Below are 57061 nucleotides of genomic sequence, written 5' to 3' on the forward strand. Positions count from 1 at the left end.
TATTTCCTATTTTATCTCTTTGAATCCAATTTTGCAAAATTGATTTCCGTGCCCTCACATTTCCTGTCTTTTTGCACGTCCTGACGCCGGTATTCCCAAGGACTGCCCATAAACCACATGCTCCCTGTGCCACCGGATAAACTCCTCTCCTGAAAAATCCGGCAGACGCCCATATTCCTCCAGCATCAGTTTGATGATGGAAACAGCTCCCGCCTGTGTGTTGACGCTTTTCGCCGGATTGAATTCAATATCCGTAAAATAATTGTACTCAGAAACCGCGCGCATCTCATCCCCGGACAACGACTGCCTCACAGCGGAGATATAGATATAATCATAGAAAACCGTCCGGGGAATCAGCGGGAATTCCCCCTCCTGACAGCGAAACCCTGTCAAAGGTCCGGAAGTCCTCAGCCTCTCGTCGCGCTTGGCCTCCTTCGGCGGGACCTCCAGCAGATCAGAATAAGGTCCGCCCTTCTCAAAAACCTTCGCGCTTTGAAAAACATTCTCAAGGGTGTACCCATTCAGCCTGAGTCGAAAGGCGCTGAGCTTCACGCCAACCGGCTCCCTGCTCCTGGTGCTGGCCTCCAGCGGTCTGGCCTCCCCGTCCGCCGCCAGAATGGCGCGGTGAAGACTCTCGACGGACTTTTGCTTCTGAGACACGGAAAAGCCGGGGAACCACTCAAACGAATACAGTCTGCTGTCCGCCTTCCCCTGACGGACATAAAACGCCGGCCGCTCCGCCATTGAAATCCTCCTTTTCCATCCAAAACTACCCCTGCAAAACCCTCCCGCCGGACAGGCCCTGTGGCCCGGTCCTGAAGGAAAAGGTTGACAGCAATCGAACAAATCTTCTATAATAGACAAAATCCCAGTCAGTCCCGCCCACACATAAAGGAGGTTTCTATGTCCAATCAAACCAGCACATTTTCCGGCTGCGGCAAGGAGGACCATTTTCACTACGTGATATCTGAATCCTGCGTATCCTGCGGCCTCTGTGCGGACCGCTGTCCCACCGGCACCATTTCTCCGGGAAGCGGGAGGTATGAAATCGACCCGGCCCGCTGCATTGACTGCGGGACCTGTTCCGCGGTGTGTCCCGCGGGAGCGGCCCGCCCTTCCGCCGTCCTGCGGGACAGCATTTCGATTCCGGATATCAACATGGAACAATGCTATTTCAATCCGGGATGCGCGCTGAGCGCCTATAAACCGGAGGTTCCTCAGATGATGCTGGAGCTTCTGCAACAGCATTTCGGACCGGTGAAGCCCCACCATCTGTGCTGCCGCCACGACCCGCAATTGGAACAGGGCTCCACCATCATCAACAACTGCGCCGGCTGCGACCGCCGCTTCCGCTCCCTATATCAGGGGATTCACACCATTTCCTTCTGGGAGGTCATCGACAGCATAGACGGCCTAAAACTGCCTGACTACAGCGGCCTGACGGTCTCTGTCCACGACCCGTGCAGCTACCGGCATAAGCCCCAGGTCCATCAGGCCGTCCGGAGCCTTCTGAGGAAAATGAACATCGAAATCGCGGAAGCTCCCTTCAGCGGGACCACCTCAATCTGCTGCGGCGACAACCTCTATGGCTCTGTCCCCAACCAGCAGGTGGAGCGGCGCATCCGGTTCCGGACAGAACAATTCCCCTGCCATGATGTGGCTGTATACTGCATCGGCTGTGTCCGGGCCATGACCTCCGGAGGAAAACAGCCCCGCTATCTGCCCGACCTGCTGTTCCGGCGGGAAGCGGAACCCATGCCGGATACACTGGATGAATACCATGACAGGGTTATATCCTATATAGAAGCCCATTAAGTGACGGAGCGGGACCCGCGGCTCAGCTTCGGCGCGTCCGCCCCGTCCGCCGGCTTCACTCCAGCGCCTCCGCCTCCGCCAGCCACAGGCCGGCCTGGGCATCGCTGGGCATCCGCCAATCGCCTCGTGGAGACAGGGCCACGGTGCCGATCTTGGGTCCGTCGGGGAGACAGTTCCGCTTGAACTGCTGGGAGAAAAACCGCCGGTAGAAGCTCTTCAGCCATTTCAAAATCACATCCCGGCTGTACTTCCCGCCCAGGGCGTACCGGGCCAGCCGGTAAACCTTTTCCGGGCCGAAGCCCCAGCGGAGCACATAGTACAGGAAAAAGTCGTGGAGCTCATAGGGTCCCACCAGGTCCTCCGTCCGCTGGCTGATTTCCCCCTGGACGGCGGGCAGCAGCTCCGGGGAGACCGGCGTGTCCAGAATATCCTCCAGAACATCGTGAAGCTCCTGTTCCTCCCCATCCTGAGAGAGGTAGCCCACCAGATGCCGCACCAGCGTCTTGGGAATGGAGGCATTGACTCCGTACATGCTCATATGATCCCCGTTATAGGTGCACCAGCCCAAAGCCAGCTCACTGAGGTCCCCGGTGCCGATGACCAGACCCCCGTTGGCGTTGGCAATGTCCATCAGTACCTGGGTCCGCTCCCGGGCCTGGGCGTTCTCATAGGTGACGGAGTGATCTTCCGGGTCGTGGCCGATGTCCCGGAAGTGGCTCCGGACCGACCGGGAGATATCCACGGTCCGCAGGTGGGTCCCCATCTTCTCCGCCAGGATACACGCGTTGTTTCTCGTCCGGTCTGTGGTGCCGAAACAGGGCATGGTGACGGCGATGATATCCGTCATGGGCCGGTCCAGCAGCTTCATGGCAAGGCCCGTGATGAGCACCGCCAGAGTGGAGTCCAGCCCGCCGGAGAGACCCACCACGGCGCATTTGGCCCGGGTGTGCTCCAGCCGCTGCTTGAGGCCCAGAGAGGCAATCAGCAGGATTTCCCGGCACCGGGCGTCCCGGTCCTCCCTTCCCTCCGGGACGAAGGGCATGGGAGAGACATAGCGGGTGAGCTTGGTTTTGCTCTCCGTCAGGGAAAAAACGCTGTGGTCCCTCCGGCTCCATTCCGCCTCCGGAAGGGCCTGGGTCCGGCGGCGCTCATAGCTGAGGCGCTGGACGTCGATTTCCGAGATCAGCAGTCCGCCCTCAAAGCGCTTTTCCGCCAGCATCGTCCCGTTTTCCGCAATAAGCTGATGGGCCCCGAATACCAGGTCGGAGGTGGATTCCCCCGCCCCGGCACTGGCGTACACATAGCCGCAGAGGAGCTTGGCGCTCTGCATGGACACCAGCTGACGGCGGTAGGAATCCTTACCAATCACCTCGTTGCTGGCGGAGAGATTGCCGATTACCGCTGCCCCATTTCGGGCCATCTTCACAGAGGGAGAATCCGGGGACCAGAGATCTTCACAAATCTCAAAGCCCAATGTCAGCTCCGGGTAATTTTCGCAGGAAAAAATCTGCTCCGCCCCAAAGGGAACGGTCAATTGGCCGCACAGGTCAATCCGGTCCTCCTCCTTGGGAGCCGGGGCAAACCAGCGCTTTTCATAGAATTCGCCGTAATTGGGCAGATGGGTCTTGGGAACCACGCCCAGGATACATCCTCTTTGTATGATAACCGCGCAGTTATACAGCTTGCCATGAACCCGCAGAGGCATTCCCACAGCGGTGACCACCTCCAGATTCCGCGTGGCCGCCAGCACGGTGGAAAGGGCCTCCTCCGCCCCCCGCAGCAGGGTTTCCTGATAAAACAGGTCCCCGCAGGTGTAGCCCGTCAAGCCCAGTTCCGGCAGCACCAGCACCTTCACCCCTGCCTGTTCAGCGGAGCGCATCATCTGAAAGGTCTGTTCCGCGTTGAATACGCAGTCCGCCAGCCTCAGCTTGGGCGCGCCGCAGGCCACTGAAATAAATCCGTCTCTCATATCATTCAACCCCTTGCTTTTCAATGGGTTTATTCTATACCGTTTTTTCCGGTTTTACAAGGTCCCCCATCCGGGAAATCTGCATATTCCATCGAAGGGCAACGAAAAACGGACCGCCAGGCGGTCCGTTTTTCGTGTGTGTTTATTTTAGGAGGGAGAAAACGCATCGGGCTGGGAGGACCCTTTGCAAGTATTAAGATACCCTATAATTTTTGCAAAATTATGTGTTTCCTGTAAACAGTTTGTGAACCTTCCTTAAAATTCATCCGGCACAGCGCCCGAAGTCCGCAGCTCCTCCGCCAGCTCTCTCAGATAGATGGGATTGGCGTTCTTAATACACTCATAGACCCTGGCCTCATAGCCATGTCCGCCAGCAGCCGGGCCCAGGTAAGACTGACTTTTACGTACAGGTCTCAGCCCGGGGCCGGCATGGCGTCTATGACGCTCTCCCGGGTGGGATAGTCCTCAAACTCCTCCAGAGCCCGCAGAACGGCGGACCGGACGCTTTCCAACAGGGCTTCCCGGTCCGTGGAGGCCTCCAGCGCCCACCAGTGATCTCCGTTTTCCGGATAGATCCGTCCCCGGAGGGCACATTCATATTCCTTGAATTTCAATCTCTCAATTCGGACGTTCTTCTCAAAGTAAGAGCCGGTATTGATGACAAATTCCAGATGGTCCCTGCTGTTCCACTTGTTCCGCTGGAAATTGATGATGCGGCAGAGGCCGTCCCGGCCATAAAGCCTGAAATTTGCCCCGTCCTTTCGGTACCCCAGCGGCTTCAGAAGCTCCTCGTGAATCTGTTTCAGCAGAGCCTTGAATTCCTGTTCCACAGCCCTCACCTCATTTGAACTTCCGGCTCTCCGCCACCGCCATTTCGTCGCAGCGGTTATTAAACTCGTTTTCCGCGTGGCCCTTCACCCAGTGGTAATGAAGCTCGTGGACCGCCGCCAGCTCCAGGAGCCGCTCCCAGAGATCCGGATTCAGGGCGGGCTTTTTGTCGGACTTGACCCAGCCCCGTTTTCGCCAGCCCACGGCCCAGCCCTTTTCCAGGGCGTCGATGACATACTTGGAGTCGGACCACAGCTCCACCCGGCAGGGCTGCTTTAAACAGGACAGCGCCTCGATGACGGCGGTGAGCTCCATGCGGTTGTTGGTGGTTTGAGCCTCGCCGCCGGAAATCTCTTTTTTGTGCTCCTCATACATCAGAACGGCTCCCCAGCCGCCGGGACCTGGATTGCCGGAGCAGGCTCCGTCGGTATAAATGGTGACAGTTTTCATAAAATCCCCTGACCCTCCCGCGCAAAATCGACGTCCGGAAATCAATCAAATTTGTAATCCTGCTGGTGTAACCGTACCGGGCATAAACATAAATCGGGAGTCGAACCCAACGAATGGCCCTGCTCGTTTCCATGACAGCGTGCCCATTGGCCCCGGCACATTGGGGCTTGACGTCCGCCTCTTGCGCAACCATTTTTTGTTTCCCGCCCTCCGGGCTTTTTTGCTTCCCTCCCTTCGGGCGTTTTTCCACAGCGTGCGCCCCTCAGAAGGCGCCCGCGTCTATTCGTTTGACAACAGCTCTGTGGTCCAGTTCTTCTCCTGGATGGTCTCCTCCAGCTGCCGCAGCTCCTTGGACAGGCCATCCACCTGCTTTTGCAGCTCCCGCACATTGACGGAGCTCTTCACCTTGATTTCACCGGCGGTGCGGCGGCGGACCAGAGCGCTGGCGTTGTCCAGAAAATTCCGCAGAATTCCCAGCTTCCCTCTCAAACAGTCCCGCCTGGCCAGCAGGTCGGACAGGGTGGCCCCGTCCTCAGTCCGGGCGGCATTGTTGGTGCGGTTGATGGCGGAAATCAGCGCCTCCAGCCGGACGTAATCCTCTTCCAGCTCCCGGAGCAGCTCCCGGGGGTCCTCGGCGGGCTGTTCCCCCTCCTGGACCTGGGCGTTGTTGTACAGACGGGCCTCCAGCTGATGGATGCGGGTCTGGAGCTCCGCCCGCTGAGACAGGGCGTTTGCCAGCTTCATGCTCTCACGGCTCCTTTCGTCACTCTTCCTGTCCGGGGGTCTCAGCCGGGATTCCGGCGTCCTCGGGCAGAGGCGTTTCCTCCGTCTCTTCCCGGTCCGCCAGCGCCAGGGAAATCACCTGATCCCCCTCTTCCTTGAAGCGCATGACGATGACGCCCTGGGTGGCCCGGCCCGCCATGCGGATGTTTTCCACAGCGGTGCGAATCAGAATGCCGCTCTGGGTCACCAGCAGTAAATCCTCAGACCCGTTTACCACCTTGATGCCCACCACATTTCCGGTTTTCTCGGTAATCATATAGTTCTTGATACCCAGACCGCCCCGGTTGGTGATGCGGTATTCCTCCACCGGGGTTCTCTTGCCAAAGCCCTTTTCCGTGATGGACAGGACCGATTTTCCAGGGGTCGCCCGGGCGGCGCCCACCACATAGTCCCCTTCCCGGAGACGGATGCCCCGGACGCCCACGGCCTGCCGGCCCATGGGCCGGACGTCGTTCTCATCAAAGCAGACCGCCATGCCATCATGAGTGGCAATGAGGATTCTCTGGTTTCCGTCGGTCTCCCGGACGGTAATCAGCCGGTCTCCCTCGTCCATGGTCAGGGCCCGGATGCCGTTGTTCCGCAGATTCTTCAGGCTGCTGCCCGGCAGACGCTTCACCGTGCCGTTCCGGGTGACCATGAAGAGGAATCGGCCGTCGTCCTCAATGGAGCGGGTATGAATCATGGTCTGCACCCGCTCCCCCTGCTCCACCTGGAGAATGTTGATGATGTTGCTGCCCTTGGCTGTTTTTCCGGAGACGGGAATCTGATAGCCCTTTTTCCGGTAGACCTTGCCTGTATCGGTGAAGAAGAGGATATAGTCGTGGGTGGAGGCGGTGAAGACGTCAGCCACCGCGTCCTCCTCCCGGGTGGTGATGCCCTTTTTCCCCATGCCGCCCTTGGACTGGGCGGTATACTCACTGACCGGGGTCCGCTTGATATAGCCCGCCTGGGTCAGCGTAAAGACGCACTGCTCTTCCTCAATCAGGTCCTCAATATCAATCTCGTCCTCCACATCCTGAATTTCCGTCACCCGCTCATCGCCGTATTTTTCGGAAATGGCGGTGAGCTCCTCCTTCAGAATCTGGCGGACCAGGCCCTCGTCGGCCAGGACCTTCTGGAACCAGATGATTTTCTCCTCCAGCTCCTTGTACTCGTTTTCCAGCTTCTCCCGGTTCAGGCCCTGGAGAGCAATCAGCCGCATGTCGCAGATGGCCTGGGCCTGCACGTCGTCCAGTCCAAAGCGGGCCATCAGATTGTCTTTGGCGTTGTCATAGCTGGTCCGGATGATTTTGATGACCTCGTCGATGTTGTCCTGGGCAATCAGCAGACCTTCCAGCAGATGGGCCCGCTCCTGGGCCTTCCGCAGGTCGTATTTCGTCCGCCGGACAATGACGGACTCCTGGTGAGCGATGTACTCATCCAGAATATGACGCAGGGACAGGATTTTCGGCTGGAGCTTTCCATTGACCTCCACCAGGGCCAGCATATTGATGGCGAAGCTGGTCTGAAGCTGGGTCTGCGCAAAGAGACGGTTCAGCACCACCTGGGGATTGGCGTCCCGTTTCAGCTCGATGACGATGCGCATGCCGTTCCGGTCGGACTCGTCCTGAATCATGCTGATTCCTTCCAGACGCTTGTCCTCCACCTGGTCCGCCATATTTTTGATCAGCTGCCGTTTATTCACCTGATAGGGAATTTCAGTGATGATGATACGGGTCCTGTCCTTGCCGAACTCCTCGAACTCATGGCGGGCCCGAATCAGAACCCGGCCCCGGCCGGTGGCGTAGGCCGCCCGGATGCCGCTGCAGCCCATGATGATGCCCTTTGTGGGAAAATCGGGACCCTGGATATGCTGCATCAGGTCGGAGAGGTCCGCCTCCGGGTCGTCCAGCACGCAGATCACCGCGCCGATGACCTCCCGCATGTTGTGGGGCGGAATATTGGTGGCCATGCCCACGGCGATGCCGGAGGAGCCATTGACCAGCAGATTGGGGAACCGGGAGGGCAGCACCTTGGGCTCCTGACGGGTCTCGTCAAAGTTGGGGTCCCAGTCCACCGTCTCCTTGTCGATATCCCGAAGCATCTCTTCGGATATCCTGGCAAGTCTCGCTTCGGTGTACCGGTAGGCCGCCGGGGGGTCGCCGTCCACGGAACCAAAGTTGCCGTGGCCGTCCACCAGCATATAGCGCATGGAGAAATCCTGAGCCAGGCGGACCAGGGCGTCATAGACGCTGGCGTCGCCATGGGGGTGATACCGGCCCAGCACATCGCCCACGGCGGTGGCGCACTTGCGGAAGGCGTGGTCATAGGTCAGGTTGTCCTCATACATGGCGTAGAGGATGCGGCGGTGGACCGGCTTCAGACCGTCCCGAACATCGGGAAGGGCCCGGCCCACAATGACGCTCATGGCGTATTCAATATAGGATTTTTCCATCTCCGGAACCAGAGAGGATTCCACAATCTTCTGGTCCGGGTAACGGATTTCCTCAGGGTCGTATTGGGGTTTTTTAGACATTTACAATTTTTCCTCCTTATTTGAGAGGTTGGTTTAAAGCTTTCCAAGTCTAGCGAAAACAGAAAAATAAGGACATTTTGTCATCTCATCTTTTTCAATAGAAATCTTTATCTTGTCTTTATACAAAATGCGGTTTGCCCTCTCCAAAAAAGAATTCACACATTTCTCACTTGGAAACAAGAAATTTGTATTGACGGCTCCAGCTTACGCTGATATTCCAGATTCTCATTTTCAGCTTTTCAGCCTTTTTTTATATGACGGTAATCCGGCATAGAAATCTCCTTCTGAAACTCTACCAGGTTTCTTTCAGCCACTCCATTCCCGGATAGGGCTCCAGGGTATGGGCGTACCACTCCACGCACTTCGCCGCCAGCTCCCGGTCCTGCATGGTGCATTTCATGGGAAAGACCGATTGCCCGTCGCTGGGTTTAATGGGGGCTTCCTCATCGGAATCCAGATAGTCGGGGTCGAAGCAGGCCCAGGCGGTTTCCGTTTCCGCGTCCCAGATTTGCAGGAAAATCAAATCCGGAGAGGACTCCAGAGTCAAACAGCCCTCCTCTCCACATTCGTCCGGACTCATCATGAGGCTGGAATACTTGCCGGTGCGGACCTTTTTCACAATGTCACGAATTCCAGCTTCGGAAATATCGTCCAATTCCAGACCGGGAAGCGCTCCCCTGCCGGCGCTTTGAATTTTCACGCCCTCCGGCATCGGCGGCACTTCCCGTTTCGCAATGATTTCTTCTCTCATCAATTCCTAACTCCTCATTCCTCATTCCTAATGGAATCAGTAATCCAGGTTGACTACATATTTGGCGTTCTTCTCGATGAACTCCTTCCGGGGCTCCACCTTTTCCCCCATGAGGATGGTAAAGGTCTCGTCGGCCTTCACCGCGTCGTCCAGGGTGATTCTCCGCAGGGTCCGCTTCTCCGGGTCCATGGTGGTCTCCCACAGCTCCTGAGGGTTCATCTCGCCCAGACCCTTGAACCGGCTGATGTCCACCTTGGCGTTGGGGTTCCCCGCCCGGAGCTCGGCGGAAATGGCGTCCCGCTCCTCCTCGGAGAAGGCCAGCCGGGTGGTCTTGCCCCGGGTCAGCTTGAACAGAGGCGGCACGGCGGAATAGACATAACCCCGCTCAATGAGGGGCCGCATGAAGCGGAAAAAGAAGGTCAGCAGCAGGGTCCGGATATGGGACCCGTCCACGTCGGCATCCGCCATGATAATCACCTTGTGATAGCGGAGCCGGTTGTGATCGAACTCCTCCCCAATGCCCGCCCCCAGGGCGGTGATGACGGGCTGGAGCTTGTCGTTTCCATAGACCTTGTCCGCCCGGGCCTTTTCCACGTTCAGCATCTTTCCCCACAGGGGCAGAATCGCCTGAAAGCGGGAGTCCCGGCCCTGGGTGGCGGAGCCGCCTGCGGAGTCGCCCTCGACGATATAAATTTCAGTGAGCTCCGGATTGTTCTCGTTGCAGTCCCGGAGCTTGTCGGGCATGGCCGCGCCCCCCAGGACGGTTTTCCGGCGGATGGATTCCCTGGCCTTCTTGGCGGCCTCCCGGGCCCGGCTGGCGGTGAGGGCCTTGTCCAGAATCATCCGGCCCACCTGGGGATTCTCCTCCAGGAAGGTGTCCAGCTTGTTCATGACCATGTTGTTCACCAGGGTCCGGATCTCGCTGTTGCCCAGCTTGGCCTTGGTCTGGCCCTCAAACTGGGCGTCGGTGAGCTTCACGGAAATCACGCAGGTCAAGCCCTCCCGGCAGTCCTCGCCGGAGACCTTTTCATCGTCCTTCAGCATTTTGATTTTCCGGCCATAGGCGTTCAGCACCGTGGTCAGGGCCCGCTTAAAGCCCTCCTCATGCATGCCGCCCTCCGGAGTATGGACATTGTTGGCAAAGGACAGAATGGTTTCGTTATAGCCGTCGTTGTACTGAAGGGCCACCTCCGCCACAGAATCATCCTTCTGCCCGGACATATAGATAACCTCGCCGTGAAGGGCGTCCTTGCTCTTGTTCAGCCAGGTGACAAATTCCCGGATGCCGCCGGCATAGCACATGGAGTCCTCCTGCTCCTTTCCCGGGCGGAGGTCCACGGTGCGGATGCGGAGGCCGGCATTCAGAAAGGCCTCTTCCCTCATGCGGGTATGCAGGGTCTCGTAATTGTAAACCGTATCCTCGAACATATCCGGGTCCGGCTTGAAGGTGACGGCGGTGCCGGTATGGTCGGTGGTTCCCACCACGGTCATCTCCTGGGTGATTTCCCCTCTGGAGAACTTCATTTCATAAATCTGTCCGTTTTTGTGGACCTGAACCTCCAGCCACTCCGAAAGGGCGTTGACCACCGACGCGCCCACGCCGTGGAGACCGCCGGATACCTTATATCCCCCGCCGCCGAACTTGCCGCCGGCGTGGAGCACGGTATAGACCACCTCTAAGGCGGGCTTACCGGTCTGGGCCTGGATGTCTACAGGGATGCCCCGGCCGTTGTCCACCACGGTGATGGTGTCCCCCTCGTTGATCTGCACCAGAATATCGGTACAGAAGCCCGCCAGAGCCTCGTCAATGGCGTTGTCCACAATCTCATAGACCAGGTGATGAAGGCCCGAGGTGGAGGTGGACCCTATATACATGCCGGGCCGCTTCCGGACGGCCTCCAGACCCTCCAGCACCTGGATTTCCGAGGCGTCATATTCGTTCCCGGCGTCCACCGCCGTGGAGTGCAGAATTTCGTTTTCCATTTCCATGTTGTCAGCCATATACTTCTCCTTAACTTTGAATCTCAGGGCAGAAAAAGCCACGCCGGATTTCTAGTCTCTGATTCCGGCCCGCCTTTTCCCGCCCCGCGCACAATGGATAAACTCTCAGTGTTCCGTCATATCCGGAACCGGGGCCGCATAGGATATCCCATCACAGGGTTTTCTTCTTTCTCAGCAGCCGGCACGCCGCCCAAACCGCCAGCGCGCCCAGCAGGGCATAGGCCGCAAGGATGCTGAAGGCAATCACATAGAGTCCAAAATTGCTGTGAATCAGAATGTTATCATGAATCAGGGGGATATAGACCTCTCTCGGGTCGATGAGGCTGTCCAGTATGTCCGACAGGTACATCAGAACAAAGGGAACCCCCGCCGCCAGAGTGCACAGCACCGGAAACCGGGCGGCCTTCTTCCGCCTGCAGAGCAGAACGCCCTGTACCGCCGCACCCAGCAGGAAACAGACCGCCGCCAGCGCCGCCGCCATGGGGCTGATGTCAAAGCAGCGGATAGGATAGAGATAGAAGGACAGCATATTTTTCAGTCTGAACAGAAGGAGCATGGGCAGCGTCACTTGCATAGACCTCTCCTTTCTCACTCCGGCTTTCCGGAAACATGGGAACAGGCTTCACGCCCCGTCCTCCGGGTCCTCCAGGTCGCAGAGGTCATCCTGGTCCCGGCCCGGACCCATCAGCTCCGTGGTCCGCATCCGCCGTTTCTCCTTGGCGGCCTCCACATTCTGGTGAATCAGCTCCTTGACCTCCCGGGGATGCCTGATGTTCTTCAAATCCAGGTGAGGGATGCTCTTGTCGGAGGAGTGGACGCACACGGTGCCCACCCCGAAAATCCGCTGGCCCAGGCTCATGGTCAGCTCCAGGTCCCGCACCCGGTAAAGCAGCACTTCGTCCGCCTTGAAATTCAAAAGACCGGTCTCGCAAAACAGCCGGTCTTCACTGAGGCCGTACCGGGTAAAGGAAAGAGGCAGACCCAGACGCCGCCTGCGGTCCCTCCAGAGATATTCGATGGAACTCATAAAAACCTCCTCTTCACTCCAATTTCCCGCTCTCCGCCCGCCTTTGCAGGGCGGCGGGGCTCAGCTGGCTCAAATAAACAATCTGACTATGATAGGGGTGGTCGCAGACCACGAAGGACCGGGGCAGGTCCCCGGAGACGTCCAGAACAACCCCCTCCTTCTCGGCGGCGGCCAGGTAATCCCGGGTCCGCTTCTCATAGCTGCACTTGTCCAGGTCGAAAATGCCTATAACACTGCGCTGAGGAATGATCTCGTTTTGTCCCAAATGCAGATACACCGCAAAAACCTCCTAACGGTCCGGCGGGCGGAACAGGTGCCTGATCAAGAAGACCACCGCCCTTTTTACAGACGAAAATGCCGTCGGCGCGAACAGAGCAAGCGCCAGCAGCACACCTGGACAAAACAGAAGAAGGAAAACCGCCAGCGCCCAGAAGGAGGACCAGCCCCCGGCGCTGAACAGGATGAGGAGCACGAAAAGAAACGCTCCCACAATGGCAGGCATCCGTCCTCACCTCCTAAGAGCCTGATTAAAATCCATCGAAACGCCGTCACAGGGCATCTTTTTCCGCCGTTGCTGCGTTGGTTTGACTTGAAATCCGTCAGGATTCCTGCGTCAAACTGCCTTGCCCGACAATTGGATAGCCGTTGGCGGCTCTGCCGCCTTACGGATATCACATGCCCATTGGGTAAAAAATCTACCCCAATCCGGCACTCCGCCGGATTTTAAACAGGCTCTAAGGATTCAAAAGCCAGGCAAACCAGCGGCGGCGAACCTCGCTCTTCTGGGCCCGTTCGTTGTCCCAGTTCTCATAGGATTTTCCCTGTCTGGGGGCGTAGAGCTTATAATATGACCCCTCTTCCGGGCCCGCCTGTAGACAATAGATGCTCGACTCTTTCTGCCAGCCCGCATAGATCAGGGACCCATCCTCAAGAAATACGGCGCTGACGTTCAAAGCTTCCGCGCTCTCCGCGTCCAGATACTTTCCCGCCGCAGCCCGGATATCCGGATTCTCCGAGGCGGTCAGGTCCCCGGACTCTCCGCCTTCCAGCAGCCCCTGAACAGAGGGAAGCGCCAGCAGCTCCGCCATCATGGACCTGTCCTCCTCCGTGATGACAGCCTCCGGTATTTGGCGGAGAATCTTCTCCGTGTCCCTGGAGGTGACGAGTATCTCGCTGCAGGAATAGCGGAGTTCCATACAGACCTCCACCCCCAACAGGACCAGCAGCAGGACGGCTAAAATGGTCTTCCCCATTTTCTTCCTGTCCATCACAAAATCCTCCCCTGTTCCACGTGAAACACTTTCCCGCCCAGAAGACTGGGCAGACGGTCCTCCTCGCAGCAGGTGATGAACACCTGTCCCCCGTCGATGCGGTTCAGGACAAACTCCTGCCGCCGGGGGTCCAGCTCGCTGAGCACGTCGTCCAGCAGCAAAATGGGATACTCCCCCAATACATTTTTATATATCTCACGCTCCGCCAGCTTCAGAGCCAGGGCCGCCGTCCGGGTCTGCCCCTGAGAGGCGTACTGCTTCGCCTCCCGCCCGTTGATGGAAACCAGCAGATCATCCTTGTGGGGCCCGGACAGGCACAGCCGGGAAGACCTCTCCGCCGTCTGATGCTCCTCCATATGCCGCCGCAGTGCTTCCGTCAGGGCGGACACATTCCCGCCAGGGTCCTCCACGGAGGAAACCGTCCGGTAGGAGACCGTCAGCTCCTCCCGCCCGCCGGAGCACTCCCGGTGGTGCAGGGCGGCGTACTCCTCCAGCCGCCGGGCGAACTGATACCGGTAATGAATCAGCACCGCCCCGAAGCGTATCATCTGCTCGTTGAACTCCGGCAGAGCTTCCAGCAGATCAGGCCGTTCCTCAAAGTCCCTCAGAATGCGGGTTTTCTGTTCCTGGGCCCTGGTATAGCCGGAGAGGGCCGCGGCGTATCGGGGACGGAGCTGGCACAGGGCGTTATCCAGGAACCGCCGCCGGGCGGCGGCGCCCTCCCGTATCAAAAACAGGTCTTCGGGCCGGAACAAAACAGTGCTGTAAACAGCGCTGAGAGCGGCGCCGGTCTTCGCCGGCACCTGATTCACCCAGAGCCGCCGCCTCTGCCCCTGCCGGAGCTCCGCCCGAATCTGAAAGTCCCGGTCCCTGGAAAAGACGCCTGCCTCCAGCCGGGCCCCCCCGCTGTGAAAGCCAATCAGCTCCCGGTCCGTCCGGGCCCTGGGAGACCGGCCGCAGGAGAGATAGACCACGGCCTCCAGCAGATTGGTCTTGCCCTGGGCGTTCTCCCCGCAGATGACATTGCACCGGGGGTCGAAGTCCGCCCGCTGACAGACGGCGTAATTCCGGAAGCCCTCCAGCTCCAGCCGTTCAAGGCGCATAGGCCGCGCCGATTCTCTGGCCGGCGAACTCCACCACATCGCCGGGCCGGATTTTCTTCCCTCTCTGGACGCAGGGCTCACCGTTTACTCTAGCCTCACCGGCCTGTATGCGCTCCTTGGCCTCTCCGCCGGTTTCCACCAGGCCCGCCAGCTTCAATAAATCCTGGAGCTTCACAAACTCCGTAGTAATGACAATCTCTCTCATGGCTCAGGCCTCGTTTTTCAGCCGCACCGGCAGCACCATATAGAGGAATTTCTCCTCTCCCTCCACAGGTACGATGACGGCGGGAGAGATGCCGGTGTTCAGCTCAATCCGCACGGTATCGGCGGGAGCGTAGCGCAGGGCCTCCATCAGATAGCGGTTATTAAAGCCGATTTCCAGACCGCCGCCGTCCCCGGACACCCGGCAGACGTCCTTTGCCTCTCCGTTTCCGGTTTTGGCGGAGAGATAGACCTTGTCGTGATCGAAGCGGCAGCGCACCGGGCTTTTCAGCTTGTCGGAAATCATGACGCTGACCCGGTCGATGCTCTCCGTCAGGGATTTTGCTTCCACCACCACGGAAATGGGGTTCTTTCTGGGTATGGCGTTCCGGTAATCCAGGAAATCCCCCTCCAGACGGCGGCAGATCAGCTCGGTGTCCCCCACAGTAAAGAGAATATGGCGCTTGCCCAGGGTAATTTCCGCCCCTTCCTCCGCGTCGGAGCAGATTTTTTTCACCTCGTTCAGGGCGCTGCCGGGGGCCACGAAGGAGAACGCGCCCCCCTCCACTTTTTCCAGGGGCTCCCGGCGCACCGCCAGGCGGAAGCCGTCCACTGCCGCCATGGTCAGTCCGTCGCTGCCCACCTCGAAGAGGGCTCCGGTGTGGATGGGGCGGCTCTCGTTGGTTGACACGGCAAAGGCTGTTTCCTCAATCATGGAGCGGAGTACCTTCTGCTGAATGGAAACGGAATAAACGTCCTCTACCTCCGGAAGATCCGGATAATCCGCGGCGGAGATGCCCAGAATGTCAAAATCCGACTCGCCGCAGCTGAGGTGCACCATCAGCCGTTCGTCTGCGGTGAAGGTCACCATATCGTCCGGCAGGCTCCGGACGATGTCGCTGAACAGCCGGGTGTCCAGAACCACCTCGCCCTCCTGGGCCACGGAGGCGGAGATATGGGTGCGGATGCCGGTCTGCATGTCAAAACCGGAGATTGTCAATTCCTGGGAATTAGCCTGAATCAGGAGTCCCGCCAGGGCGGGGATGGAGCTTTTGGCCGCCACTGCCGGGCTGGCGACGCTGATGGCGTTTTTAAGAAGCGTTTTTTCACAGCTGAATTGAATGACAGACATAATGTAGAGCCTCCATGCCGCGGCCGACGGGTTCAGGTCCGGTTTTCAACCGGGAAGGTGGAACACGCTGGCGCGGATGCCGCAGAAAAGGCCGGCGGCGGGCCGATTTTCCGGCGGCAGGGCCGCCGTTTGCAGTCAGGCCTTGTTGAGATGGGAACGGGAAGCCTGCTGCTGAAAAAGAAAGAAAGAATCTTTTTTAGTAATAGCAGCAGTAGGGCGAAAAATTGTGGAAAAAAAGCGAAACCGCTTGAACGGCAAGACTTTGGGTTTCCACAGCCCTGATGTGGGAAAAAGAACCGTTATCCACGCCTTTTGTCGAAGGGTGTTTTTTCCACAGGAAGGTTTTCCTTTTCCACAGAAGAAGGTGGAAAAAAGACGGCGAAAAAAGCGGCGAAAAGGCCGCGGAATCACCGTGGAAAATGGGATGTCCCTATCAGTGCCGGGAAGTGATGTTTGTTTTCAGCTCCTTCACGGTCTCGGCAAAGGCGGGGTCCTTTTTCATTTTTTTCTCCACCTGGTTGATGGAGTACATCACCGTGGTGTGGTCCCGGTTGTTGAAGAGCCGTCCGATGTTGTCCTGAGAGAGGTTCGTCATGCTCCGAATCAGATACATGGCAATCTGCCGGGCGGTCACCGCGTCCCGGATGCGCTGCTGCCCCCTGATGACGGACTCCTCCAGATTGTAGTACCGGCAGACCGAGGCGAGAATGGCCTCCGGCGTGGGGATGTATTCGTTGCTGGTTTTCAGAATGTCCTTCATGGCCCGGGTGACGGTCTCCTCGTCGGTTTCGCTGCCCAGCAGGTCCTTGTAGGCCAGAACCTTGTTGACGGTGCCCTCCAGCTGCCGGACGTTGGCGGTGACCTTCTGGGCAATCATGACGGCGATTTTGTCCGGCAGATCCATGCCCAGCAGAGCCGCCTTGTTCTTTACAATGGCCAGGCGGGTCTCAAAGTCCGGGGGCTTCACGTCTGCCAGCAGTCCCCACTCGAAGCGGGTCCGCAGCCGGTCGTCCAGCAGGGTCATTTCAGAGGGAGGACGGTCCGAGGTTAGAACAATCTGCCGGCCGGACTCATAGAGGGTGTTGAAGGTGTGGAAGAACTCGTCCTGGACCTGGTCCTTTCCGGCCACAAACTGCACATCGTCCACGAGAAGCAGGTCCGCCTCCCGGTACTTGGCCCGGAACTCGCTGCCCCGTCCGGCCCGGATCAGGCCGATGAATTCATTGATGAAGTCGTCGCCCTTGACATAGACGATTTTCGCGTCGGGGTCATTTCTCCGGATGACGTTGGCGATGGCGTTGAGCAGATGGGTTTTGCCCAGGCCGGAATCCCCGTAAATCAGCAGAGGATTGTAGTTCTGGGCCGGGTGCTCCGCCACTGCCATGGACGCGGCGTGGGCCAGCTTGTTGGAGGGGCCCACCACGAAGGTCTCAAAGGTGAATTCCGCGGAGGTGAAGCGGTCCGCCTTTTTGGCCGGCGCGTTCCCCTGGAATTCCCGGAGAGCGGCGTCATCCAGCAGTTTCACCTCGAAGTCCATGGAGAAGATGTCCCGCAGGGAGTTTTTGATGTTGCCCAGGAATAGAGACTCGATGTAGCCTTTTTTGAAGTCGTTGGCGCAGTGCAGAAAACAGGTGCTGCCCCGAATGTCCACAATGGTCAGCTCGTCAAACCATGTTGCGATGGTGGTTTCAGAAAGCGTGCCCCGCAGCTGCCGCAAAACGTTTTCCCAAATGTCGGTAACTGAATTCAAAAGGAACCACCTCTCTCGTTGAAAATAACAAAAGTACCTCACATATTATAGCAAAAAAAACAACAGCAGGCAATAGGAAATTATACATATTCTAATAATAAGCGCCGCTTTTTTGACGGACTCCAAATGGAAAAAAACCACCACATATAGAAAAAGTCCGCCGGTCTGAATACTACATTTTGAGCCGGTCCCATAAACAGCCGGAAACGGGCCGGAAAATCTCCAAATCCGCCGGATTTTTTTCATTCTTTCAAGTTCTTATTGACACCTTTTGTTTGAATATGCTATACTAATCCATACGTCGAAAGGCGTGTTGAATCGTCAGCCGCGCCGCCCGTTTCAGGGCGGTGTTGGGAAGGCGCCGCCGGGACTCCAGAGGAGCAGGCGGCGGAACATTTGACAGGAGGTGTCTCAGAGATGGCTACAAAGCGTACCTATCAGCCCAAGAAGCTGCATGGTCAAAAGGTCCACGGCTTCCGCAAGAGAATGGCGACCGCCAACGGCCGTAAGGTCCTGGCCCGCCGCCGCGCCAAAGGCCGCGCGCGTCTCTCCTATTGAGGAGACACTTGAAAACAGGTCCTGACAGGGGCGGCTGGAATTTCTATGTCAAATTCCTCCGTCCCTTGAATCTGTTTGAAGGCCCCGCCGTTCCGCGGGGGAAGGTTCCGGAATCCGGCGCTTTCCGGAGAAGAAAAACGCCTGTACCGGTTTGGAGGAAAGAGCGTATGAAGCCGTCGGTGACGTTAAAAGAAAACTATGAATTCCGCCGGCTGTATCAAAAGGGGGCTTCGGCGGTGGGCGGCTGCATGGTGATTTACTGCCGCCGGAACCGCCTGGGCCGGAACCGCCTGGGCATTACGGTGTCTGTCAAGATCGGCAACGCCGTGAAGCGGAACCGGGCCCGCCGCCGTCTGCGGGAGGTCTTTCGTCTGAACAGTCCCTGCCTTCGTCAGGGCTGGGACATGGTTCTGGTGGCCCGGGGCCGGACGCTGACGGCGCCCTGGAAGGAGCTGAATGACACCTTCCTCCGCCTGTGCCGGAAGCTGGAGCTTTTGCAGGACCGGCAGGGCCTGCAAAACGCCCAGGCGAAGCAAAGCAGGCAAGCGAAGCACGAGGGGCAGGAAATGAAGGAAAGGCAGGAAAAGCTGGGAACGAAAAAAGAGCAGACAGGTGAGCAAAAAAAGCAAAATGAGCAAAAGAAGGAAAAAATTTCTGTGAAGCGGGACAGGCCCCATGCCCCGGAAAAAGAGTCCGGAGCTGCGGAGGACAAGCCTTGAAATCCGTGCTGCTTTTGATCATCCGGTTTTACCGGAAGGCCGTTTCTCCCTGCTTTCCCCCCTGCTGCCGCTATACCCCCACCTGTTCCCAGTACGCCCTGGAGGCCATTGAGAAGTATGGAGCCCTGAAAGGCGGCTGGCTGGCGCTGCGCCGGATTTTAAGATGCCACCCCTTTCACAAGGGGGGCTATGACCCGGTGCCGTAACGGAAGGGGTATCGGAAGTATCGGATATCCTGACTGACGGCGGCTGTATGCCCGATGTGATGCGGCGGCATGAAACAATTCCCCGCTCTCATCAAAGAAGCCGGGAGAGACGCTCTCCCTCAGTAAAAAAAACGAGAGGACGAATCTATGTTTTCAACCATTGGATACATCATCTGTATCCCCTTTGCCTGGCTGGTCCGGCTGTTCTACAACCTGACCGGGTCCTATGGCATGGCGATTATCCTGTTTACGCTGGTGGTCAAGCTCATCATGCTCCCCTTCCAGATGAAGTCCAAGAAGAGCATGATGCGCATGACCCGTATGAACGGAAAAATCCAGGAAATTCAGAAAAAATACGCCAACAACCAGATGAAAATGAACGAGGAAATGCAGAAGCTCTATGCCGAGGAGGGCGTCAACCCCATGTCCGGCTGCCTCTGGAGCTTCCTGCCCTTCCCGGTTCTGCTGGCTCTGTACTCCATCATCCGCCAGCCCATCACCCACTTCATGATGCTGAGTCAGGACGTGGTGCAGAAAATGGTGGACGCGGTTACGGCCACTGGCGCGGACATGAGCGCCATTGTCCAGATGAAGGACGGGGCCGCCGTGGTCAAGGACGGCATCACCCAGCTGATGCCCTATGGTCAGATCAACCTGGTCAAGATCATCGGCTCCCAGATGCCCGAGACGGGCAATGCCGTGGAGGGCTGGATCAACGTCAACTATGATTTCATCGGTCTGGACATGGCCGCCAATCCTTGGGAGTTCGTGAAGGGCTTTTCCTTCTCCTGGGTGTGCATCGGCATGATTCTGATTCCCATTCTGGCCGGCGGCTCTCAGATCCTGTTCACCAAAATCACCGCCAAACAGCAGCCTCAGAACGACGCGGCGGCGGCCACCAACCGCATGCTGATGTTCATGCCTCTCTTCTCCGTCTATATCGCCTTCATGATGCCCGCCGCCCTGGGTATTTACTGGATTGCTCAGAGTGCCTTCTCCGCCGTTCAGGAGTTCTTTATGGGCAAGTTTTTCAACAAGAAGCTGGAGGAAGAGGAAAACGCCCGCTATGAGGCCCGGCAGGCCGAGCGGAAACGGAAAATGGAAGAGGCCAAGGTGCTTCAGGAGCAGCAGCGCCAGCAGACGGCCCAGAAACAGACCCTGAAGGAAAAGCAGAAGGCCGCCAGAGAGGCCAAGGCCGCCAAGGCGGCCAAAGCCGGCACAGCCACGACGGAAGCCGGCCGGGTAGGCGACCGTCCCTATGCCCGGGGACGGGCATACCGTCCGGACCGGTATGACGATGTGAAGTAAGAGGTGAAGAGCTGTTATGCGAGAGTATATTGATGTCACCGGAAAAAATGAGGACGAGGCCATCTCCAAGGCCCTGAGCCAGCTGGGCCTGGACCGGGACGACGTATCCGTGGAGGTTCTGGAGCGGGCAAAATCCGGTTTTCTGGGTCTGGGCGCCTGCCCGGCCAAAATCCGGGTTTTCTACGGTCCCGAGGAGGAGCCTGTCGTGAAGGAGGAACTCCCTGTTCCGGCGGAGCGTCCTGAAACGGTCCGGAAAGCGGAGCGCAGAGAGAGAACGGAGCGGCCCATGAAAAAGACGGAACGCACGGAGAGACCGGAAAAAGCGGAAAGGTCCGAGAAGGCCGAAAAGGTTGAAAAGGTCGAAAAACCTGAGAAGACCGAAAGGCTCGAGAGAAAGCCCCAGCGTCAGGAGCGTACGCAGCCCCAGACGCAGAAACCCCAGCGTCAAGAGCCGGAAGAGCCTCTTCCCGTCCAGAACCTGGGTGAGGAAGTGGACGATGAGAAGGCTCAGGCCATCAAGACCTTCCTCAGCGGTCTTCTGAACCAGATGGAGAGCCAGGCTGAGATCAAGGTCTACCTCCCTGAGAAGGGCCGCTACAAGGTGATTCTGGAGGGTCAGGGACTGGGGTCTCTGATCGGACGCCGGGGCGAGACGCTGGACGCCATTCAGCAGCTCACCAGCTACGCTGTGAACCGCACGGGGAACCGGGTTCGCGTACAGCTGGACGCCGAGGGCTACCGGGCCAAGCGGGAGCAGAGTCTTCAGCACCTGGCGCGGAAGGTGGCGGGGAAGGTTCTGCGCTATCGCCGCAGCATCTCCCTGGAGCCCATGAACGCCTATGAGCGCCATGTGATTCACACCGCCCTTCAGGACTATGAGGGCGTCACCACCTACTCCACCGGCGTGGACCCCAACCGGCACGTGGTCGTGGCCGTGGACCGGGGCGAACGGAAGTAAATACGGAAATTGCTGAAAAAATACCCGCCTCGTTTCAAGAGGCGGGTATTTTCTATGGCTTCTTTTGGAAGAACCCTCAGCCGTGAGTCCCTTTGATGGCGTTGAAAAGCTGCTTTTGGAGGGCCTCCCGTTCCTCCGGGTTCCGGAGACAGAACACTCCGCTGCAATGGTCCCTGAACAGGCAGGTCTCGCAGATTATCTGGTCCACCTCCTGGCGAATTAGATCGTCGTCGCTGGGCAGAGCATAGGCGTCTATTTTCCGAATGTCCTCCGGATTTCTCAGGGCGTAGTCAATCTGCTTTCCGCTGCCGGTTTTCAGGTACCGGTAGACTTCCGCGTAAAATTCAGCGCAGTCGCCGGTCCGGAAGGACTCAAAGCCGGACAGGTCCATCCAGACGTGGTCCTCTTTCCCCTTGAAGGTCAGTCCGTCGGGGTACATGCCGCTGACATAGATGCTCCTGAAGCAGACATGTTTTTTCGTTATCTTTTCAATCTTCCCTCTGAACTGAATGGGGGTATTGAGATAGCAGGATTCAAAGCTGGAGCGGTAGGTACCAAGGGAGCGGATCTGTATGTCCAGATATTCGTCATAGCTCAGATGCTCCGCCCCGGCAACCTCTTTCAGGGATTCAGGGCTGAAAAAGAGAACGCCCCCTTCCACAAGAATGCAGGCATTTTCACCGTAGCAGGTTTTAATCAGGTCCTCAAAGTCTTTCATATACCTCAGCCTCCGTTTCATAAGTGCCGCCCTGCGGCGGCCTGACATATGAATTCAGGACCGGCTGATTTGGGACCTGCATAAATTCTATCATAAATCAATAAGAGATTCAAGACGCGGGGAATTTTGTCCCTTTTAAAATAAGTGTTGCTGGAATATGACTTAGACAGTTTCTACAGAGGTTGATACGTCATTTAAACATACAGTAGAAAACGGCGCCACACCGGTATTAGTACCCACAACGGAACCATGGGGACAGCGAACCTGTTACATTGCTGATCCGGAAGGCAATTTGATTGAGATAGGTTCGTGGAATAAGCCATATGAAGAGAAGGATTCATAAATTCCGGTTTATCGGACCGTCATCCACCAACAGGGATTGCTCACTTTGGATATTTTGACGTGCGGTTTGACGAAGCGGCTTTCGGCAACACCAATCTGAAAAGGGAGGGAATTTTACGTAGACGTGTCCGCTCATGCGTTTTATAACAGAATCATGATGTAGGGGCCGCCGCCCTCGGCGGCCCTCCCGTTCTCCCAATTGTGCCGGACTTCCGGCAGATAGACCGGAGAGTCCGTGCAAAAAAAATCCGCAGGCGGAGTCTACCCAGGCGGCCGTCCGTCTTGCAGTTCTGTTCAATATAATGAAACCGCCGGTTGGCAATCGGGTTTCCCCTTCCGGCGGAAAAATGGTGGAAACTCTGTGATTCATGGTCCGTTTCCGGAGAAATGATGCGGCAGCAGTCCATGAGGCACGGCGTTTTCAACATGCGCACCGTCTAAAGGTAAAAAGGCAGAAAGGAGAAAAGCAAAACACAACCCCCCACCCGCTCCAGCGGCGAATGGGGGGCTTCAAACATTGATCGGACTATCCATTGGCTGATACCTTTTGCCTCTCTTCAGGATTCCGTTCGCGGGGGATAGAAGGGGGTAACTGTGATCCTGGAATTCTGCCAATCCATAAAACAGTTTTGGGAGGGCACCTGCCCCACCCGGCTCAGGATATGAGCGGAGTTTCGTCTTTGGGAATGTCCTGATATCACAAAATGCTCTTGGATATGCGAACGGTGCGCAGAGTTGTGGAAACCTCTGAGCTTGCTAGCCCATTGGACTCACCCCTTTCTGTAGTTACAATATACAATAGAAGTTCGGTTTTGTCAAGGGTATTTATGCAATTTTATGTTTTCCACAAATGTCATTCGATTACGTCCGGCAAAACGCACAAGAAACCGCTGGTTCCGCTCTTGCGGAGGGTTTCAAAGAGTGATATAGTAAGTTCAGCTGAAAAGCGGCTGCGACGCTGTTTTTCGGCCTCGCGGGCCCGCCGAGGCGTGATGTGCGGGCAGGTTTATGATTCTGACAAAGGAGGACCCAGACCATGAAGAGAATGCTGCTGATTCTGCTGGCTCTGTGCTGCCTGCCCCTTTCGGCCCTGGCGGCGGAGAGCGGCGGATTTTCCGATGTGCCGGCGGACCACTGGGCCGCGGAGGAGATTGCCCGGGCGGCGGACGCCGGGGTGATTACCGGGTATGCCGATGGAACCTATCGGCCCCAGGCGGATGTGACTGCCGCCCATTTCTGCGCCTTTTTGGCCCGCTCCTTCCTGAGCGACGCCTATTGGGCGCCGGTGGAGGTGGAAAAACGGGCCTTTGATTACCCGGAGCAGCCGGAGACCGCGGCGGAGCGCCGGGTCTGGGCTCTGAACGCCTGCCTGCCGGTTCTGGAGGGCACGGAGGTGCTGGCCGCCTGGGAGGCCGCCGGACAGCAGTGGGGCGATTTTGCGGACCGGCCCCTCAGCCGGTATGATATGGCTCAGATTGTGTACAATGTTCTCCGGGAAAAGGACGCGGTTCCCAGCGCGGGTTCCTTTGACACGGACCAGGTTTCCGACTGGGCAGATATCCCCAGAGCCTATCGCGCCGCCGTCTCCGCCTGTTGGGGGCTGGGAATCTTGAAGGGATGGAGCGACGGGAACTTCGGCGGGGAAAACACCCTGAACCGGGCTCAGGCCGCCGTGATCTGGGCCCGGACGGCGGACTATTTGGACGCGCTCCGGAAAGAGACGCAGGAAGAGGCAGAAAACGAAGGTAAGGAACCTTTCCAGGAGGATGCCTCTTCCGCCTCGGCGGAAGAGCAGCAAAAAGAGCAAAAAGTGCCGGAATTTGGTTTTCAGGAGGGGGAGACGGTGCAGCAGATGATGGACCGGATCAACGCCGGGACTCCCCGCTGTCAGGAGGGCTGTCTCCCCAACGGAGCGCCCCGGACGGAGGAAAACGTGCAGGCGCTGCTGGAAAAGGTGAAAGAGGGCTGCCCCGACGGGACGGTCTGGAATTCCAATCTGAAGTTTAACTATATGTCTCCCTCCATGGGCGGGGGAAAAGGCGTCCTTGCCTTCGGCATGGCGGTCAGCGACTATGTATTCGGTGAGGAGACCCCCCTCACCCAGCACCGGGAGTTCCGGACTCTGGCGGCAGGCGACGTGGTTTATATCAAAAACAGCACCGTGGAACGGGTGCTTGTGATAACTGCCGTTGATCGGGAGAAGGAGCGCTACAAGGCCTGTGAGCTGGTGGAGGGCCAGACTGTCTACTGGTCCGGCTGGGGTCCCATGTGGGAATTCATAGATAATTCAACCACGATTGTGTACAGCCGGGGATAAGATGCGGCGGCCATTTTGAAAAGCGAGGGGTGAGCTATGGCGACGATTGGAATTGATCTGGGCACCACCAACAGCCTGGCCGCCGTCTGGCGGAACGGCACAAGCGAGCTGATTCCCAACGCCGGAGGGGACTACCTGACGCCCAGCGTGGTCAGCGTGGATGAGGACGGAACCGTTCTGGTGGGCCAGGCGGCAAAGGACCGCCTGATCTCCCACCCGGACCGGACCGCCGCCCGCTTCAAACGGCACATGGGCACGGATAAGCGCTATACGCTGGGAGACCGGAGCTTTTCACCGGAAGAGCTGTCCGCTCTGGTGCTGCGCCGTCTGAAGGAGGACGCGGAAGCCTGGCTGGGGGAGCCGGTGGAGGAGGCGGTGGTCAGCGTCCCCGCTTACTTTGCCGAGGCCCAGCGCTCCGCCACGAAGCGGGCGGCGGCTCTGGCGGGGCTGAAGGCGGAGCGGCTGGTCAACGAGCCTTCCGCCGCCGCTGTGGCGGGCCACATCGGTGAGGAGGACGCCCTCTGCCTGGTCTTCGACTTCGGCGGCGGCACTTTGGACGTGTCCCTGGTGGAGCGCTTTGAAAATGTGGTCAGCGTCACGGCGGTCAGCGGGGACAACCAGCTGGGAGGTCAGGACTTCGATCTGGCCATAGCCCGGGGCTTCTGCCAGGACTGCGGCCTGGACTATGAGATCCTGAGCCGCCGGCAGCAGGAAATGATTCTGCGGCAGGCGGAGACCTGCAAAATGGCCCTGACCCGTCAGGAGCTGGTCATCATGGCGGTGGACGACGGCGAGATTTCCGCCTCCCTGACCCTCAGCAACGAGTGGCTGATTCGCAAAAGCGGACTCCTCTTCCGGCGGATGACCGCCCCCATTCAGCGGGTGTTTCTGGATGCGGGCATCACGCCCCGGGAGCTGGACGACCTGGTGATGGTAGGGGGCTCCAGCCGTATGCCGGCGGTGCGGCGCTATATTGCCCGGTTTCTCCACAGGGAACCGGCGGAGGACAGCCGTCCTGATACCGCCGTGGCCCTGGGGACGGGTATCTGCGCCGCCATGAAGGTCCGGGCGCTTCAGGAACTGGTGCTGACCGATGTGTGTCCCTTTACACTGGGCGTGGCCCGGTATAACGAGAGCGACCCCCAGCAGCATCTGATGTCTCCTATCATCGAGCGGAACAGCGTCCTGCCCACCAGCAAGGTGGGGGTCTATACCACCGTCCGGGACGGACAGGAACGGGTGGAGGTTCAGGTCTATCAGGGGGAAAACCGCTATTGCAGCGACAATACCCTGCTGGGACAGCTGACGCTGCGGGTGCCCCCCGCCCCCCGAGGGACACAGGGGGTCCGCATCCGCTTCACCTATGACATCAACGGTCTTCTGGAGGTGGAAGCCATGAACGACGCCGGTGGGCTGGAACGGCTTGTGCTTCAGGGCCAGGGCATGACCGAGGCCGAGACCGCCCGGAGACTGAAGGAGCTGGCCGCTCTGAAGCTCCACCCCAGAGAACAGGAGATTCCCTGCCGCCTGATTGCCCGGGGCAAGCGGCTGTATGCCGTCACCGTGGGAGAGCTGCGGGAGCAGGTGGGGGAGCTGCTGGACTGGTATCAGCAGCAGCTGAACAGCCAGGAGCCCTTGAAAATCGCCAAGGCCACCCGGCGGGCGGAGCACTTTTTCGACCAGGCAGAGGCTTATCTGGGAGACGCCGCCCTCCAGCTGCCGGAGGACTTTGAAGAGGCGTATGAGGAGGACACGGAGGACGGCGGGGAGGATGAGGAATGAGCTGGCCCTGGAGTGAGCTGGGACTGCCCGGCCCGGCGGATTTGCGGTCCATCCGTCAGGCTTACGCCCAGCGCCTGAAAACCACCCGCCCGGAGGATGACCCGGCGGGCTTCCAGCGGCTCCATGAGGCCTATCAGCAGGCGTGCCGCATGGTTCGTCAAAAGCAGCGGGGTCAGGAAGAATCCGAGGGGGACCGCCGTCCGGCTGAGCCCGGCGGAAAAGAGGTACGGCCGGAGATCCGGGAAATCCTATGGCCCCCGAGGGAACAGAGCGCCCCTGAACCCGGCGCGGAGGAGCCGGAAGAATCGGAGAAACCGGTAGAACCGAAAAATCCGGAGCAGTCAGAGAGATTGGAAAACCAGGAGGAACCGAAAAAATCGGAGAGACCGGAAAAAAGGGATGCGCCAGAAAAAGCAGATGCGCAAGAAAAAGCAGATGCGCAGAAACAAGAAAGTGCGCAAAAACAAGCGGATGCGCAAAAACAAGCGGATGCGCAAAAACAAGCGGATGCGCAAAAAAATCCGGAGGAGATGGAGCATCCTCAGTGGGACTATGAGCGGCTTTTTGCCGAGGGAGAGGCGGAGGAGCAGGAGATTCGCCGCCGGAGAATCCAGGAGCTCCGGGAGAAAAACCGGGCCCGGGTCGCCGCCCGGGAGCAGGAGCAGCGCCGTCGGGCGGCGGATGAGGAGGAGAGCTGGGCTGCCGTCATGGCTGCTGCCCATGCCCTGGAGCTGCTGATGTCTACCAACGCCTCCCTTCCGGAGTGGCGGCGCTTTCTGGAGAGCTCCGTGTTCTGGAATGTCCGGTCCAACCTGGATTTCGTCTTTGCCCTGGAGGATTTTCTGGAGCAGAACCCGGACCTGCCCCAGGCGGTCCGGCAGGCCGTCTTTGCCGCCTATGAGCTTGAGAAGGGAGTGAGGCCGGAGTACTACCGGCTGAACCGCCTGCTGAATGTCAGCCGCCGGGAAAAGCAGGCAATCCGCCGCAGAACCAGCCTGTGGCGGCGGCAGTGGCAGAGCTTCCCCTGGCGGCGGCGCTTTGCCACGGTGTTCGGCGTCGTCTTTTTGGGACTGATGGGGCTGATTGCCTTCTGGGACCTGACCGGGGGAATCAGAGCGTCGCTGGGCAGTCTGCTTGCCCCGGAATCCGCCTGGGAGGAACACGCCCTGGAATGGCTGGAGGAGGATTTTGGGGAATCCTTCCTCCGGGATGGGGAGTTGTTCGCCCCGGTGTCAGACCCCGAGCGGCTTTTCCACGCCGCTCCATATGGGGAGCGGGAGGAGGGCCGCCCCGGCTACGAGACCAACTATCCCCATGTTCTGGTCAGGAAGGCCCTGGAGGACTTTGCCGGGGAACGGGAGCTGCCCCTGAGTCTCAGGGCCTACAGCGGAAAGCCCGGGGACGCGCCGGGCTCCTATCTTCTGGGCCTGCCCCTGACCGGGGCGGAGGAGGACATCGCCGCCCTTGGGGAACTGGTGGAGGAGCTGGAGGAACAGGCCTGGTATCAGGTGCCGGAGCGGTCGGGTCCTGCCGCCTCGGCCCCGGTGGAATACCAGCTGTTCCTGTGTCATGAGGAGCTGGCCTTTTACGATGCCCGGTCGTCGGACGGCTTTGACGCGGAGGAAGCCCTGGCCCTCTACGCCCAGGCGGGACCGGCCTATTGCAGCTATATTCTGGAGCACAGCGGTCTGGCGGACCGGCATATGGGTGAAACGCCGTATATGTTTCTGGACCAGGGCCGGGCGGAGATCGACGGCGGGGAATTCTTCTGGGTCTCCGCCGCAGATCAGCAGCTGGGCCTGTCTCAGGTCCACTATTTCCTTTCCACCTCCGGGACCACCTTGTTCTGCCTGCCTCAGGAGCGGCTGGAGGGCGTGACGGCGGCGGAGTTCTACGAGGGAGCTTCCACGCAGATTCAGCTGGAGGGAGCCGGCAGCGTGCTGGTGTGGGACCTGATGGAAGCAGAATGAAGTAAAAATGCCCGAAGGACCGGGAAATTCTCCCGCCTTCGGGTCTTTTTTACGCTCAGTCGGGGAGAATTCCGGCAAAATAGACAAAGGAGAACGGGAAAAAATGGATGCCTGAGCAGAGATTTTTACTAGAAATTCCACCAAAATGTGATATAATAGCCGCGAAGTGATGTGGAAGGCCTGATTTCAGCACCTTTGGTCCCCCGGCGGCGCCGGGAGCCGGGAATGCCGCCGTATAACGGAACAGACGCCCCGGGGTTATGGAATCACTGCCTCCATATTCCACAGCCGCCGTGAGAAGGTCCGCATCCCCTTGCGCCGCTCTGCCGGCGGAGCCGGGGCCCGTTCAAAAAGGGAGGACAAGATGGAAGAGAGCTATGTATTGCACCTGCAAAAGCAATATCAGAAATTCAGCGACTTTTATCTCTGCTACTGCGGCCACGCCCGGTGCGAGCCCCTGCACAGCTATGGACCGGCAGTTCGCCCCAATTACCTCCTGCATTATATTCTGGACGGACGGGGCACCTATCAGGTGGAGGGCAGAGAGTATTCCCTGGGCAAGGGAGACGGCTTTCTGATTGAACCCAACAAGCAGACCTTTTACCAGGCCAGCCAGGAGGACCCCTGGGTGTATCTGTGGGTCGGCATAGACGGGGCCAACTGTGAGCGCTGTCTGCGCTCCATCGGCTTGGGGGGACCCCGGCTGGTGTTCCACTGTGAGGACGACGGCCAGCTGCTGGAGCTGGTGGAAGCCATGCTGACCTATAACAAGCCGGACAACGAGGCGGATTTTATGCTCCAGTCCCTTCTGTGCCGGTTTTTCGGCAGTCTCGCCAGAAGCGTCTCCAGAGACGTGGAAAAGCAGCTGAGCAAAACGGAGCGGGAAAATCTCTATGTTCACCAGGCGTTGGAATATATCCGCAACAACTACGCCAACGGCATCACCGTGGGAGACGTGGCAAACTATGTGGTTTTGAACCGGAGCTATCTCTTCACCCTGTTTCAGAGGGTGCTGGGCATCTCGCCCCGGGATTATCTGGCCCAGTTCCGCCTGACCCGGGCCAAGGAGCAGCTGACGCTGACGGAGGCCTCGGTGGCAAACATCGCCATGAGCTGCGGATATCAGGACCCCCAGGTTTTTTCCAAGGCCTTCAAGCAGCAATTCGGCGTCACGCCGCTGAAATACCGCCGGCAGGACCGGGAACAGGCCCGGTGCAATCTGGAATCCCACCTGGCCGGAACGGCGGAGCGGGTATTCCGCAAGCCGGAGGAATAAGAGGCATTCCCTGTTCCGGTCTTCTCCCGGTCCGGGCAAAAACAGCCGGACAGAGGAACAGCCCTCCCCCGCGAAAAACAGGTGGAGAAAGACTGCGAAAAGAGGAGCAATGCAAATCGGAAGAAAGGTAGAACCCCCGTCAGGGGGTTCTTTTTTGCGGCATAGGCCCGGTTCCCGGACGGACCGCAAACATCACATCCTGTCCGTCTCCCATGTGGGGAGGCTGAAAGGCTGAAAAAAAGCAAAGCTGGGCCGTCTGTAGGGACGGCCCAGCTTTGCAGAGAGGGGGAAAAGTCAAGCGGACGGAAGAACGGAAGAGAGTAAGGGAAAGGAAGAAACAGAATTTTTCCGCCGCTTTCCAAGCATATTGTCAGAGAAAGCCTATGCTTTCAACACGAAGATACGGGAATCAAAGTCGCAGATGGGCCGCTCATCGGGCTGCCGCTCGCCGGCGCCGCTGTCTGTGGTAATCAGACCCAGGTTCATCAGCTCGTCGCCATAGTGGGCCTCGCCGCCGTCCACCGTGTAGCTGAGTTCCGGGTCCAGACCCCGGAGCCTCACCCGGCGGCAGGGGCCGTTGACCTCGCTGAGGAAGCGGTACCAGCCCACCAATGCCGTCTTTTTGTCGGGGCTCACCGCCATCCAGGCGGTAAAATTCCCCTCGAAGGGAGAGCGGAGCCGGTAGAAGTCACCGAACTGGATTACCTCCCGATACTCCTTCATAAAGGCAATCTGGGCCCGGACCTGCTCCCGCTCCTCATCCGTGAGCCTGTTCAGGTCCAGCTCATAGCCGAAGGTGCCGAAGTGAGCCACATTGGCCCGGGTGGCCAGAGGCGTGGAGCGGTTGACCTGGTGATTGGGCACGGCGGAGACGTGAGCGCCGATGGAGCTGATGGGATAGCAGAAGGATGTGCCATACTGAATTTTCAGCCGTTCCGCCGCGTCGGAGTCGTCGGAGGCCCAGCACTGAGGGGCATAATACAGCATACCGGGGTCGAAGCGGCCGCCGCCGGAGGCGCAGGACTCAAAGAGCACATGGGGGAACTGCGTGGTCAGACGCTCATAGAGGCTGTAGACTCCCAGGATGTAGCGGTGGAACAGCTCTCCCTGCCGGTCCGCCGGCAGAGCCTCGGAACAGGGCTCGGTGATGCTGCGGTTCATGTCCCACTTGATGTAGGAAATCTGGGCCTCGCTGAGGAGCTTTGCCATCTGCTCATAGATGTAGTCCACCACCTCGGGCCGGGAGAAGTCCAGAACATACTGGTTCCGCCCGTGGGAGTCCCGGCGGCCCGGCACGTGGATGATCCAGTCCGGATGAGCCCGGTAGAGATCGGAGTCCTTGTTGACCATCTCCGGTTCGAACCACAGGCCGAACTTCATGCCCAGATCGTTGATTCGCCGGGCCAGACTGGCCAGACCGTCCGGCAGGCGCTCCGGATTGGGGGTCCAGTCTCCCAGGCCCGCGAAGTCGTTGCACCGTGCGCCGAACCATCCGTCGTCCAGAACGAAGAGCTCCACGCCGTCCTTGTGGGCGGCCTCGGCAATGGAAACCAGCTTGTCTTCGGTGAAGTCGAAATAGGTGGCTTCCCAGTTGTTAATCAGAATGGGCCGGGCCTGGTCCCGCCACTGGCCCCGGGCCAGGCGGCTCCGGTAGAGCTGGTGGAAGGTACGGCTCATGTCCCCCATGCCCTCATGGGAGTAGACCATCACGGCCTCGGGGGTCTGGAAGGACTCGCCGGGGGCCAGCTTCCAGTCAAAGCCGAAGGGATTGATGCCCAGAGTCACCCGGGTGGTGTCCCAGCTGTCCACCTCCGCCTGGGCCAGGAAGTTGCCGGAATAAATCAGGGAGAAGCCGATGACCTCCCCCTGTTCCTCGTCCGTTCCGGGGCGGCGGAGCATGATAAAGGGGTTGTGGTTGTGGGAGGAATGGCCCCGGGCGGATTCCACGGACTGGATGCCCTGCTCCAGCTTCCGGGTTTTCACCCAGCGCTCGCGGGACCAGGCGCCGGAGAAGTGGACAAACTCATAATTGCTGTCCGGCAAGTCCAGGCAGAGGCTCATGGCGTGGGTGAGATGGAGGTCCTGGCTGCCGCCGTTGACGATTTTGACGGACCGGGCAATGGCGGCCCGGCCGGCGAAGAGGGTGTAATGCAGGTCCACATAGAGGTCCAGCAGCTCGTCCCGCAGGTGGACGGTCAGGGTCTCGGCCTCGTTAGGGGACTCGCAGTAGGTGGCGGGCAGGCCCTCCAGCTGGGGCTTGCCGGAGGCGACGGAGTGGGAGCAGTAGACCAGATTCGTAATCCGGCTGCCGTTGGGCTGGAGGACCTGAACGGCGGGATGGCGGAAGTCCGTGGAGCCGTAGGAGGGGTATTCCTGTCTGGTGTGCTCCAGAGAAAAGAGCTTGTTGCCCTCGAAGACCCAGGAGCTCATGGGACGGTGCTTCTGCTCCAGAAGGTGGTCAAAGCTCTCCCGGTCTCGGATGGCCCGGCCGAAATACAGCTGTCCCAGGGCCCCGTTGGGCAGCACCTTTATCAGGTAGCTGATGAGGCCGTTGGTCAGGTGCAGGGTTTGTGTACTCTCGTGATAGATAATGCTCATAAACAGCCTCCTTGACGGATGTGGGTCCGGCGGCCGGACCCCGGCCGCCGGAAAACGGTTTTATTTCTGCCTGGCGTGAAGGGCGTTGACGTCCCGGGTCAGCTGGTCCAGACGCTGGCCCTTCAGCTTATACTGAGTCTTGTAGATCAGGAAGCTGATGATCGCCAGGGCAATGGGCACCGCGAACATCAGAACCCGGATGCCCATGATGGTGCCGGCACTCTGAGCGCCGGAGGCCTCGGGATTGTAGCCGATGATGTCCAGGCCCACACCGGTGAGGGTGGCGGCCACGGCAGAGGCGGCTTTCATCAGGAAGGTCTGGGCGGAGCAGGTGACGGACTCGTTCCGCTTGCCGAATTTCAGCTCGCCGTAGTCGATGACGTCAGCGATGCAGCAGGTGGTCGTGCCCAGAGAGAGGCCGGAGCCGAAGAAGATGAAGGCGCAGGAGGCGATGACGCCCACGGTGCTGGAGGGAGCGACATAGCCCAGGGCGAACAGCAGCACCAGACCCACAACGGGCAGGCCGCAGGCCAGGAGGTATACCTTCTCACGGTCCATGTTCTTGGCAATCTTGGGGAAGAGGAACAGGCCGATCATCTCCGCGATGATTGCGTAACCGAAAATGGAATACAGATAGGCGTTGCCGCAGGCCTCCTTGAAGTAGTAGACGGCGAAGGCCTTGAGAATCTGGGTGCAGAGGTTGAAGGTCAGCAGCAGGCCGATGAAGGCCACCAGCTGGTCATTCTTGATGATGATGGCAAAGGCTTCCTTCAGGCTGGTCTTTTCGGCCTTGCCCTCACCGATGGTGGGCTTTTCCTTGACCACGGCGCAGGTGATGCCGATGCACACGATGAACAGAACCACAATGGCCACGGCCACATATGTAAAGCCGGTGACGGAGATGTTCAGCACCTCGCCGTTCTCCTGGGTCTGGGTGACGGTGTGGTCTCCCGCCAGCTCATTGAAGTAGTTGATGAACTTCAGGCCGAAGGTGCAGACAATGAAGCCGCCGATAGAGGCGAAAATGCGGGGAATGACGGAGATGGATTCCCGCTCTCTGGGGTCGTTGGAGAGGTTGGGCAGCCAGGACCAGTAGGGAACGTCCATGATGGTGTAGGTCATGCCGTAGAGAATGTACATGACGGACACATAGACCATCAGGGTGCCCTTGTCGGTGATGCCGCAGGTGGTGAACAGCAGAATGAAGAACACCGAGTTAATCAGGGTGCCGACAATCAGCCAGATCCGGAATTTGCCGTATTTGGTGTGGGTGTTGTCTACGATCATACCCATCATGGGGTCATTGACGGCGTCCCAGATTCTGGCCGCACCCAGCAGGATGCCGGCGAACGCCGCACTGAGGCCCAGGGTATCCGTCATGTAGAGCATCAGAAAGGCGCCGACCAGGTTACAGATGGCGTCCTTGCCCACGGCGCCGATGCCGAAGGCATATTTTTGGCTTGCGGGAAGCCGTCTTGTCTGGGTATCCGGGGTTGTCATTGTGGGTTCCTCCTTTTTTTTCACACAGATTTTCAGTCGCGGCGGGCCCTCCGCTTATCTGAGGCGATTATACTGTATCTGAAAGAGGAGGGTAAGGGAAAAATGTTATAAAAAACAGTCCAAATGTTGCGCCTTCACGAGAGATGTCAAAGGAAACGGCCGGTTTTTATGCAGAGTGACGGATTTTGCGTAACAATATTCATAGAATAGTCTTCTTTTGGAGCGGAAAAGCCGGTTTTTTCTCTGATATAAGAGGAGAAGAAAAAGGGGGAATGTTATCCCTCGGCTTTCTCAAAACAGTCGAAATGTTAAATAGATTCTTTTTTCCGGGCCATTGTGGAAATGCACATCGTTTACGGAAGGGTTTTGGTTATAATAACCGAAAAATCATCCGTTTTTTGTGCGTGATGTACAGAAAGGCCCTGGAAGCAGTGTTAAATTTGCCCAGTTTTACTCTTGCGCGTCGGAGGGGAAACCGCTATACTGACCTCAGCTTCCGGGGAACAGACCTGGAAGAGTCCAATCCACGAGGAACGGGAGTTCAGACTCCCCCCGATGACTGAATAGGAGGTCACAATTATGATGATGCACAAACTGTTTGATGAAGCTGGCGCCCTTTGCTATGGCAGCCTGATGCTCACCACCAATATGAATAAAGCCAAGGAAGAGCAGAGCTTCGAGGGCCTGCGGGAAACCATGTCCGCCCAGAAGAAGCGGACCGTTCTCAGCGGCGGCATGTTCAACCACAACAGCCGCGCCTACCGCCACGCCTGAGCGAAAACAGCGCACACAGAACGGACGCCCCGGGGCGTCCGTTCTGTTTTCCGCAGGAGGGGGCGGCGCATATGCCTTTTGCGTGTCCCTGTTTTTTTGCGCGCCCCTGTCTTCCCGCGCCCCCCTGCTTTCTTGCGTTCCCCTACTTTTTTGCATTCCCCGGCAGCCTTTTCGACACGCCGGAATAAAAAAGTTGAACCTATACCGCCGTATTTGTCTATTCCGCTCTTGCAACTCTCCTTTGGAATGGGGTATACTGTTGCCGTAGAGAACGGACGAATCATGAAAGGATGGATGTATGATGAAACCTTATGCCCAGTTGTCCCCGGAAGAGCGCAGAGGGGAATACGCCCGTCTGCGGACAGAGTTTGACGCCCTGAAGGCCCGGGGCCTCTCCCTGAACATGGCCCGGGGCAAGCCCAGCAAGGTGCAGGTGGATTTAATCAACGATATTTTCCAGCTGATGCAGGACCCTCAGGACTTTATCTCTGACGGCATCGACGTGCGGAACTACGGTGAGCTGGCCGGGCTGCCCGCCGCCAAGGCGCTGTTTGCCGGTATTCTGGGATGCAGGCCGGAGCAGGTTTTTGTAGGCGGAAATTCCAGCCTTCAGCTGATGTACGATACCATTTCCAAGGGATATACCCACGGACTCGCCCACAGCCCCCGGCCCTGGTGCCGGGAGGAAACCGTCAGGTGGCTTTGCCCTTCTCCCGGCTATGACCGGCATTTCCGCATCACCGAGTCCTTCGGCTTTGAGCTGATCACCATTCCCATGACGGAGGACGGCCCTGATATGGACGCTGTGGAGGAGGCGGTGAAGGACCCCGCCGTCAAGGGCATCTGGTGCGTGCCCAAGTATTCCAACCCCGACGGCGTGATTTACTCCGACGAGACCATCCGGCGTTTTGCCAATCTGAAGCCCGCCGCCCCGGATTTCACCATCATGTGGGATAACGCCTACTGCATCCACGAGTTCGAGGGGGACTATGTGGAATTTCCCGACATCCTCTCCCTCTGCGAGGCGGCGGGGAATCCGGACATGGTCTTTGAGTTCGCCTCCACCTCCAAGGTGACCCTGCCCGGCTCAGGCGTGGCCTGCTTCGCCTGCTCCAAAACCAACATGGAGCACATGGAAAAGCAGCTGACGGTTCAGGTCATCAGCTTTGACAAGGTGAACCAGCAGCGCCACGTCCTCTATCTCAGGGACAAGGCCCACAGCCTGGAGATTATGAAGCGCCACGCCTCCGTGATGGGGCCCAAGTTCCGCTGCGTGGCGGACGCCCTGGACCGGGAGATTGCCCCTCTGGAGATTGCCTCCTGGAAGCGGCCCAGGGGCGGCTACTTCGTGTCCGTCAACGCCATGCCCGGCACGGCCAAAAGGACCCTGGCCCTGTGTAAGGAGGCCGGCGTCACCATGACGGATGCCGGCGCCACCTTCCCCTATGGCAAGGACCCCCGGGACAGCAACATCCGGGTGGCCCCCTCCCTGCCCCCGGTGGAGGAGCTGGAACAGGCCATGGAGATTTTCTGCGTCTGCCTCCGGATGGCGGCGCTGGAACAGCTGGGCCTGTAAGGCCTGAAATCCGGCTGTCCACGACAGGAAGGAGCGTCAAGCGATGAGATACTACGGCAGCGTCTACCGGCCCCCCTCTGAGGCCCGGAGCCTGATCGTTCAGGTGACTTACGGGTGCAGCCACAACACCTGCGCCTTTTGCAGCATGTACAAGGAAAAGCGCTTTTCCATCCGGCCTCTGGAGGAGGTTCTGGAGGATTTCCGCATTGCCCGGAGCGTCTACCACCATATTGAAAAGGTGTTCCTGGCCGACGGGGACGCCCTGGTGCGGAAGGCGTCGGAGCTCTATGTGATTCTGGACGCCGTCCGGGACCTGTTCCCGGAGTGCCGCCAGGTCACCAGTTACGCCTCTCCCTCCTCCATCCGCATCCGGACGGAGGAAGAACTCCGGACTCTCCGGGAAAAGGGCCTGACCATGGTTTACATGGGACTGGAATCCGGCAGCGACCGGGTGCTGACCCTGATGAACAAGGGACACCCGGCGGCGGAGATTGTGGAGATGGGGAAAAAGGTAAGAGCCTGCGGCATCGCACTCTCCGTCACGGCCATCACCGGTCTGGGCGGGCCGGAGCTGCTGGAGCGCCACGCCCTGGACACCGCCGCCGCCTTCAACGCCATGAATCCGGAGTATATCGGTATGCTGACGCTGATGGTGGAGCCGGAAACGCCGCTGTACGACTGGGTGCACCAGGGGAAATTCCAGCTGCTGACCCGGCCTCAGGTGCTGGAGGAAACCCGGCTGATGGTGGAGGCTCTGGACAGCCCCGGCAGCGTCTTCCGTATAAACCATGCCAGCAATTACCTGGCCCTCCGGGGCACGCTGAACCGGGACCGGGACGCCATGCTGGCGGAAATCAGACGGGCTGAGGAGGACCTTGGCCGTCTCCGCCCGGAGGCCTGGCGGGGCCTGTGAGTCCGGGACCTGTCTGAAAGACTGTTCCCAGGCCGGCAGTGCCGAAGGGCGCCGCCGGCCTGTCCGCGTTTTGGCCCGGGAGAATGCAGGCGCGGGCAGTCAGGCGGACCAAGAGGCGTCCGCCGTTTTCCGCATACATAATTCCGGCCGGTCTCCCCGGGCCCGGAAAACCGTGAAACCGTGAAATGTTCACAGCGGCGCTGCCCGGATTTTCCCGGATGCCGGCGGCAGCAGAGAGGAAAAAGGAGGGAACCGTTTCCATGAAAGAACTGACGCCCCAGCTGATAGACTCCATGCGGCACTATTCCAAAAGCGCCTTTGTCAAGGACCTGACCGCCGGAATCATTGTCGCCATCATCGCCCTGCCGCTGTCCATCGCCCTGGCCCTGGCCTCCGGCGTGTCCCCGGAGCAGGGTCTGTATACCGCGATTACGGCGGGCTTTCTGATCTCCGCGCTGGGAGGCAGCAAGGTGCAGATTGCCGGACCCACCGCCGCCTTTGCCACCATCGTGGCGGGAATCGTGGCCCGGAACGGCATGGAGGGCCTGGCCGCCGCCACTGTTCTGGCGGGCATCCTCCTGATTCTGATGGGGCTGCTGCGGATGGGGAGCATGATTAAGTTCATCCCCTATACCATCACCACCGGGTTCACGGCGGGAATCGCAGTCACCATTTTGATAGGTCAGCTGAAGGACTTTTTCGGCCTGACCTTTGAGGGGGCCCCGGTGGAGACCATGGAGAAGCTGGGGGAGGCCGCCCGTACCTTCCACACGGTGAACTGGGCCGCGGCGGGGGTGGGCTGTCTGGCTCTGGTCATTCTCATTCTGTGGCCCAGGGTTCTCCCCAGAATCCCCGCCTCCCTGATGGCCGTGATTGTGACGGCGGGCGCGGTGAAGCTGCTGAATCTGCCGGTGAATACCATCGGGGATCTCTATACCATTTCAAGCGCCCTGCCGGCGGTGAGGCTGCCTGTCCTGTCCTATGACACGGTGGCGGCGGTGCTGCCCGACGCGTTTACCATCGCCATTCTGGCGGCCATTGAATCCCTGCTGTCCGCTGTCGTGGCCGACGAGATGATCGGCGCGCGGCACAACTCCAATATGGAGCTGGTGGCCCAGGGGGTGGGCAATGCCGCCTCCGCCCTCTTCGGCGGCATCCCCGCCACCGGGGCCATTGCCCGGACGGCGGCCAACATCAAAAACGGAGGCCGCACCCCTGTGGCCGGCATGGTCCACGCCGTGGTCCTGCTGCTGGTGCTGCTGATGCCCTGGGCTGCGCTGATTCCCATGCCCTGCATCGCCGCGATTCTGTTTCAGGTGGCCTATAATATGAGCGGCTGGCGCACCGTGGTGAAGGTAGTGAAGCATTCGCCGAAAAGCGACGCGGCGGTGCTGGCGGTGACCTTCCTGCTCACGGTTGTGTTTGACCTGGTGGTGGCCATAGCCGTGGGCCTGTCTCTGGCCTGCCTGCTGTTTATGAAGAGGATGGCGGATGTGGCCGACGTCAAGGAATGGGAATATGTGGAGGACACCGGAGACGATCAGGGCCGTCTGAAGCCCGTGCCCGCCCATGTCATGGTCTATGAGATTACCGGCCCCATGTTCTTCGGCGCGGCGGACAAAATCCCTCACATTCAGCAGGACGCCGGGCGGAACGTGCTGATTCTGCGGATGCGCGGGGTTCCCGCCATGGACATCACCGCCCTCAACGGCCTCCGGCGGCTCTATGAGGAATGCCGTACCAAGGGAATTGAAGTCATCTTCTCCCACGTCAACGAACAGCCTCTGTCGGTGTTCCGGAAATCCGGCCTGTATGACCAGGTGGGCGCCGGGAGCTTTGCCCCCAATATCGACGAGGCCCTGGTCAGGGCGGGGGAACTGGCGGAGTCGCGGCGCTGACCGGCGGCTTCCGGGAACCGCAAACGGCGTCTGCACCGGATTCGGTGCAGACGCCGTTTTTAATCATGAGTGCGCACAGCCGCTGAGCGTCCGCCGCCCGGCGGAGGCCGCCGGTCTCTCAATGCCGTTCCCTGCAGATGAAGGCGAACCAGCCGTTGTCCTCCCGGCGCTCCAGAACCTCCAGCCCCGCTGCGGAGAGGGCCGCCGCCGTCTCCTCCGCCCGGCTGTCGATGATGCCGGAGCAGAGGAAATGTCCCCCCGGGCCCAGCAGGCCCCGGACGTCCGGGGCGAGGGCAATGATGATGTCCGCCACAATATTGGCCAGCACCAGGCTGTAGCCGCTTCCCAGCTGGTTCCGCAGGGTCTCGTCCGTCAGGACGTTTCCGATGCGGACCTGGAGCTGCTCCGGCGTAATCCGGTTCAGGGCGGCGTTGGACTCGGCGGCGGTGCGGCATTTGTCGTCGATATCCACCGCCAGAGCTGAGGAGGCCCCCAGCCGCAGCGCCGCCAGGGAGAGGATGCCGCTGCCGCAGCCCAGGTCCAAAACACGCTCCCCGCCCTTCACCAGCTCCTCCAGAGCGGTGAGGCAGAGCCGGGTGGTGGCGTGGGCCCCGGTGCCGAAGGTCAGGCCGGGGTCCAGATACAGCGGCGCCCGGTCCCCCGGCTCCGCCGTCTCCCACTCAGGAATGACGATGAGCCGTTGACCGATCTCCATGGGCTTGTAATACTGCTTCCAGTTGTTTTCCCAGTCGGCGTCCCGGATGTTCTCCAGGGTCATCAGAAGGGCGCCGCAGTCCTGCCGCGCCTGCTTCAGCTGCTCCAGAGCCATGCGCACCTCGCCCATTTTGGCGAAGCCCGCTTCTCCGGCCTCCAGATAGAATGTAATTCGGGAAAGCCCCTCCATCTTCCGGGAGAGGTCCTCGTCCACATAGTCCCAGTATTCGTGATTGTGTTCCAGAAAATCCTGGAAATCCGTCTCGTCCTCAATGACCACACCGTCGATGTCCAGGGCGGACAGCAGAGCCTGAACCGTCTCCAGGCCCTGGTGATTGGTGTCGATGTGCAGCTCCAGCCAGTTCATACGATCCCCCGCTTTCTCTTTGTACCGGGCCCTCAGCGGGGCCCGCCGGTGAAGAACAGGGCCACCACCCCCGCGCCGGTATGGCTGCCGATGACAGGGCCCACATAGTTGATGTATATATTCCGGACGCCGAGACGGCGGCGGATTTCTTCCGCCACGAATTCCGCGTCCTCCAGGCAGTCGCCGTGGCTGATGAACACCGTCTGCTCCGCCGGGTTGACGGCGGTTTTCTCCATATGGCCCACCAGGGCCAGCAGAGAGGCCTTCCGGCCCCGGCATTTCTCCATGGGAATCAGCCGTCCCCCGTCGTCCACATGCAGAATGGGCTTGACGGAGAGCATGGTGCCGAACAGCGCCGACGCGGCGCTGACCCGGCCGCCCCGCTTCAGGTGGTTCAGGTCGTCCACGGTGAACCAGTGGCATACGGTGTCCCTGGTTTTACCGGCATAGTCCCGCAGCTCGTCAAGGGACAGCCCCCGCTGCTTCTCCCGGGCGCAGAGCCACACCAGCAGACCCTGTCCCATGGAGGCGCAGCGGGTGTCCAGAACATGGATGCTCCGCTCCGGGAACGCCTCCGCCAGCTCCTTCGCCGCGATGCCGGCGGACTGGAAGGTGGTGGACAGGGCGGAGGAAAAGCAGAGACAGAGGATGTCCTTCCCCGCCTCCAGCACAGGCCGCATGGCCTCCTCAAACTGGCCCACGTTGACGGCGGAGGTGACGGGCATCTCGCCGGAGCGGACCTGACTGTAGAACTCCTGGAATCCAATCTCCCGGCCGTCCAGCCAATTCCGGTATTCCCGGCCCTTTATCTCCAGCCGCAGGGGCAAAACCACCAGTCCCAGCTCCTCCGCCATTTCCGCGGTCAGGTCGCAGCAGCTGTCTGTCATCAGTACGTAATCCGCCATGCTCAATCATGCTCCTTATCCTTTTTTGGCTTGCCTTTGGGCTCCGGCTCCTTCTGGTTCCGAAGCATGGCCACGCAGTGGCTGCTGGCCACCCCGGCGGCATAGCTCAGCAGAGCGAAGTGGATGGCGTCATCGGCAAGACTTCCCCCCGTCCGCTCCTCCAGCTCTCCGGCGGTGATGTTCAGGGCCTTGTCCAGACTGGCGCAGAAGGCGGCATAGCCGTCTTCCGCCGTCCGGTCTCCCTGAAGCTCCTCCCGGATCAGCAGGTCCATGTCCCGGGTGGACATCACCCGCTTCAGCACGCAGATCACCGTAAAATAGGCCAGGTGCTCCCGGCTGTACTTCTTTCCCTCGGCCCTGGGGGCCAGTCCGCTTTTGGTGTAGTTGTTCACCATGGCGGCGGTGAGTCCGTCGTCTCCGTCAAAGCGGAGGACCTGCCGCTCCATGTAGGAGAGCACCTGGTCCATGTACAGGGCAAAATCCGGCAGCTGCTCCCAGGGGACGGGTCTCCGTTCCCGGAGACAGTCCTGCAGCTCTGTCAGATCCTTCATGATCGCTCCTTTCCCACAGCGCTGAAAAAGGGGAACCGCGTTCCCCCGTATGTTGATGGAACCTGATTCCAGACGGTCCGGCCCGAAAGCCGGACAGCCTGACAATGGTAATTGTACCACTCTGACGCGGTTTTGTAAATCATATTTTGGCGGATTCAAAAACATATTTTGCGTTTTCAAAAAAGACACGCTTTCTGCGGTTCTTGCAAAATGTGACAGATTCTGCTATGATAGGCACGCTGCCCCACACTCCATCCTGACAGCAGGAGGGAGGTGAGCGTCTTGGAACTGATGATTACCTTTTTAGTGTCGGCTGCGGCAGGTGTAGCTGCCTACTACCTCTGCAAATGGCTTGACCGGCACGGCGGGGGACAGTAAGCCTGAAAATGGACTCCCGGAGAGCTGCCACTCTCCGGGAGTCTGCCTTTTGTGAGCATCTTGGGTTCCGACTACCTTTTAGCTGAGGTCATTATACCACAGCCCCCTCAGTATATGCAAGAGGGAACGCATTTATTTTCCCACGCAGAAGCGGGAGAAAATGCGGGAGACGATTTCCTCCCTGGCCGTGCGGCCCGTCAGCTCCCTGATGGCATCCAGAGCCTCTTCCGAGAAAAAATTCCTGCCCTCAGAAGGCAGACGCGCTCTGAGGGCAGGAGTTTACAGCTTTCTTGCAAATCCTGTCAGGTTTTGGTATAATGGCCCTGCCGCCCTTCTCCAAACTGGCAGCAGGGAGGAGGTGAATGCTGTGGAAATTTTAATCAGTTTCTTTGTATCGGTTGGAGCAAGTATAGTTGGCAGCTATATAAGCAAGTGGCTTAACCGACACGGCAAGGGCAGGTAAGCACAAATTGGAGACACGGAGGGTGGCAGCCCTCCGTGTCTTCTTTTGCGTGTCTGCCGTGGTCTTAATCAGCTTCTTTGGCTGTGGTCATTATACCACAGCCCCCTCAGTATATGCAAGAGGGAACGCATTTATTTTCCCACGCAGAAGCGGGAGAAGATGCGGGAGACGATTTCCTCCCTGGCCGTGCGCCCCGTCAGTTCGCCGATGGCCTCCAGGGCCTCCTCGGCGTCGGTGAGCACCGCGTCGGGGGTCATGCCCTCCTCCAGCGCCGCCCGGGCCCGGCGGACGGCCTCCCGGGCCCGGCCCGCGGCCTCCTCCTGCCGCTGGTCCGTCAGAAGGCTTCCCGCCTCCTCCGGGGCCCCCGGGGGAAACAGCGCCGCCACTGCCTGTTCCAGCTCCTCCATGCCCTCCCCGGTGACGGCGGAGAGGGACACAGAGGCGGCGGGGGCGGCCTTCCCGTCCAGACTGCGCACATCCGTTTTGAGGATGCCGGACAGGTCCCGCTTGGAAGCAATGTAAATCCAGGACTTTCCCGCCATGACCACGGCATCCCGCAAACCCATCTTTTCCAGCCATGCGTCCTCGTCCGCGCCGTCCTCCACCAGCAGAATCAAATCCGCCGTCTCCATAGCCCGCCGGGACCGCTCCACCCCCAGCCGTTCCACCTGGTCCTCCGTCTCCCGGAGACCCGCCGTGTCGATGAGCCGCAGCAGCACCCCGCCGCAGAGGACGGACTCCTCCACCGTGTCCCGGGTGGTGCCGGGCACGTCGGTGACGATGGCTCGGTCATAGCCTGCCAGGGCGTTGAGCAGAGAGGATTTCCCGGCGTTGGGCAGGCCCACAATGGCCGTCCGGACCCCCTTTTTCAGCACCTGCCCCCGACGGCAGCCGTCCAGCAGGGCGGTGAGGCTCCGGTCCGCCTCCCGGAGGGCGGCGGCGGCCTCCTCCGGCCTCACGTCCTCGATGTCCTCATCGGGGTAATCCACCACGGCGTAAAACCGGGATGTGATGTCCAGCAGCGCTTCCTGCACCGGCTCCAGCCGGCGGCGGAGGCCCCCGTCCAGCTGGGCGGCGGCGTTCCGGGCGGCGGCGGCGGTTTCGGCGTCAATGAGGTCTACCACCGCCTCTGCCTGCGTCAGGTCCAGCCGTCCGTTCAGGAAGGCCCGTTTCGTAAACTCCCCCGGTCCTGCCTGCCTTGCGGGAGTCCCGCTGACGGCCCCGGCGGCAAACAGCGCCGCCAGCAGCTCCCGCAGGACCACCGGGGACCCGTGGCAGTGGAACTCGGCGGAGTCCTCGCCGGTGTAGCTCCGGGGACCGGGGAAGCGTACCGCCAGACCCCTGTCCAGCACCCGGCCCTCCCGGTCCAGCATCTCCCCCAGCACCATTTTCCGGGGCTCCAGCTCCTCAAAGGCTTTTCCGTTTCCGGCCCGGAACACCCGGCCGCACACAGAAAAGCACCCCGGCCCCGAGACCCGCACCACGCCGATGGCGGAGGGGCCCCCTCCCCCGGCGGCGACAGCGGCAATGACATCCATGCAATCAGCTCCTTGTATTGGCTTGGGCGGGTTCTTCCGCCTCCAGCAGATAGAGATTTTCCGCCCGCTCCAGTCCGGCCAGAAGAACCCGGCGGGCCTCCTGGGCGAGACCGTTTTCCAGCAGAGTCAAAGCGTCGTCCATGGCTCCGCAGAGAATAGCGTACATCCGTCCTTTTATGTTCTCATCCTGTGTCATCATACAACACCCCCTGAGTAAGAATCTATACTACCTGGTAGGATTTGTCAAGATTTTATCTTAATTTCTGCTATCTTTTTCTCAGAGGTGATAGCAGTGGAGTCCTATAAGCCCTTAAAAGTTAAGGTTAGCCTTTCTCTGGATGAGGAAGTGGTCAAAAAGCTCCGTATTCTTGCCGAGGAGGACGACCGGCAGCTTTCCTCCTATGTCAATCTCGTCCTGCGGAACTATCTGCGGAAGCTGGAGACGGAAAAACGGGACGGACCGTAAGGCCCGCCCCGCCTGCCTTCCGGCAGGCGGGCAGGTTTTCAGAGCGCCAGAAGACTCTGAAAACCTGCCTGGAGATTTCATGCAGGGGCCGGGCTCTGTCCCGGCTCTTTTCCGTTGGCACTTCCGAAAGACAGAACAGAAACACGCCCCTCCCCCTTTCCGAAAAACGAAAACACGGGACGGACCGTAAGGCCCGCCCCGTGTTTGTTTCACCAATCTCTTGATCTCAACTCTCAACTCTCCACTCTTTCATCGCCTCTGGCTGAACCGGAAGAGAATCACGGCGAACTGGTCCCGGGTCACGGTTCCGTTGGGATTCAGACAGGCGTTGGCGTTGCCGCTGATGATTCCATTGGCCACGGCCCAGCTCATGGCGTTCCGGGCCGAGGCGGACACAAGGCGGCTGTCCTCGTATTTGGCGAGGCTGGCGGTGTTCCCGTTGAGGGAGCCGGAGAGCCGGGCGGTGCGGTACAGGGCCACTACCAGCTGCTGCCGGGTGACGGGAGAGACGGGATTCGTTCCCACCGCAAAGCCGTTTTCCACGGCCCAGACGCGGGCGGCCTCCATATCGGAGGGATAGACCCCCATAAACCGGGCCAGGACCATCCACAGCTGCCGGTGACTGATGCTGCCGCTGGGGTTGAACCGTCCGCCTCCGACGCCGCTCATATAGCCGTTCTGAGAGGCCCAGCCGATTTCACCCGACGCCCAGTGGCCGGCGGGCACGTCGGAGAAGCCGGCGGTGTAGCCGCTGGCCTGGGGCGCGGGCTGAATGACCGTCTGAGGCCCGGGGGACGGGGTGGACGTGGATGTCGAGGTGCTGGGCCTCCAGGTGCCGGAGGAGCTGGAATGATAGGAGTCGGAAATGCGGGTGAAGTAGGCCCGGACCTCCACGTCGGCGCTGGGCATGGTGAAGGTATAGCGGGTGTCGCTGCTGCTGTACAGCCGGATTTCCCGTCCGTTCCACCGGGTGACCTCAATCCAGTCCAGCTCATAGCCGGAATAGGGGTAGACCCTGATGACCACCGTCTCACCGGCGGCGGCATGGGTGGGCAGGGTCACAGAGCCGTTGGAGGTGCGGATGAGGTCGATGTCATATTCGCGTTCGTCGTCCGGGTCCTCCGGCTTGGAGGAGCCGGTGGCGGGGATTTCCTCGGTCTCCTTGTTCTGGCAGACGGAGCAGGTCCGCTCCCTGCTGCCCGGTACGGTGGCGGTGGCCTCCTTGATGACGGTCCACTCGCCGTAGGTGTGGCCCTTGGCGGGAACCGCGGTGGTTACGCTGTCCACAGGCTCCCCGCAGACCGTGCAGGTAAATCCGACTTCCGACAGACCCGACTCGGTGCAGGTGGCCTCCGTGATGACCTTTTCCACGGTGTCGGCGCCTTTGGTGTGTCCGGCGGCGGGAAGCTCCGTCCGCTCCTCGGGAATGGCGGCGCTGCAGCGGGTGCAGACGGTGGCCTTGATGACCTTCACACCTGCCTCGGTGCAGGTGGGGGCCTTGCTGGCCGCCTCATCCTCCACCGTTTCCTCCCGGTTGTGGCCCAGGGCGGGGATGGTCTCCGCCGTTCCGCTGGCCGGGTCCTGATAGGGCTTGCCGTCGGTTCCCTTCGAGGGGCAGTTTTCCCGCTGGCAGACCCGCACGCCGCTGGTCTGCTGGCCCGCCTCCGTGCAGGTGGCGGGTTTTGTGACCACGGGGTCCGTCAGCGTCTTCCAGTCATGGCCCAGGGCCGCCTCGTCCTCCTCCAGGGTGTAGGGGTTTCCGCATTCCTTGCAGGTGGCCGCGGTGGTCTTTTTGCCGGCGTCCGTGCAGGTGGCGGTGGAGGTGACTGTGATTTCCTGATTCTCGTCGGGCTGGTGGGGAAGCATGTCGATGTCTTCCGTCGTCACGGTGGAGGAGTCCATTGTTTCGCAGACGGTGCACTGAGTGCCCGTCTGTTTCTGTCCCTTCGTGGTGCAGGTGGGCTCGGTGATGACCTTGGATACAGGCGTATCCCCCCAGGTGTGATTCCCGGTGGCGGAAATTTCCACGGTTTGGGGATCGCCCATGTCTGTGCCGCAGGTTTCGCAGACATCCTGTAAAAGCTTCTCACCAGGCTCGCCGCAGGTGGCGGGGCTGACAATGGTCTCTTTAGGCTGGGCCGCTTTTACATGATTGCCGGTGGCTTCAAAGTCTTCTCTGGAGCTTTGCAGCGTCTTGCCGCAGCGCTCGCATTCCTGACTGGTGATTTTGTAGCCCGGCTCGCTGCAGGTGGGGTCCTTGGTTTCCACGGTATCAGTAGTCTTGGGCTTATGGCCCAGAGGCTCGGTGGTGTTCGGAGAGTCGATTTCCAGCTTGCAGACCTGGCACCCGATCCAGGCGGTCTTTCCCGGCGTGTCGCATCCAGACGGGGTTTCGGGAAAATCGACACGCGTATGGGGTTCCTTGGCCACAGGACGCAGCTCAACGGGCAGGGTCTCCTTGCAGCCCACGGTTGTGCAGACGACACGGGCCTCCATGGTGCCCTCCACGGAGCAGCTGGAATTGGTTTTCTTTTCGGAGCTGGCGGCGGCGTGGTGAACGGCGATGCCTGCCGCTCCATCAGCGGCCGGAGGCAGACCGCCTAAATCGCCTGTGCCGGTATAGTGGATGGTGGTCAGGCTGGTGCAGCCGGTGATGGCGTTCGGGGGAAGAGCGGTGATTTTGCCGGGGATGCAGAGGGTTTTCAGATTCGTGCAGCCGAAAAAGGCCTCAGCGCCAAGGCTCGTTACCTGTTCGGGGACGATGGCTAAGGTCAGGCCGCAGTTCTTGAACGCGGCTGTGCCGATGCTGATGACGCTGTCGGGAATGACGAGCTTTGTCAGCTTCGCGCACCCGAGGAACATCTTGTTTCCAATGGAGGCGAGACCGCCCCCCAGGTTCACGGTGGTGAGATTCCCGCAGTTCTGGAATACGGCGTCCCCTATGGTGGTCACACTGCCGGGAACCGTGATGGTGGTCAGGCCGCAGCCGAAAAAGGCCTCTGCTCCAATAGAGGTCAGCGTATCCGGAAGGGTTACGGCGGTCAGCTTGGCGCACTCGGAGAAGGCGGAGGCGCCGATGCTGGTAAGGCCGTAGGGCAGGGCGATGGAGCTGAGAAGCCCGCACTTGAAGAAGGCCTTATCCCCAATGGAGGTCAGGCCTCCCGCCGGGATGGTCACCTTGGTCAGCTTGGAACACTCGTTGAACGCACCCGCCCCAATGGAGACGACGCCCTTGGGAAGGGAGACGGTGGTGATATTTTTGTTTGCGGAGAAGGCATGATCGCCAATGGCGGTGATGTCATAGCCCTCTACCTGCTTTGGAACCGTCACGGTGGACGAGCTTCCGGTATAGCTCTTCACGGTCCAGCCGCCGCTTTGAAAGATAAATTCAAATCCGCCGGTGGTTGTATGGATCGTCCCATCCGCAGGCGGAGCAGGGGTCTCCCCCGCCGCCAGCGCCGCCCCCGGCAGCAGGGAGCAGACCAGCGCCAGGGCCAGCAGCAAAGAGCAGATTCTTTTTTTCATATCGGCGTCCTCCCGTTTCCCCATGCGCCGGGGATTGATTTCCTATACAGCATATCACAGCCCGGCGGATTTTTCAACGCCTCTTCCAAAAACAAAAGTGAACTGTTCCAGATTATGCGGACAGCACAAAAAAGGGACCCCCGGAGGGGTCCCTTTCGAGTCTGGATGGCGTTTATTACCGGATGCGCTCGCCCTTGGCCTCCTTGGCCTTGATTTCCCGGACGGCGTCCTTGTGGCTCAGGTTTACCCGGCCCTTTTCGTCGATGTCGGTGACCTTCACCCACATCATGTCCCCGATTTTGCAGGCGTCCTCCACCTTCTCAATGCGGTGGTCCGCCAGCTTGGAGATGTGCACCAGGCCGTCCTTGCCGGGGGCCAGCTCCACGAAGGCGCCGAAGGTCATGAGACGCACCACCCGGCCATAGTACAGGGCCCCGATTTCGGGCACGAAGACAATGTCGTCGATACATTTCTTCGCGGCGTCGCAGGAGGTGGCGTCTATTCCCGCGATGAAAATGGAACCGTCGTCGTTGATGTCGATTTTTGCGCCTGTGTCCGCCACAATTTTCTGAATGACGCTGCCGCCTTTTCCGATGACGTCCCGGATTTTGTCCGGGTCGATGTGCATGGTAATCATCTTGGGGGCGTAGCGGCTCACTTCCTTCCGGGGCTCGGCAATGGCGGGAATCATAATCTGGTCCAGAATCTGGCACCGGCCGTCATAGGTGATCTCCAGGGCGTTTTTGATGATCTCCATGGTGAGGCCGTCGTTTTTCAGGTCCATCTGAATGGCGGTGATACCCTTTTTGGTGCCCGCCACCTTGAAGTCCATTTCGCCGTGGAAGTCTTCCACGCCCTGGATGTCGATGAAGGTGGTGAATCCGCCGTCGTCGTCCTGAATCAATCCGCAGGAGATGCCGGCCACAGGGGCCTTGATGGGCACGCCGGCGTCCATCAGCGCCAGAGTGGAGCCGCAGATGGAGCCCTGGGAGGTGGAGCCGTTGGAGCTCACCACCTCAGACACCACCCGGATGGCGTAGGGGAAGGTCTCCACATCGGGGATGACGGGAAGGAGGGCCCGCTCGGCAAGAGCGCCGTGGCCAATCTCTCGGCGGCCGGGGGAACGGGCGGGCTTGGCCTCGCCTACGGAGTAGCCGGGGAAGTTGTAGTGATGCATATAGCGCTTCTCCGTCTCCTCCCAGATGGTGTCCAGCTTCTGATTGGCAGAAAGGGTGTCCAAGGTGACGACGGACAGAACCTGAGTCTGGCCCCGGGTAAAGAGGCCGGAACCGTGGGCCCGGGGCAGAATGCCCACCTCGGAGCCCAGAGGACGGATTTCGTTCTTCTGCCGTCCGTCCACCCGGTGGCCCTCCAGCAGCCAGGCCTTGACAATCTTCTTCTGGAACTTATAGGTGATCTCGTCCAGGTACTTGTCCATCTCAGGGTACTCGTCCAGGAACAGCTCGTGCCACTTCTCAATGAGGGCGTTCCACCGGGTTTCCCGGACGTTTTTGTCGTCGGTGTCCATGGCGGCCTTGGCATCTTCCATGGTGGCGGAGACAATTTTCTCAAACAGATCCTCGTCAAAATCGGCGTGGGGATAGTCGAATTTGGCCTTGCCGATCTCGGAGACCATTTTGTTAATAAGCTGGACCTGCTTCTGGTTTTCCTCGTGGGCCAGCTGGATGGCCTTAAACATGGTGTCGTTGTCCACTTCGTTGGCTCCGGCCTCAATCATGACCACTTTGCTGTCGGTGGAGACCACGGTCACGTCCAGATCGGAGACCTTCCGCTCCTCGCTGGTGGGGTTCAGGACCAGCCTGCCGTCTACCAGGCCCACCTTCAAAGCGCCTACGGGGCCATGCCAGGGGATGTCGGAGATGGCCAGGGCGGCGGAGGCCCCGATGAGGCCGCAGATCTCGGGGGAACAGTCGTGGTCCACACTCATGACGGTGGCCATGATGGAGACGTCGTTGCGGAAATCGTGAGGGAACAGGGGACGGATGGGACGGTCGATGACCCGGCTGGTCAGCACGCCCTTTTCGCCGGGACGGCCCTCCCGGCGGTTGAAGCTGCCGGGGATGCGGCCCACGGAATAGAGCTTCTCCTCAAAGTCCACACTGAGGGGGAAGAAATCGATGCCGTCCCGGGGGCGGGCGGAGGCGGTGGCGCAGACCAGAACCCGGGTGTCGCCATAGCCCACCATGACGGCGGCGTTGGCCAGCTCGGCCAGCTTGCCCACCTCCAGGGTGAGGGGACGGCCCGCCAGCTCCATTTCGTACTTGCGGTAGTTAGGGAATTGTCTCTGAGTGATGATGGTTGACATAATATTGCTCCTTTTTCTGTTGGTGGGCGGGTGCAGTCCTTTTCGCATTTGAAAGCAAGTCCAAACCAGGAGATTGGGCGCGCTTTCAAACACAAAAAGCGGCGGCTCCCGCGGAATGGGGAACAGGGAAGAGGCGCGGGGAAGAGGCGCGAGGAAGAGGCGCGAGGAGGGGCGCGAAAAGGTGACGGAGGAGTTCTCCGTCACCCGTTTGCTCCTTACTTGCGGATGCCCAGCTTGGCGATCAGAGCGCGGTAACGCTCCACGTCCTTCTTCTGGAGATAGTCCAGCAGGCTCCGGCGCTTGCCGACCATTTTCAGCAGACCCCGGTTGGAATGCTTGTCCTGAGGGTTCTGGCGCATGTGTTCGGTCAGAACGTTGATGCGCTCCGTCAGGATGGCAATCTGAACCTCGGGAGAGCCGGTGTCGGTCTCGTGGGTGCGGTTGGCGTTGATAATTTCGGTTTTTTGTTCCTTGCGCAGCATTGTGTGTTTCCACCTTTCCAAGTTTTCCCCCGCGGGACTGTGCTCCGGGCCGGTGAAGCTCCTCGGAACAAAGGGCCGGGGGGTGTTGTTTCGCCGCCGTTAGACGGTCCTAATCACTGTATCACAGTCGTTTGCGGTTGTAAAGAGGAATTTCCGCCTTTTCCGGAGAAAGTACAAAAATTTTCCTCGAAAAATCTATTCGTCCTCCTTTTCCAGGACCACATAGGCATAAAAGCGGTTGGTTGTGGCGTCGTTCACGGTTTTCATCATTTTAACGCTCCAGCCCTTTTCCAGATACTCGTTTACCTCGTTTGTGCTGCTTCCTCGGATCAGGATGATTTTTTCCATATGCTCCGCCTCCCATTCAAAATATATCCCACTCTACCACGCCCTGACTTTTTTTACAACCCGCTCTTGACAACCGGGTTCCGTCGTGATATCCTATCCGTATTAGTACAGTTAATACAGTTGCGGGGCCGCCGCCCCGCGGAAGGGAAGGCGCGATGATCAGCCTGAATTATCGGGACTCCCGTCCTATCTACGAGCAGATCAAGGACGGACTGCGGAAGCTGATCGTCACCGGAGCTATCGCCACCAACGAGAAACTCCCGTCGGTCCGGGCTCTGGCGACACAGCTGTCCATCAACCCCAACACCATTCAGCGGGCCTATAACGAGCTGGAGGGAGAGGGTTACATCTATTCCGTCCCCGGCAAGGGGAGCTTTGCCACCGGAGACCCGGACGCCGACGACAGCCGGCGGCGGGACCTGATGGAAAAGGCCAGGGAGCTGCTGGCGGAACTGCGGTATCTGGGCGTTGGACAGGGAGAATTGCTGTCGCTTCTTGAAGAAGCGACAGCAGGCGGGCCGGCCCGCCTGAGAAAGGAGGACGCGGAATGATTGAGATTAAGGACGCGGTGAAACGCTTCGGCGGCTTTGCCGCATTGGACGGAGTCACTCTGACGGTGCCCCAGGGCAGCGTTTACGGGCTGGTGGGTCCCAACGGTGCGGGAAAGTCCACCCTGATCCGGTGCCTGACGGGCATCTACCAGGCGGACGCAGGCACAATCTCCATAGACGGCGGGAACGTCTGGGAGAACGAGGGCCTGAAGGCCCGGACCGCCGCCATCCCCGACGACTGGTATTATTTCCCCCAGGCCACCATCCGGGATATGTGCAGGTTCATGCGGGGCTTCTATCCGGGCTTCTCCATGGAGCGTTATGAGAAGCTGAAGGAGGTCTTCGAGATTGACGAGAAGCGCGCCCTGCGCCGCCTCTCCAAGGGCATGCAGAAGCAGGCGGCGTTCTGGCTGATGCTGAGCTGCATGCCGGACTATCTGATTCTCGATGAGCCGGTGGACGGCCTGGACCCGGTGATGCGGCGTCAGGTCTGGTCCCTGGTGCTGGGGGACGTGGCCCAGCGGGGAACCACGGTGCTGGTCAGCTCCCACAACCTGCGGGAGCTGGAGGACGTCTGCGACCACGTGGGCATTCTGGACCACGGAAGGGTTCTGCTGGAACGGTCACTGGCCCAGCTCCAGGACAACATGGTAAAGCTCCAGGTTGTGTTCCGGGACGGCGGCGAAGTCCCGGCGGACCTGCCGGTGCTCCACGCATCCCGGGTGGGCCGGGTTCATACCCTGATTATGCGCATGAGCGCCGGAGAGGCGCAGAATCTGCTGTCGGTACACAGTCCCCTGCTGGTGGACGCGGTGCCGCTGACCCTGGAGGAAATTTTCATTTATGAGTTGGGAGGCGCGGACTATGCAGTTAAAGACATCGTACTTTAATCCGACCCTGTTTCGGAAAAACCTCATGCGCTTCTGGCCCCTGTGGGGCGGCGCGTCCGCCCTGGGAGCCCTGGCGCCCCTTTGTGCGCTGGCCGCGCTGATTCACGAGGGCTTCCGCTCCCACAGCATGCAGCCCCTGGATATGACCGCGATTTACTACGAGGTGCTGCACTACGCCGTGCCGATCATTTCCCTGCTCTACGGGGTTCTCTGCGCCCTGGCGGTGTGGAACTATCTCTATAACCACCGCAGCGTCAGCCTGTACCACGCCCTGCCCATCACCCGGAAGGGCCTGTTTGTCACCAATGTTCTCTCGGGCCTGGCCATGATGCTGATTCCCTATGCCGTCACCGGGGGCCTGATGATTCTGATCTCTCTCCTCGGGGGACTCTTTGAGCCGGTGGGGGTGCTGGTGACCGTTCTGGGAGTGCTGGGGCTCAGCTTCTTCTACTTTGCCGTCGCCACCCTCATCGCCTTTGTCACCGGCAATCCCTTTGCCTTTGCCGCCTTCTATTTCATCTTCCACTTCCTGGCCGCGGCGGCAGAGTGGCTGGTGATGGAGCTGATGAGCCAGTTTTATTACGGCGTCAGCTCGACCTATCAGGGCGTTCTTGATTTCCTGTCTCCCACCGTCTTTTTCCTGGACTATAAGGGTCTGAACACCCATACGGAGTTTCAGGACACGGTAAGCCCCGACGGCTGGGTGGAGCGCACCCTTGAGTCCGTCACGCTGGAGAACGGCTGGGTCATCGCCGTCTACGCCCTGGCGGGGGTGGTCCTGCTGGGGTGCGCGTGGCTGCTCTACCGCCGCCGCCGCAGCGAGTGCGCCGGGGACGTGGTGGCCGTGGGCTGGATGAAGCCCGTCTTCCGCTACGGCGTGGCCCTCTGCGCCGCCGTCACCGGGGGGACCCTCCTCTATCACCTCTTCTTCAACAGCTTCCAGAAAGGCAGCACCGTGATGCCTCTCCCCATGGCGGTGTGCATGGCCGCCGCCGGGCTGGTGGGGTACTACATCGCGTCCATGCTGCTGGCCAAGTCCTTCCACGTCTTCCGGGGCAGCTGGAAAGGGGCGCTGGCCTCTGTGGTGGCCGCTGCCGCCGTCTGCGCCGTCATCGCTCTGGACCCGGCGGGGGTGAAATCCTGGAGACCGGAGGCCGGGGAGCTGGAGAGCGTCAGCCTCAGCCTTTACAGCGACTATGGCCGGAGCATCAGCGCGGGTATCGCGGACCCCGCCGCCATTCAGAGGGTTCTGGACCTCCACGGCGCGATTCTGGAGGAGAAACCGCAGCTGGACAGCGACGGAAACCGGTATGGACACGTATATTTGGGCTACAGGCTCCGGGACGGCGGCCAATATGTGACCCGTCAATACGCTCTCAGCTATTCCGACGGCCTTCAGTCTGAGGCCCTTGAGCAGCTGCGGGAGCTGGCCTGTGACCCGGCGGTTCAGGAGGCCAACATCTTCCCCATGTCCCGGGACAGCTCCGTGACCGCCCGGGTCACCGGCGGCTATGTGGAAGAGGTTTATAACAGCCAGACCCGGGAATTCGAGAACCTGGAGCTGACCCCGGACCAGGCCCGGGAGCTGGAGGCCGCCGTCCTCCGGGACATCCAGGCGGGGCACTTCGGCAAAACCTTCCTGGCGGACAGCGGTGAGGAGGAGGACCGGGCCGTCTACCGGGGCAAGCTGTCCTTCTATTACAGCATCACTCAGAAGGCCACCGAGGTGTACAGCGGAGAGACCTATGGCGACAGCGAATCCATAGTGCTCTCCATCTACTGCACCGAGACGCTTCAGGCTCTGGAGGACATGGGTCTTCTGGACGGGACCCGCCGTTTGATGACGCAGATGGAATACCAGACTATGAGACAGGCCGGCGATGTTCAGGACGGCGGGTATCCCGATGAGTATGACGAATATCTTTATGAGTATACCGCCTATTCCCACGATACCGCCGGGCTCAGCGGCGGATATGCAGAGCCCGGCGACGGCCCGGACAGCGATTTCTGAGCCATGGAGTACGGACCTTACGAACAGGACGCCCTCCTCTGGTCTGAAAACCGGCGGAGGGCGGAAGCCCAGGAAAAACCCCGCCGCAGACAGCGCAGGGACCCGGATGCGCGGGTCCTTGCGCTCTGCGCCGTGCTGGCGGTTCTGACACTGGCGGTGGCCCTTGCCGCCCTGGGGAAAATCCGGAGCCACCCGGACCCGGCAGAGGTGTCGAAGAACACGCCGGACTATGTGCGGGAGGATTTTTTGACCGTCAACCCGTGGTCCCGGCCCGGGGAGCCGCTGGAGCGGGTGAACGGCGTGGTGCTTCACTACGTGGGCAACCCCGGCACCACCGCCCAGGCCAACCGGAATTATTTTGAGTCCCTGGCCGACGGGCACCTTCAGACCTACGCCTCCAGCCATTTCATTGTGGGGCTGGAGGGGGAGGTGATTCAGTGCGTGCCCCTGGATGAGATTGCCTACGCCTCCAACAGCCGGAACGGGGACACGGTTTCCATCGAGGTCTGCCACCCTGACCGGGCGGGCCGGTACGGCCCCGAGACCTATGACCGGGTGGTGGAGCTGACGGCCTGGCTGTGCCGGGAGTTTCGTCTGGACCCGGAGGAGGACGTCATCCGCCACTATGACGTGACGGGAAAGCAGTGTCCCCTGTACTATGTGGAGCACCCGGAGGCCTGGGACGCCCTCCGGGCCGGCGTCGCGGCGGAGCTGGAGGCCCTGGAGGCCCTGGAGGCGCGGGAGTGAAGGAGTCCTGAAGTTTCTGAAAACTTTCCTGAAAAAATTTTAAAAATTTTTAGAACTTTTTTTGAAAACGGTGAAACAAAACCGCCCTCTGAATCGTCTTATATAATAGACGGTGCCATCCACAAGAAACGAGAATTTTCGTGAAAGGAGCCTCCCTATGGAGCAAACAAGAACAAGTGAAAACCTGTGGCGGGTCTGGGTCGACACCAGCCGCCGGATCGTGTCCTTCCATGAGGAGGAAAACTGTAAGCTGCTGGAGTTCCGGAACCGGGACCTGTTTTTCAGCTGCATCGAGCAGTATACCGGCATGCAGTACCGGTACCAGTGATAAGAGGCCGGAGACGGCTGCCCTCAAAGAGAAAGCTCCCCCTGCCGCCCTGTGGCAGGGGGAGCTTTTGCGCTGCGAAATTTTCGGCAAAACGCGGGGGGGGTGTGACAGGGACGCTCTGCGCCTCATCCCTTCCGCCGCGGACCCGGAGAATCCAGGCGGACGGTGGTGTGTCCGCTCATGTGGTTTATGTGAGCAGACACCACAGCAAGCGTGAAAATTTCCGACAAACGGGCCGGCCCCCTGGCAGCAATGATGAAGCTATAGGCGGGTGAGGCGGGCGGGCTCTGCCCTGCTTTTTGAAACCGCCGGGCTCCCGGTTGAAAGCGCCGGACTTCCGGAGGACGGGACAGAGCCCGTCCCCTGTCCGCCGGGAATCCGGCGGGGCAAATCCCGGTGGAACGCGAAAAAATCCCGGTATGGCGCAGCTTTCCGCCCATAGGAAGGAAAGCCCTCAGCGGCAGAAAAAACATACTTTGACCTGAAAACACAAAAAATCGGAGCAAGCTGTAAATCGCTTGCTCCGATGTTGGAGGTGACACCCGGATTTGAACCGGGGAATCAGGGTTTTGCAGACCCTTGCCTTACCACTTGGCTATGTCACCGTCTACACCCTATTATATGCGAACCTTCCGAAAAAGTCCACCCTTTTTTTAAATTTTCTCAAATTTTTTTTGCGCCTGTTTCCGGACTGCGGTTCCCCGCCTCCCCCGGTCCGGGAGACCGGTGTTTATCTCCCTCCGCCTGCAAACCGGCGGAGAGTCTGCGGAGGGGAAACGAAGAAATTTCCAACACAGCGCGGTTTTCCGTCCGCAGGCGGGAAACGGAGCAGCGTTGGAAATTTCAAAGCTGGAGCGGGCAACGAGGCTCGAACTCGCTACCTCCACCTTGGCAAGGTGGCGCTCTACCAGATGAGCTATGCCCGCATATGGTGCCCAGAGCCGGAATCGAACCAGCGACACGTGGATTTTCAGTCCACTGCTCTACCAACTGAGCTATCTGGGCGGATGCCCCGGAGGGCGGCGAGACAGTGTCCCATCTCGCGGAAATGGCGACCCGGAACGGGCTCGAACCGTCGACCTCTAGCGTGACAGGCTAGCGTTCTAACCAACTGAACTACCGGGCCAGATAAAAGACGTGACTGCCTGAACGATCTGAAAAAGCTGGTGGGAACAACTGGACTCGAACCAGTGACCCCCTGCTTGTAAGGCAGATGCTCTAACCAGCTGAGCTATGCTCCCGGGTCGCCGCTCACGTCAAACGGCAAGGGTTATTATACAAAAACACTCCCGCTTTGTCAAGCACTATTTTGAAAAAATCCGTTTTTCTGCCAAAGCGTCCGAAAGGACCCGGCGGGAGGAGGGCGGACCGCCCTCCTCCCCTTCCGCGGTGCGTCAGGAGGAAGCACCCATGTCCGCCAGCAGGGCTTCCAGCTCCTCCCCCGTAAAGCGCTGGACATTGT

Annotated in this window: 51 protein-coding genes, 5 tRNA genes and 1 pseudogene (1 of these 57 cut by a window edge); 22 read left to right on the forward strand and 35 right to left on the reverse strand. The window is 59.7% G+C overall.

Features of this window, described 5'->3' with window-relative positions; genetic code table 11:
• Window positions 1-54: 54 nt before the first annotated feature.
• The gene (locus Q0063_RS03295; protein WP_297870554.1) at window positions 55-552 is read right to left on the reverse strand and encodes a DUF6977 family protein; all 498 of its coding nucleotides are present in this window, start codon (window positions 550-552) and stop codon (window positions 55-57) included.
• Window positions 553-903: 351 nt separating this feature from the next.
• Between Q0063_RS03295 and Q0063_RS03300 the strand changes: the two genes are divergently transcribed.
• The gene (locus Q0063_RS03300) at window positions 904-1815 is read left to right on the forward strand and encodes a 4Fe-4S dicluster domain-containing protein (RefSeq protein WP_297870555.1); all 912 of its coding nucleotides are present in this window, start codon (window positions 904-906) and stop codon (window positions 1813-1815) included.
• Window positions 1816-1870: 55 nt separating this feature from the next.
• Here the strand turns inward: Q0063_RS03300 and Q0063_RS03305 are convergent, their stop codons facing one another.
• From Q0063_RS03305 to dnaA, 16 genes are all read right to left on the reverse strand, one after another.
• On the reverse strand, window positions 1871-3784 hold the full coding sequence (locus tag Q0063_RS03305; protein WP_297870556.1) for an NAD(+) synthase: 1914 nt from the start codon (window positions 3782-3784) through the stop codon (window positions 1871-1873).
• A 413-nt stretch (window positions 3785-4197) separates the two neighbouring features.
• On the reverse strand, window positions 4198-4614 hold the full coding sequence (locus Q0063_RS03310; RefSeq protein WP_297870557.1) for a DUF4304 domain-containing protein: 417 nt from the start codon (window positions 4612-4614) through the stop codon (window positions 4198-4200).
• A 10-nt stretch (window positions 4615-4624) separates the two neighbouring features.
• Entirely contained in the window at window positions 4625-5062 is a 438-nt protein-coding gene (gene rnhA, locus Q0063_RS03315) for a ribonuclease HI (RefSeq protein WP_297870558.1), read from the reverse strand.
• Window positions 5063-5341: 279 nt separating this feature from the next.
• Entirely contained in the window at window positions 5342-5806 is a 465-nt protein-coding gene (locus tag Q0063_RS03320) for a DIP1984 family protein (RefSeq protein WP_297870559.1), read from the reverse strand.
• Between the two features lie 19 nt (window positions 5807-5825).
• Window positions 5826-8360 carry a DNA gyrase subunit A gene (gene gyrA / locus Q0063_RS03325; protein ID WP_297870560.1) on the reverse strand — a complete coding sequence of 845 codons (2535 nt, stop codon included), beginning with the start codon at window positions 8358-8360 and terminating at the stop codon, window positions 5826-5828.
• 292 nt (window positions 8361-8652) lie between these two features.
• Entirely contained in the window at window positions 8653-9111 is a 459-nt protein-coding gene (locus Q0063_RS03330) for a hypothetical protein (RefSeq protein ID WP_297870561.1), read from the reverse strand.
• 36 nt (window positions 9112-9147) lie between these two features.
• The gene (gyrB, locus tag Q0063_RS03335; protein ID WP_297870562.1) at window positions 9148-11112 is read right to left on the reverse strand and encodes a DNA topoisomerase (ATP-hydrolyzing) subunit B; all 1965 of its coding nucleotides are present in this window, start codon (window positions 11110-11112) and stop codon (window positions 9148-9150) included.
• A 151-nt stretch (window positions 11113-11263) separates the two neighbouring features.
• Window positions 11264-11686 carry a hypothetical protein gene (locus Q0063_RS03340; protein WP_297870563.1) on the reverse strand — a complete coding sequence of 141 codons (423 nt, stop codon included), beginning with the start codon at window positions 11684-11686 and terminating at the stop codon, window positions 11264-11266.
• A 48-nt stretch (window positions 11687-11734) separates the two neighbouring features.
• On the reverse strand, window positions 11735-12139 hold the full coding sequence (locus Q0063_RS03345; protein ID WP_297870564.1) for a PH domain-containing protein: 405 nt from the start codon (window positions 12137-12139) through the stop codon (window positions 11735-11737).
• A gap of 13 nt (window positions 12140-12152) precedes the next feature.
• On the reverse strand, window positions 12153-12416 hold the full coding sequence (gene remB, locus Q0063_RS03350; RefSeq protein ID WP_297870565.1) for an extracellular matrix regulator RemB: 264 nt from the start codon (window positions 12414-12416) through the stop codon (window positions 12153-12155).
• Between the two features lie 12 nt (window positions 12417-12428).
• Window positions 12429-12641, reverse strand: coding sequence for a hypothetical protein (locus Q0063_RS03355; RefSeq protein ID WP_297870566.1), 213 nt, complete (start codon window positions 12639-12641; stop codon window positions 12429-12431).
• A 232-nt stretch (window positions 12642-12873) separates the two neighbouring features.
• Window positions 12874-13407: a hypothetical protein gene (locus Q0063_RS03360; protein WP_297870567.1), complete on the reverse strand. Its 534-nt coding sequence runs from the start codon at window positions 13405-13407 to the stop codon at window positions 12874-12876.
• Window positions 13407-14513, reverse strand: coding sequence for a DNA replication/repair protein RecF (recF, locus tag Q0063_RS03365; RefSeq protein ID WP_297870568.1), 1107 nt, complete (start codon window positions 14511-14513; stop codon window positions 13407-13409). Before recF ends, Q0063_RS03360 begins: the two co-directional genes overlap by 1 nt.
• Window positions 14503-14718 (reverse strand): RNA-binding S4 domain-containing protein, encoded by a 216-nt coding sequence (locus tag Q0063_RS03370; protein ID WP_297870569.1) that lies wholly within the window; start codon window positions 14716-14718, stop codon window positions 14503-14505. Before Q0063_RS03370 ends, recF begins: the two co-directional genes overlap by 11 nt.
• A gap of 3 nt (window positions 14719-14721) precedes the next feature.
• Complete coding sequence (dnaN, locus tag Q0063_RS03375) at window positions 14722-15846, reverse strand: DNA polymerase III subunit beta (protein WP_297870570.1); 1125 nt, start codon at window positions 15844-15846, stop codon at window positions 14722-14724.
• Window positions 15847-16279: 433 nt separating this feature from the next.
• Entirely contained in the window at window positions 16280-17596 is a 1317-nt protein-coding gene (dnaA, locus tag Q0063_RS03380; RefSeq protein WP_297870571.1) for a chromosomal replication initiator protein DnaA, read from the reverse strand.
• Between the two features lie 417 nt (window positions 17597-18013).
• On the opposite strand from dnaA, the gene rpmH reads away from it, so the two are divergent.
• From rpmH to jag, 5 genes are all read left to right on the forward strand, one after another.
• Complete coding sequence (gene rpmH / locus Q0063_RS03385) at window positions 18014-18154, forward strand: 50S ribosomal protein L34 (RefSeq protein ID WP_021751147.1); 141 nt, start codon at window positions 18014-18016, stop codon at window positions 18152-18154.
• Between the two features lie 167 nt (window positions 18155-18321).
• On the forward strand, window positions 18322-18873 hold the full coding sequence (gene rnpA / locus Q0063_RS03390) for a ribonuclease P protein component (RefSeq protein WP_297870572.1): 552 nt from the start codon (window positions 18322-18324) through the stop codon (window positions 18871-18873).
• Window positions 18870-19079: a membrane protein insertion efficiency factor YidD gene (gene yidD, locus Q0063_RS03395; protein ID WP_297870573.1), complete on the forward strand. Its 210-nt coding sequence runs from the start codon at window positions 18870-18872 to the stop codon at window positions 19077-19079. Before rnpA ends, yidD begins: the two co-directional genes overlap by 4 nt.
• A gap of 147 nt (window positions 19080-19226) precedes the next feature.
• Complete coding sequence (locus Q0063_RS03400) at window positions 19227-20387, forward strand: YidC/Oxa1 family membrane protein insertase (protein WP_297870574.1); 1161 nt, start codon at window positions 19227-19229, stop codon at window positions 20385-20387.
• A 16-nt stretch (window positions 20388-20403) separates the two neighbouring features.
• Window positions 20404-21345: an RNA-binding cell elongation regulator Jag/EloR gene (gene jag / locus Q0063_RS03405; protein ID WP_297870575.1), complete on the forward strand. Its 942-nt coding sequence runs from the start codon at window positions 20404-20406 to the stop codon at window positions 21343-21345.
• A gap of 76 nt (window positions 21346-21421) precedes the next feature.
• Here the strand turns inward: jag and Q0063_RS03410 are convergent, their stop codons facing one another.
• Window positions 21422-22063, reverse strand: a complete 642-nt coding sequence (locus tag Q0063_RS03410; RefSeq protein ID WP_297870576.1) for a hypothetical protein — start codon at window positions 22061-22063, stop codon at window positions 21422-21424.
• A 181-nt stretch (window positions 22064-22244) separates the two neighbouring features.
• Here Q0063_RS03410 and Q0063_RS03415 point away from each other — a divergent pair.
• The 5 genes and pseudogenes from Q0063_RS03415 to Q0063_RS03435 all read left to right on the forward strand — a co-directional run.
• Window positions 22245-22406 (forward strand): annotated as a pseudogene (locus tag Q0063_RS03415) (VOC family protein); the annotation flags it as partial.
• Between the two features lie 1035 nt (window positions 22407-23441).
• On the forward strand, window positions 23442-24722 hold the full coding sequence (locus Q0063_RS03420) for an S-layer homology domain-containing protein (RefSeq protein WP_297870577.1): 1281 nt from the start codon (window positions 23442-23444) through the stop codon (window positions 24720-24722).
• Window positions 24723-24758: 36 nt separating this feature from the next.
• Window positions 24759-26504 carry an Hsp70 family protein gene (locus tag Q0063_RS03425; protein WP_297870578.1) on the forward strand — a complete coding sequence of 582 codons (1746 nt, stop codon included), beginning with the start codon at window positions 24759-24761 and terminating at the stop codon, window positions 26502-26504.
• 530 nt (window positions 26505-27034) lie between these two features.
• A complete protein-coding gene (locus Q0063_RS03430; protein WP_297870579.1) occupies window positions 27035-28474 on the forward strand; it encodes a hypothetical protein in 1440 nt (479 codons plus the stop codon).
• A 364-nt stretch (window positions 28475-28838) separates the two neighbouring features.
• Entirely contained in the window at window positions 28839-29750 is a 912-nt protein-coding gene (locus Q0063_RS03435; protein ID WP_297870580.1) for an AraC family transcriptional regulator, read from the forward strand.
• Window positions 29751-30131: 381 nt separating this feature from the next.
• Here Q0063_RS03435 and Q0063_RS03440 read toward each other — a convergent pair whose 3' ends face one another.
• Both Q0063_RS03440 and melB read right to left on the reverse strand, forming a co-directional pair.
• On the reverse strand, window positions 30132-32348 hold the full coding sequence (locus Q0063_RS03440) for an alpha-galactosidase (RefSeq protein WP_297870581.1): 2217 nt from the start codon (window positions 32346-32348) through the stop codon (window positions 30132-30134).
• A 60-nt stretch (window positions 32349-32408) separates the two neighbouring features.
• Window positions 32409-33848 (reverse strand): melibiose:sodium transporter MelB, encoded by a 1440-nt coding sequence (melB, locus tag Q0063_RS03445; protein WP_297870582.1) that lies wholly within the window; start codon window positions 33846-33848, stop codon window positions 32409-32411.
• 579 nt (window positions 33849-34427) lie between these two features.
• On the opposite strand from melB, the gene Q0063_RS03450 reads away from it, so the two are divergent.
• From Q0063_RS03450 to Q0063_RS03465, 4 genes are all read left to right on the forward strand, one after another.
• Window positions 34428-34622, forward strand: a complete 195-nt coding sequence (locus Q0063_RS03450; protein WP_297870583.1) for a hypothetical protein — start codon at window positions 34428-34430, stop codon at window positions 34620-34622.
• 301 nt (window positions 34623-34923) lie between these two features.
• Entirely contained in the window at window positions 34924-36198 is a 1275-nt protein-coding gene (locus tag Q0063_RS03455; RefSeq protein WP_297870618.1) for an aminotransferase class I/II-fold pyridoxal phosphate-dependent enzyme, read from the forward strand.
• 43 nt (window positions 36199-36241) lie between these two features.
• Window positions 36242-37111: a radical SAM protein gene (locus Q0063_RS03460; protein ID WP_297870584.1), complete on the forward strand. Its 870-nt coding sequence runs from the start codon at window positions 36242-36244 to the stop codon at window positions 37109-37111.
• 260 nt (window positions 37112-37371) lie between these two features.
• Window positions 37372-39009, forward strand: a complete 1638-nt coding sequence (locus Q0063_RS03465; protein ID WP_297870585.1) for a SulP family inorganic anion transporter — start codon at window positions 37372-37374, stop codon at window positions 39007-39009.
• Window positions 39010-39127: 118 nt separating this feature from the next.
• Here the strand turns inward: Q0063_RS03465 and prmA are convergent, their stop codons facing one another.
• The 3 genes from prmA to Q0063_RS03480 are packed head-to-tail and all read right to left on the reverse strand — an operon-like array spanning window position 39128 to window position 41546.
• Complete coding sequence (gene prmA / locus Q0063_RS03470; protein WP_297870586.1) at window positions 39128-40090, reverse strand: 50S ribosomal protein L11 methyltransferase; 963 nt, start codon at window positions 40088-40090, stop codon at window positions 39128-39130.
• Between the two features lie 32 nt (window positions 40091-40122).
• Window positions 40123-40995, reverse strand: coding sequence for a DegV family protein (locus Q0063_RS03475; RefSeq protein WP_297870587.1), 873 nt, complete (start codon window positions 40993-40995; stop codon window positions 40123-40125).
• A 2-nt stretch (window positions 40996-40997) separates the two neighbouring features.
• Complete coding sequence (locus Q0063_RS03480; RefSeq protein WP_297870588.1) at window positions 40998-41546, reverse strand: DUF1836 domain-containing protein; 549 nt, start codon at window positions 41544-41546, stop codon at window positions 40998-41000.
• A gap of 538 nt (window positions 41547-42084) precedes the next feature.
• Between Q0063_RS03480 and Q0063_RS03485 the strand changes: the two genes are divergently transcribed.
• A complete protein-coding gene (locus Q0063_RS03485; RefSeq protein WP_297870589.1) occupies window positions 42085-42387 on the forward strand; it encodes a hypothetical protein in 303 nt (100 codons plus the stop codon).
• Window positions 42388-42518: 131 nt separating this feature from the next.
• Here Q0063_RS03485 and mnmE read toward each other — a convergent pair whose 3' ends face one another.
• Together mnmE and Q0063_RS03495 are read right to left on the reverse strand one after the other, a co-directional pair.
• Complete coding sequence (gene mnmE, locus Q0063_RS03490; RefSeq protein ID WP_297870590.1) at window positions 42519-43925, reverse strand: tRNA uridine-5-carboxymethylaminomethyl(34) synthesis GTPase MnmE; 1407 nt, start codon at window positions 43923-43925, stop codon at window positions 42519-42521.
• A gap of 4 nt (window positions 43926-43929) precedes the next feature.
• Window positions 43930-44124 carry a hypothetical protein gene (locus Q0063_RS03495; protein WP_297870591.1) on the reverse strand — a complete coding sequence of 65 codons (195 nt, stop codon included), beginning with the start codon at window positions 44122-44124 and terminating at the stop codon, window positions 43930-43932.
• 93 nt (window positions 44125-44217) lie between these two features.
• Between Q0063_RS03495 and Q0063_RS03500 the strand changes: the two genes are divergently transcribed.
• A complete protein-coding gene (locus Q0063_RS03500; RefSeq protein ID WP_297870592.1) occupies window positions 44218-44391 on the forward strand; it encodes a toxin-antitoxin system protein in 174 nt (57 codons plus the stop codon).
• A gap of 249 nt (window positions 44392-44640) precedes the next feature.
• On the opposite strand, the gene Q0063_RS03505 is transcribed toward Q0063_RS03500, so the two are convergent.
• The 4 genes from Q0063_RS03505 to Q0063_RS03520 all read right to left on the reverse strand — a co-directional run bounded on the left by Q0063_RS03505 (window position 44641) and on the right by Q0063_RS03520 (window position 51072).
• Window positions 44641-47916 (reverse strand): leucine-rich repeat protein, encoded by a 3276-nt coding sequence (locus tag Q0063_RS03505; protein WP_297870593.1) that lies wholly within the window; start codon window positions 47914-47916, stop codon window positions 44641-44643.
• Between the two features lie 175 nt (window positions 47917-48091).
• Window positions 48092-50242: a polyribonucleotide nucleotidyltransferase gene (locus Q0063_RS03510; protein ID WP_297870594.1), complete on the reverse strand. Its 2151-nt coding sequence runs from the start codon at window positions 50240-50242 to the stop codon at window positions 48092-48094.
• Between the two features lie 215 nt (window positions 50243-50457).
• Window positions 50458-50724 (reverse strand): 30S ribosomal protein S15, encoded by a 267-nt coding sequence (gene rpsO / locus Q0063_RS03515; RefSeq protein WP_297870595.1) that lies wholly within the window; start codon window positions 50722-50724, stop codon window positions 50458-50460.
• A 195-nt stretch (window positions 50725-50919) separates the two neighbouring features.
• On the reverse strand, window positions 50920-51072 hold the full coding sequence (locus Q0063_RS03520) for a hypothetical protein (protein WP_297870596.1): 153 nt from the start codon (window positions 51070-51072) through the stop codon (window positions 50920-50922).
• A gap of 155 nt (window positions 51073-51227) precedes the next feature.
• On the opposite strand from Q0063_RS03520, the gene Q0063_RS03525 reads away from it, so the two are divergent.
• From Q0063_RS03525 to Q0063_RS03545, 5 genes are all read left to right on the forward strand, one after another.
• The gene (locus tag Q0063_RS03525) at window positions 51228-51623 is read left to right on the forward strand and encodes a GntR family transcriptional regulator (protein ID WP_297870597.1); all 396 of its coding nucleotides are present in this window, start codon (window positions 51228-51230) and stop codon (window positions 51621-51623) included.
• Complete coding sequence (locus Q0063_RS03530) at window positions 51620-52513, forward strand: ABC transporter ATP-binding protein (RefSeq protein ID WP_297870598.1); 894 nt, start codon at window positions 51620-51622, stop codon at window positions 52511-52513. Before Q0063_RS03525 ends, Q0063_RS03530 begins: the two co-directional genes overlap by 4 nt.
• The gene (locus Q0063_RS03535; protein ID WP_297870599.1) at window positions 52488-54524 is read left to right on the forward strand and encodes a hypothetical protein; all 2037 of its coding nucleotides are present in this window, start codon (window positions 52488-52490) and stop codon (window positions 54522-54524) included. The genes Q0063_RS03530 and Q0063_RS03535 overlap by 26 nt, the downstream gene beginning before the upstream one ends.
• A gap of 3 nt (window positions 54525-54527) precedes the next feature.
• On the forward strand, window positions 54528-55271 hold the full coding sequence (locus Q0063_RS03540) for an N-acetylmuramoyl-L-alanine amidase family protein (protein ID WP_297870600.1): 744 nt from the start codon (window positions 54528-54530) through the stop codon (window positions 55269-55271).
• A gap of 157 nt (window positions 55272-55428) precedes the next feature.
• Window positions 55429-55599, forward strand: coding sequence for a hypothetical protein (locus Q0063_RS03545; protein ID WP_297870601.1), 171 nt, complete (start codon window positions 55429-55431; stop codon window positions 55597-55599).
• Between the two features lie 530 nt (window positions 55600-56129).
• Here the strand turns inward: Q0063_RS03545 and Q0063_RS03550 are convergent.
• The 6 genes from Q0063_RS03550 to hslO all read right to left on the reverse strand — a co-directional run.
• Window positions 56130-56204: transfer RNA gene (locus Q0063_RS03550), tRNA-Cys, on the reverse strand.
• A 245-nt stretch (window positions 56205-56449) separates the two neighbouring features.
• A tRNA-Gly gene (locus tag Q0063_RS03555) sits at window positions 56450-56525 on the reverse strand.
• Window positions 56526-56528: 3 nt separating this feature from the next.
• Window positions 56529-56604, reverse strand: a tRNA-Phe gene (locus Q0063_RS03560).
• Window positions 56605-56648: 44 nt separating this feature from the next.
• Window positions 56649-56725, reverse strand: a tRNA-Asp gene (locus tag Q0063_RS03565).
• Window positions 56726-56763: 38 nt separating this feature from the next.
• Window positions 56764-56840: transfer RNA gene (locus tag Q0063_RS03570), tRNA-Val, on the reverse strand.
• Between the two features lie 153 nt (window positions 56841-56993).
• Window positions 56994-57061, reverse strand: the 3' end of a protein-coding gene (gene hslO / locus Q0063_RS03575) for an Hsp33 family molecular chaperone HslO (protein WP_297870602.1). It continues 823 nt past the right edge of the window; 68 of the gene's 891 nt are visible here — the last part of the coding sequence; its start codon lies off the right edge, out of view; its stop codon occupies window positions 56994-56996.

The sequence above is a fragment of the uncultured Oscillibacter sp. genome, assembly GCF_947654275.1.
Lineage (GTDB): Bacteria > Bacillota > Clostridia > Oscillospirales > Oscillospiraceae > Oscillibacter.

Coding starts and splice junctions, on each gene's coding strand:
- Q0063_RS03465 (WP_297870585.1), top strand. CDS start 37,372: ATGAAAGAACTGACGCCCCAGCTGATAGACTCCATGCGGCACTATTCC.
- Q0063_RS03345 (WP_297870564.1), bottom strand. CDS start 12,139: ATGAGTTCCATCGAATATCTCTGGAGGGACCGCAGGCGGCGTCTGGGT.
- Q0063_RS03340 (WP_297870563.1), bottom strand. CDS start 11,686: ATGCAAGTGACGCTGCCCATGCTCCTTCTGTTCAGACTGAAAAATATG.
- Q0063_RS03475 (WP_297870587.1), bottom strand. CDS start 40,995: ATGGCGGATTACGTACTGATGACAGACAGCTGCTGCGACCTGACCGCG.
- Q0063_RS03510 (WP_297870594.1), bottom strand. CDS start 50,242: ATGTCAACCATCATCACTCAGAGACAATTCCCTAACTACCGCAAGTAC.
- Q0063_RS03410 (WP_297870576.1), bottom strand. CDS start 22,063: ATGAAAGACTTTGAGGACCTGATTAAAACCTGCTACGGTGAAAATGCC.
- Q0063_RS03440 (WP_297870581.1), bottom strand. CDS start 32,348: ATGAGCATTATCTATCACGAGAGTACACAAACCCTGCACCTGACCAAC.
- Q0063_RS03530 (WP_297870598.1), top strand. CDS start 51,620: ATGATTGAGATTAAGGACGCGGTGAAACGCTTCGGCGGCTTTGCCGCA.
- Q0063_RS03520 (WP_297870596.1), bottom strand. CDS start 51,072: ATGGAAAAAATCATCCTGATCCGAGGAAGCAGCACAAACGAGGTAAAC.
- Q0063_RS03430 (WP_297870579.1), top strand. CDS start 27,035: ATGGAGCATCCTCAGTGGGACTATGAGCGGCTTTTTGCCGAGGGAGAG.
- Q0063_RS03425 (WP_297870578.1), top strand. CDS start 24,759: ATGGCGACGATTGGAATTGATCTGGGCACCACCAACAGCCTGGCCGCC.
- rpsO (WP_297870595.1), bottom strand. CDS start 50,724: ATGCTGCGCAAGGAACAAAAAACCGAAATTATCAACGCCAACCGCACC.
- rpmH (WP_021751147.1), top strand. CDS start 18,014: ATGGCTACAAAGCGTACCTATCAGCCCAAGAAGCTGCATGGTCAAAAG.
- Q0063_RS03305 (WP_297870556.1), bottom strand. CDS start 3,784: ATGAGAGACGGATTTATTTCAGTGGCCTGCGGCGCGCCCAAGCTGAGG.
- Q0063_RS03300 (WP_297870555.1), top strand. CDS start 904: ATGTCCAATCAAACCAGCACATTTTCCGGCTGCGGCAAGGAGGACCAT.
- Q0063_RS03480 (WP_297870588.1), bottom strand. CDS start 41,546: ATGAAGGATCTGACAGAGCTGCAGGACTGTCTCCGGGAACGGAGACCC.
- Q0063_RS03485 (WP_297870589.1), top strand. CDS start 42,085: ATGCGGGAGACGATTTCCTCCCTGGCCGTGCGGCCCGTCAGCTCCCTG.
- dnaN (WP_297870570.1), bottom strand. CDS start 15,846: ATGTCTGTCATTCAATTCAGCTGTGAAAAAACGCTTCTTAAAAACGCC.
- Q0063_RS03360 (WP_297870567.1), bottom strand. CDS start 13,407: ATGGACAGGAAGAAAATGGGGAAGACCATTTTAGCCGTCCTGCTGCTG.
- rnpA (WP_297870572.1), top strand. CDS start 18,322: ATGAAGCCGTCGGTGACGTTAAAAGAAAACTATGAATTCCGCCGGCTG.
- Q0063_RS03355 (WP_297870566.1), bottom strand. CDS start 12,641: ATGCCTGCCATTGTGGGAGCGTTTCTTTTCGTGCTCCTCATCCTGTTC.
- Q0063_RS03420 (WP_297870577.1), top strand. CDS start 23,442: ATGAAGAGAATGCTGCTGATTCTGCTGGCTCTGTGCTGCCTGCCCCTT.
- Q0063_RS03525 (WP_297870597.1), top strand. CDS start 51,228: ATGATCAGCCTGAATTATCGGGACTCCCGTCCTATCTACGAGCAGATC.
- recF (WP_297870568.1), bottom strand. CDS start 14,513: ATGCGCCTTGAACGGCTGGAGCTGGAGGGCTTCCGGAATTACGCCGTC.
- Q0063_RS03540 (WP_297870600.1), top strand. CDS start 54,528: ATGGAGTACGGACCTTACGAACAGGACGCCCTCCTCTGGTCTGAAAAC.
- gyrB (WP_297870562.1), bottom strand. CDS start 11,112: ATGGCTGACAACATGGAAATGGAAAACGAAATTCTGCACTCCACGGCG.
- Q0063_RS03545 (WP_297870601.1), top strand. CDS start 55,429: ATGGAGCAAACAAGAACAAGTGAAAACCTGTGGCGGGTCTGGGTCGAC.
- gyrA (WP_297870560.1), bottom strand. CDS start 8,360: ATGTCTAAAAAACCCCAATACGACCCTGAGGAAATCCGTTACCCGGAC.
- Q0063_RS03505 (WP_297870593.1), bottom strand. CDS start 47,916: ATGAAAAAAAGAATCTGCTCTTTGCTGCTGGCCCTGGCGCTGGTCTGC.
- rnhA (WP_297870558.1), bottom strand. CDS start 5,062: ATGAAAACTGTCACCATTTATACCGACGGAGCCTGCTCCGGCAATCCA.
- prmA (WP_297870586.1), bottom strand. CDS start 40,090: ATGAACTGGCTGGAGCTGCACATCGACACCAATCACCAGGGCCTGGAG.
- Q0063_RS03400 (WP_297870574.1), top strand. CDS start 19,227: ATGTTTTCAACCATTGGATACATCATCTGTATCCCCTTTGCCTGGCTG.
- mnmE (WP_297870590.1), bottom strand. CDS start 43,925: ATGGATGTCATTGCCGCTGTCGCCGCCGGGGGAGGGGGCCCCTCCGCC.
- Q0063_RS03460 (WP_297870584.1), top strand. CDS start 36,242: ATGAGATACTACGGCAGCGTCTACCGGCCCCCCTCTGAGGCCCGGAGC.
- Q0063_RS03535 (WP_297870599.1), top strand. CDS start 52,488: ATGCAGTTAAAGACATCGTACTTTAATCCGACCCTGTTTCGGAAAAAC.
- Q0063_RS03450 (WP_297870583.1), top strand. CDS start 34,428: ATGATGATGCACAAACTGTTTGATGAAGCTGGCGCCCTTTGCTATGGC.
- Q0063_RS03435 (WP_297870580.1), top strand. CDS start 28,839: ATGGAAGAGAGCTATGTATTGCACCTGCAAAAGCAATATCAGAAATTC.
- Q0063_RS03330 (WP_297870561.1), bottom strand. CDS start 9,111: ATGAGAGAAGAAATCATTGCGAAACGGGAAGTGCCGCCGATGCCGGAG.
- melB (WP_297870582.1), bottom strand. CDS start 33,848: ATGACAACCCCGGATACCCAGACAAGACGGCTTCCCGCAAGCCAAAAA.
- Q0063_RS03495 (WP_297870591.1), bottom strand. CDS start 44,124: ATGATGACACAGGATGAGAACATAAAAGGACGGATGTACGCTATTCTC.
- Q0063_RS03320 (WP_297870559.1), bottom strand. CDS start 5,806: ATGAAGCTGGCAAACGCCCTGTCTCAGCGGGCGGAGCTCCAGACCCGC.
- Q0063_RS03370 (WP_297870569.1), bottom strand. CDS start 14,718: ATGAGAGAGATTGTCATTACTACGGAGTTTGTGAAGCTCCAGGATTTA.
- jag (WP_297870575.1), top strand. CDS start 20,404: ATGCGAGAGTATATTGATGTCACCGGAAAAAATGAGGACGAGGCCATC.
- Q0063_RS03455 (WP_297870618.1), top strand. CDS start 34,924: ATGAAACCTTATGCCCAGTTGTCCCCGGAAGAGCGCAGAGGGGAATAC.